This is a genomic window from Kitasatospora sp. NPDC049258 (genome assembly GCF_040678895.1).
Taxonomy (GTDB): domain Bacteria; phylum Actinomycetota; class Actinomycetes; order Streptomycetales; family Streptomycetaceae; genus Kitasatospora.
Map to the genome: position 1 here is coordinate 1 of NZ_JBFAQT010000024.1, position 57,671 is coordinate 57,671.

Consider the following 57,671-nt stretch of genomic DNA (forward strand, 5'->3'; position numbering starts at 1 on the left):
CGCGGCGGCGGTCACGTTCGCGGCCGCGGCGAGCTCCGCCGGCGGCGCGAACCGGCGGTCCTCCTTGAGCAGGTTCGCCAGACTCTCGTTGCTCAACGCGTACTCCTCATCGAGTTCTCTTCTTCGGGGTGATCCCGTGCGCAGGGATTGTCCCTTGTGTCCCAGCGCACAGCTCACCAGGAGAACATGCGTGTTGACAAGAGGCTCCCGAGAATTGGTGTAGACCTCTGGTGCGGGAGCGGCGTGGCGCCGGGTCGGCGCGGCAGGCAGCGGTGCCACCCCGGTCGGATCCGGGATCCGATCAGACCCACAGTCTGCCGGAGGCCTTGACGGCGCTCCCGTCCGGTACTCCACTGACGGTACCTCCAGAGGTGGTCAGGACCTTCGCGGAGCGGAGCGGGCCCGCCGGTGTGGGCGCGGCTCGCATGTCAGCGCACCCCTCCTTCCTTCGGGGGTCGAGCCATGCCCGAAACACCTGCACTCCCTCCCCTTCCCCTCCCCGGCGACTTCGCGGTGGTCCGCATGGACGGCGGAGTCGGTCGGCTGATCCGGATCGGCCAGTGGCTCAACGGCGACGGGTTCGCCGACTTCGAGCACGCCTTCGTCCTCGTCGACGACGACCACCTGGTCGAGGCGCAGCCCGGGGGAGCCGAACTGCTCCCGCTCTCGGCCTACCGGGACCATCCGCAGCTCTGGTCCACCGGCATCATCCCGCTGACCGGCGAGCAGCGCGGGGCGATCGTCGCCGCTGCCCGTGGCTACCTGGGCGTCCCGTACAGCTTCGCCGACTACGCGGCGCTCGCCGCCCACCGCTTCCACCTGCCCGTCGGCCCGCTCATCAAGGGCTATGTGGCCTCGACCAGACACATGATCTGCTCCCAACTGGTCGACCAGTGTTATCAGGACGCGGGAGTGAGACTCTTCGCGGACGGTCGGTGGTCCGGCTATGTCACCCCCGCCGACCTGGCCAACCGGCTGACCGGCCTCACCTCCTGAGCCGGGCGGCACCGGCCGCGGTCAGGTCTCCCTCCCGACCGCGGCCGGTGGCCGGTGGTTGATGATTGGTGCCGCCGGCCCGGGACGGATCGGCCTAGGCGGCCAGCTCCTGGCCCTCGCGGCCGTCACCGGCGCCGGGCCGCCCCGTCCGATCCGCCGACACCGGGGAGAACCGGCCGCTCTCCCGATCCAGCACGTACGCCTGCGCGGTGGCGAAGTCGAAGTACATCCCGACCAGCCGCAGGGTGCCGTCGGCCACCCGGCGCTCGACCGCCGGGTTGGCCAGCAGCTGGTCCAACTGCTGCACCACATTGGTGATGCAGAGCTGCTCGATCACATCGGCGACCGGGCGCCCCTCGAACTCGGCCGGGATCCGGCGGAGTCGGGCGAGCGAGCCGCGCCCGTTGCGCAGCCAGCGGGTCAGCGCCGTGGGCGGGCCGGGCTGCTCGTGCACGCCGTCCAGCAGGGCCTTCATCGCCCCGCACCCGGAGTGGCCGCACACCGTGATGCTGCCGACCTCCAGCACCTCCACCGCGTACTGCACGGCCGCCGCCACCGAGTCGTCGGCGGCGCCGGGCTCGTGCGGGGCGGGCACCAGGTTGCCGACGTTGCGCACGGTGAAGAGGTCGCCCGGACCGCTGTTGGTGATCATGCTGGTCACCATGCGGGAGTCGGCACAGGTCAGGAAGAGCTCGGAGGGCGTCTGGCCGTCCCGGGCCAGCCGGGCGAGCTCCTGGCGGACCAGCGGCGCGGTGTGCTGCTGGAAGCCGCGAACCCCGTCCAGCAGTCGACCCTGCGGATCACCCGCGCCCTGCTCGATGCAGTGGTGGCCGACCCAAGGGGTCCAGGCCCGGCAGCGGTGCTGGCCGGTGGAGCTTCCGGAGCGCACGGTGCCGTCGGGGTCGAGGATTTCGCCGTCCTGGCGCTCCGTCAGTATCGACACGCGCCCGCCGGTCGCCTGGTGGCCGGCCCGCCAGGTGTGCAACGCCTCGTAGGCGGCATGGTCAAGGAAGGAGCCGTCGTGGCGCAGGGTGACCTGCGCGCCGGCCGGGATGCCGGCCAGCGATCGGCTGAGCTTGGGCACGGCCGCGAAGGTCAGCGGGCCGTGGGTGTGCACCGCGTACGCCCCGTCGGCGTCCACGAGCACGTCGACGTGCGCCCTGGTCAGCCGGTACAGCGCGAGCAGCATGGCCACCGAGCCGCCGAGCGCGACGCCGAGCGGCACGCCCAGCAGGACCACGCCGAGCACCGTGGCCAGGTAGGCCGGGAACTCCCGGTGCCGGTGCACCCGGCGGATGTGCGCGAAGCTGACCATCTGGACGCCCACCACCAGCACCAGCGCGGCCAGCGCCGCCAGCGGGATCCGGCGCAGGCCGCCGGTCAGCGCCACCGCGGCCAGCAGGACCCAGCAGCCGTGCAGGACGGAGGACATCCGGGTGGCGGCCCCGGCCTGGACGTTCGCGGTGCTGCGCACCGCTCCGCCGGCCACCGGCAGACCGCCGAGCAGGCCGGACACCAGGTTGGCCGCGCCCTGGCCGCGCAGCTCGCGGTTGAGGTCGCCGGTGCTGTGCGACATCCGGTCGACCGCGACCGCGGACAGCAGGGACTCCACGCTGGCCACCGCGGTGACCGTCAGGACGGCGGCGAGCAGTACGGGCCACTGCTGGGCCAGTAGGGCGCCGGACGGCAGCGAGGCGAGCGCGTGGTGGTCCCATTCGGGCAGTTCGACCCGGGCGAGCCGCAGGCTGGCGACGATCGACAGGGCGGTGGCGGCGGCGACGGCGATCAGCGCGGCCGGGATCCTGGACAGCCGGGTGCCCGCCCGCCCGAACCGGCCGGGGAGCCGGCCCAGCCTCGGCCAGCCGAACAGCACGGCGATCGCCACCGCGCCCACCGCGAGGGCGGGCAGATGGGGGCCCGCCAACTGGCCGGGCAGTGCGGTGAGGTTGGCCAGCGCGGAGCTCTGCGGGGAACCGCCGAGGACGACGTGCAGCTGGGCGAGCGCGATGGTCAGGCCGACCCCGGCCAGCATCCCGTGCACGATCGCGGGGGAGACCGCCAGCGCGGCCCGGGCGACCCGGGCCACCCCGAGCAGGAGTTGGAGCAGACCGGCGGCGACGGTCACGGCGCAGGCGACCTGCCAGCCGTACTGCGCGATCAGGCCGGCGGTGATCACGGTGAGCGCGGCCGAGGGCCCGCTCACCTGGAGCGGCGTCCCGCCCAGCAGGCCGACCACCAGCCCGCCCACGGCGGCGGACACCAGGCCGGCGGTGAGTGGAGCACCGGTGGCCAGCGCGATGCCGAGCGAGAACGGGACGGCGATCAGGAAGACCGCGAGGGAGGCCGGCAGATCCCGTAGGAGCAGCCCGAGGCGGGAGCTGTCCGGGGTCGGGCGAACGGGGCCGGGGGGCGGTGCGTGATCGGTGGTGTCCGAAGGGGTCGGAGCACCGGAGATGCCAAGGGTCATGGTCTTCCCGTCTGTCCGGGGGAACGAACGCAGTCAGGTCCGGCGTGCTGCTCGAGGTCGGAGTGGCTGTCGTGGGTCGCGACGGTACGGCGGGATGGCTCGGGCGCAGCGGTGTGAGTCTCCGTGGGCGGCCCGCGACCATCAAGAATCGGTAAACTGAGAGTAATGAAACCTTTGCACAGCGTACAACTGAACGGAAGGTCGGGCTCCGGCTTTCACTCCTATGAGTGGTGAGCGAACTGGTTGGGAACTCCGCGGCCGGGAAGGGCGCGTACGACGGCCGGCGGCGTCCCCTCGATCGGGGACGCCGCCGGCCGGTAGGACCGCTCGGGTGGTCAGGCGTGCGCTGTGGCGCTCGCGCCGAGCCCGGGTGCGGACAGCACGAACTCCTCGTCCACCTGCGTGGCCAGGTCGATGCCGACCTTGGCATTGCCCCAGCTCTCGGCGTTGCGGAGGTGGAACTGCACGGCCTGGGCGGTGTATTGCCGCGGATCGCGCAGATCGTAGGCGGCCTGCGCCTCGACCCTGAGCCGGTCCAGCACCTCGCGGTTGGCCGGCTCCAGGCTCCGCAGGGCGGGCTCGTCGCCGCGCTCCAGCCGCCGGACCCAGTCGGACTGCCCGAAGGCGGCGAGCAGGTCGTCGCCGACCTCGCGCCGCAGGTAGGCCAGGTCCTCCTGGCTCTGCACCTTGTTGCCCACGACGTGCAGCCGGACGCCGAAGTCCCGCGCGTACTCCCGGTACTGGCGGTACACCGAGATGCCCTTGCGGGTGGGCTCGGCGATCAGGAAGGTGACGTCGAAGCGGGTGAACAGGCCGGAGGCGAACGAGTCGGACCCGGCGGTCATGTCCGTCACGACGTACTCGTCCCGGCCGTCGAGGAGGTGGTTGAGCAGGAGCTCCACCGCGCCGACCTTGGAGTGGTAGCAGGCGACCCCGAGGTCCTCCTCGGTGAACGCCCCGGTGGCCAACAGCCGGACGGATCCGTCGTCGAGGGCGATCGGCCGGGCGCAGGCCGCGTACACCGGATTCTCCTCGACGATCCGCAGCAGGCGTGAACCCCGGCCCGGCGGCGTGGTTTTGATCATCTCGTCGGCCGATCCGATCAGCGGGTTGCTGCCGCGCAGGTACTCCTTGATCTGCGGCAGGTGCGCGCCGAGCGAAGGCAGGGTGGCGGCCTGATCATCACTCAGTCCGAGTGCTGGACCGAGGTGTTGGTTGATGTCGGCGTCGACGGCGATGACCGGGCGCCCGGCGGCGGCGAGGTGGCGGATGAACAGTGCGGACAGCGTGGTCTTCCCGCTGCCACCCTTGCCGACGAAGGCGATCTTCATCTGGGACTCCGGCTCTCATTCCAGCGGGCTGGGGCCGCGACCGCAGGCTGGAAGGCTGTTGGAAATCGTTATCGTCACCGATAGCGTCATGCTAGCCGGGGGTGGGGGTGCAATACACACAGGAGCGTCGGATTGCCTCGAACGGGTGATGGCGGGGTTGCTGTGTCGCGGTGGTCGGGTGAGTCATTACTCTCGGGTAGGTGAGCACTGGAACTGATCCCCTCGCCCCGCTGGCCGATCTCCCCGGGGTGCCCGAAGCCGTGGCTGAGGTGCGCAAGGCCGTGGACCGCCTCTACGGGCACCGGGTGATGCGCCGCCGCGCCCCCGAGGTGACCTCGGAGGCCGCCATCCGCGGCGCCCGTGCCTCGGCCGCGCTGGACGGCGCGGACTGGCCGCTGGAGGAGGTCCGCCGGCGCAGTGACTTCAGCGCGGACCCGCAGGCCAGGACGGTCGGCGGCGCGCTGCGGATCTCAGCGGAGGCCGGCCAGCTGCTCAGCGTCTGGCGGCACTCCCCGCTGCAGGTGCTGGCCCGGCTGCACCTGCTGGCGGTCGGCGACGCCGCCCCTTCGGCCGGTCGGCCGCGTCAGGCCGGGGAACTCGCCGGTGCGGCCTTCCCGGCGGAGCTGGCGGCTGCCGAAGGCGTGGGTGCCGATGGCGCGGACAGTGCTGAAGGTGCGAGCAGTGCTGGAGGTGCCGGGCCGGTCGAGCTCCCGCCGGCCCCGTCGGCCGCGGAGGTCGCGGCCAGGCTGGACCAGCTGTCCCAGCTGCTGGTCGGGCGGACGGAGGGAGCGGCCGGCGGCACCCCGGCGCTGGTGGTGTCCGCGGTGGTGCACGGCGAACTGCTGGCGCTCCGGCCGTTCGGCGCGTACAACGGCGTCATCGCCCGCGCCGCGCAGCGCATCGTGCTGATCGCGGAGGGCCTGGACCCCAAGGCGATCTGCCCCGCCGAGGTCGGCTTCGCCGAACTCGGCACGGCCGCCTACCGGCAGGCCCTGTTGGGCTATCTGGGCGGCACGCCGGAGGGCATGGCCCGTTGGATCGTGCACTGCGGTGCGGCGCTGCGGCTCGGGGTGCGCGAGAGCACCGCGGTGTGCGAGGCGATGCAACGCGGGATGGTCTGAGGCTGCGGACCGGGCCGGAGGTCGCGGTCCGCGGAGCACAGGGTTGCGGCGGCACCTGTTCGAACCGGGTGCCGCCGCTGGTACGGATACCGGGTTACCAAGCATGCACCGGAAAGTGCCCATCAGGCGGGGATCCTGCCCGTTCACCTGGTGCGGCGGCCCGACAGCGGGTCGGCTGCATGTGGGTGCTCAGTCATCCGTACTCGGTCCGTGGGCCTGAATTGCGTTGTCGGAGCGACCTCGTAGGGTCCTGACCGGGTCTCGCGGGCCGTTAAGTCCTTTGTATCGCGCTTTGGGTGAAAGCGGAACCCGAAACGGGAAGCTTTTGCGTTTTGTCCGTTTCGGCGGTATGCCGAAACGTCCGGCCTGGTCGGGTGAGCGGTGCCCACCCGACCGCCGACCTCCGTCAGGCCCGGCTCACGCCTGGGACCTGCGCCTTCGGGCCGCGTACCAGAGCACGCCGGCGGTCAGCAGTGCGGTGCCGACCACGACCGTTGCGACCACCGACCGGCTGGGGGCGTGGAATTCGGGCAGCCGCCGGCGCAGTTCCACCGGCCGGCTGAAGACCAGCACGGGCCACTCGCGGGCCAGCGCCTCCTTGCGCAGGGCGCGATCGGGGTTGACCGCGGACGGGTGGCCGACCGCCTCCAGCATCGGCAGATCGGTCGACGAGTCGCTGTAGGCATAGCAGTTGGGGAGGTCGTACCCCTCGGACTCGGCCAGCTCGCGGATCGAGGCGGCCTTGTTCTCGGCGTAGGCGTAGTACTCGATCTCGCCGGTGTAGCGGCCGTCCTCGATCTTCAGTCGGGTGGCGATGACGTGGTCGGCCCCGAGCAGCGCGCCGATCGGCTCGACCACTTCGGAGCCCGAGCTGCTGACGATCACCACGTCCCGGCCCGCGGCGTGGTGCTGCTCGATCAGCGAGGCCGCCTCGTCGTAGATGATCGGATCGATCAGGCTGTGCAGGGTCTCCGCGACGATCTCGCGGACCTGCTGCACGTTCCAGCCCTTGGTGAGGGTGGAGAGGTACGCGCGCAGCTTCTCCATCTGGTCGTGATCGGCGCCGCCGAGCAGGAAAACGAACTGGGCGTACGCGCTCTTCAGGACGGCGCGACGATTGATCAGGCCGCCTTGGTAGAAGGGGCGGCTGAAGGCCAGTGCGCTCGACTTGGCAATGATCGTTTTATCGAGATCGAAGAAGGCCGCGGTGCGCGGCGCGCCGTACGGGCGCCACCCGCCTGCGGGCTCGGCGCTTTCCGATGAGGAACGGTTCGCGGGTCCCGGAGGAGTGTTCCCGCCCTGGTCGGCGACGTCGGCGTTCTCGGTGGTGTCCACGGGAACCGAGGATAGAGGGCCCGCCTGAGCACCCCGCCATTCGGCGTACTCGCCGGCGCGCGGGTTTGTGTTTCTGGCCGCTCGGGTACACCATTGAAGTCACGGATCGTTCGCGACCGTGCTAACCCGGTCCGGCTCCTCCCCCCCGAGCCGGATCGTGGATAGACGACCCCCGCTCTCCCCCCCGGCGGGGGTCGTCGCACGTCCGGGGCCGTTTCGTAGGCCAGTTGGGGGCGTGCGCGGGGCCCGCTCGAAGGCCCCTGCCGATCTTGGCCGACCGTCTTCCGGTCGGGCCGAACGCGGCCGCATCATCACGCTGAGTGATCGAATTCGATGGCTCATTGTGTCACGCTCCGGGTTGTCGAGATTGATCTCCGACCCGCTTCGCGCGTCAATTCCGCACCCCAATACCCCCCGGTCGAGTGAACAAAGTTATCCACAGCCCTGACTTGTCCACAGGGAATCGGAAGGGGGCTGACGGAATCCGTCCCACCCCGCACCGTGGTGCTCGGACCGAGGCGCCCAGCTCCTCCGCGGAGCTCGGCCGAGGTCCACCGGCAGGTCCCCGGCGCCGCGCCCGCGGCCCCGGCACCGAACCGCACCTCACCGGGGGAGACGGCCATGTCGACACCCATCACCGAGCACGATCCCGCCGAGCGGCCGACCCCGACCGGGCCGCTCATCCTCACCGGGGACGAGTCCCTCGCGGACCACCTGGTCCGGCTCTGCGCCGCGGCCGGTGCCGAGCCGCAGGTGCTCTCCGGGGCCCCGCCGCCGCGCCGGCTGTGGGAGAGCGCGCCGCTGGTGCTGGTCGGCGACGATCTCGCCGAGCGCTGCGCGGGCCTCGGCCGGCGGCCCGGCGTGCTGCTGCTCGGGCTGGACCTCGACGACGGATCGGTCTGGGTCAGGGGAGTCCAACTCGGCGCCGAGCACGTGCTGTTCCTGCCGGATGCGCAGGTCTGGCTGCTGGAGCGGATCGCCGACGCGGCCGAGGGGGTCGGCCTGCCCGCGCTGACCGTCGCCGTGCTCGGCGGCCGCGGTGGCGCGGGTGCGTCCACCCTCGCCTGCGCGCTCGCCGTCACGGCGGCGCGGACGGGCCGTCAGACCATGCTGATCGATGCCGACCCGCTCGGCGGCGGCCTGGACGTCCTGCTCGGCGCGGAACACGTCGCCGGGCTGCGCTGGCCGGATCTGGCCGGCTCGCGTGGCCGGGTCAGCGGGGCCGAGCTGGCCGGCGCACTCCCCGCACCCCACCGGCTGACCACGCTCTCCTGGGATCGGAGCGACCTGCTGACCATCCCGCCCGAAGCCATGCGGAGCGTCCTCGCGGCCGCTCGCCGGCGCGGCGGCCTGGTCGTCCTCGATCTTCCGCGCCACCTGGACGCGGCCGCGAGCCAGGCGCTCGAACAGGCCGACACCGGGCTGTTGGTGGTCCCGGCCGAGCTGCGGGCGATGGCCGCCGCGGACCGGGTGGCCGCCGCCGCACGGATGCGGCTGTCCGATCTGCGGGCGGTGGTGCGGGTGCCCGGCCCGGTCGGCCTGGCCGGCCCGGAGATCGCCCGAGGGCTACGGCTCCGGCTGGCCGGCGAGCTCCCCCGGGAGCCGGGCCTGTCGGTCGACGTCGAGCGGGGAGCGCCGCCGGGCAGTCGCGAGCGGGGGCCGCTGGCCCGCTTCTGCAGCAGTTTCCTGGACGAGGCCATGCCGCCACTGGCGGCGGCCGGAGGAGGTGCACAGTGACCGATCGTCTGCGTAGGCCCGGCCTGCGGAACAACGGTCGCGGACGGGGGCCGAGCGCATCCTGGCGGAGTGTCGCGGTGGCCCGGGTCCGTCCCGCGGACCGCGGGGAGCGGGCCAGGCCGCCGGGTCGCCCGGGCGATTCCCCGGTGCTGCCGGGCCTGAGCGGGGCGGCAGGGGCGGCTGGGACGGCGCTGCTCGGCGGCGGAGAGGAGCCGGTGGCACCCGAGCGGGAGCGGCCTGGCCCTGACTTGCTGCCGCAGCCTGCGGCTCGGGCCGAGAGTCCGGCGAGCCTGAGCCCGAGCCCGACCCCGCCCGCTGACCGGGGGGAGCAGGGGCAGGGCCCGGCCGGCATCCAAGACTCCGGCGCGTACCGGTCGGCGGCCGGCCCCGTGGTGGTCCGCCCCGCCGTGCCACGCTCCTCGGTCAGCCTCGCGGGCAAGGACCCGGACCGGGCGGCAGCCCTGGTCGACGCGGTGCGCCTTCGGCTCGCGGAGACCGGGGCCGCCCCGACCGCAGGCTCGGTGGCCGCCGCGCTCCGCTCGGCCAGACCGCCGCTCGGCGGCGGGGACGTGCTGGACACCGTCCGGCTGCTGCGGGCCGAACTGGTCGGCGCGGGGCCGCTGGACCAACTGCTCCGCCAACCCGAGGTGACCGACGTCCTGGTCAACGGGCCCGACGAGGTCTGGGTGGACCGCGGTACCGGCCTGGAGCGGGTGGCGAACATCCGCTTCCCGGACGCCGACTCGGTCCGCAGGCTCGCCCACCGGTTGGCCGCGGCGGCCGGCCGGCGGCTGGACGATGCCCGGCCGTGGGTGGACGCCCGGCTGCCGGACGGCACCAGGCTGCATGCCGTGATCCCGCCGATCACCGCGGGCTGCACCCACATCTCGCTCCGGACCAGCCGATCCCGTCCGTTCAACCTGGCCGAGTTGGTGGGCTGCGGCTCACTGCCGCCAGGCGGTGCCGACCTGCTCGCCCGGATCGTTCGGGCCAGGTTCTCCCTGCTGATCAGCGGAGGCACCGGCACCGGGAAGACCACCCTGCTCGCGGCCCTGCTCGGCCTGGTCGGCCCCGAGGAGCGGATCGTCCTGGCCGAGGACTCCTCCGAGCTCAGGCCGGAGCATCCCCATGTGGTCCGGTTGCAGAGCCGTCCGCCCAACCAGGAGGGCCTGGGTGAGCTCACGCTGCGCGACCTGGTCCGGCAGGCGCTGCGCATGCGCCCGGACCGGCTGGTCGTCGGTGAGGTCCGCGGGCCCGAGGTGGTCGACCTGCTCGCCGCGCTGAACACCGGCCACGAGGGTGGCTGCGGCACGGTGCACGCCAACTCCGCGAGCGACGTGCCCGTCCGACTGGAGGCTCTCGGCGCACTGGCCGGCCTCGACCGCCATTCGCTGCACAGCCAGGTGCGCTCGGCCCTGGACCTCATCGTCCACCTGGTACGGGATCCGGCCACCGGGCGTCGGCGCGCGGCTTCCCTGCACGTCCTCACCGGTGACCAGCAGGGGTTGGCCCGAGCAACCCTCGCGATGGAGTTCGGGGTGGACGGCGACTGCCGGCCGGGGCCCGGCTGGGCCGGGCTGCGGCAGCGCTGTGCGGCACGTGGTGTCGAGTTGCCGAGGGGGATCGGATGAGTGTCCGTCAGATCGAGTTGGTGAGTGTCGTTCTGCTCTTCGTGGTGACGGCCACCGCGTGGTGGTTGCTGCGGTCGGCGGCCGGGCGGCCCCGATGATCCGTTCCGGACCGATGCCGCTGGTCGCCGGCCTCGGCGGGGCGGTGGCAGGCTTCTGGCTCGGGCTGGCACTGCTGCGGCGCAGGGCACGGGCCGCGCACCGCAGCCGAGCTCTGTTCGGCGCCACCCGGACCGTGGGCGGCGGCCTGCGCGGTGTCGGTCCGAGACTGCTTCACCGGTTCCGGGCCGTCCGCCCGCGCTGGCTGGTCCCCGAGCTGCTCCTGCTGCCGTTCGGCCTGTTGCTCTGCGAGCTCACCGGCTCTCCCGTCCCGGTCCTCGGCGCACTGGCCGCCGTCCGGCCGCTGCACGGCTGGCGGCGCCGACGCCGCACGGCGGCGCAGGCAAGGCGACGGTCCGCCGCGGTGATCGATCTCTGCGCGGGGGTGGCCGCCGAACTCCGTAGCGGCGCGACGGCCGAGCAGGCGCTCTGCGTCGTGGTCGAACGGGCCGAGCCTCAGCTCGGCCGGGCTCTCGGCGCCGAGCCGACGGCACGGCTCCGCGCGGCCAGGTACGGCGCCGACGTCCCCGCCGCGCTGCGGCTCGCGGCGGAACTGCCCGGCGGCTGTGGTGCCGCTGCCGTCGCCGCCTGCTGGCAGATCAGCACCGAGAGCGGATCCGGTCTGGCGGTCGGGCTCGACCAGGTGGCAGATGCGCTGCGGGCCGAGCGGGCCCTGAGCGAGGAGATCGCGGGCGAGCTCGCCGGGCCGCGCGCGACGGTCGCCATGCTCGCGGCCCTGCCGCTGGTCGGGACGCTCCTCGGCTGCGCGCTCGGGGTGCAGCCGGTGCGGATCCTGCTGCACACCCCGGCCGGGCTGGCGTGCCTGCTCGCCGGGGTGCTGTTGGAAGTGGCGGGCCTGCACTGGACGTCCCGCATCGTCCGGGCGGCCGAGGAGGTCCGGGGTGGCCGTGCGGGCGGGCCGACGGCCGGCGGTCGGCCGATCGCTGCCGCCGCCCCCGTCGCGCGAGGGGAGACCGGCTGCGGCCTCTCGCGGTCGCGGGCAGCCTGGGCGGGGGCCGGCGGGTGAGCGCCGTACCGCTGGTGCCGGCGGTGTCGGCGGCGCAGTGCCACCTCGCCGTACCGCCGCTCCTCCTGCTGGCGGCCGGGCTGGCGGGTGCGGGTACCGAGTTCGGACGGGTGATCAGGTCTCGGGCACTGCGGTCGCGTGTTGGTCGCTGCCTCGGGTCGGTGGCTGTACCCGCGGGTGGGCCTGCGCGTGGGCTCAGGAGGCTGCCGAGGCGCGGTGGTCGGCGGCCGACCTGGCGGGGCGGGAGGTGGATCCGTGCGGCGCTCACCCCGGGCCGGGCGGTAGCGGTCCTCGCGGGGCTCGGTGCGGTGGCACTGCTGGGTGGTCCGGTAGGGCTGGCGGCCGGGGCCTTGGTCGGGCCGGCGTTGTGGCGCTGGCTGCCGAAGCGCGGGTCGCCTGCGGCCCGGCGGGCTGCGGACGAGCAGGAGCGGCTGGCCCGGCAGCTGCCGCTGACCGCGGAGCTCTTGGCGGCCTGCCTGGTCTCCTGCGCCTCACCCGCCCAGGCCGCGGCCGCGGTGGCGGCCGGTGTGGACCCGCCGATGAGCACGCGGCTGGCCAAGGTGGCGGCGCAGCTCTCCCTCGGGGCCTCCCCGGAGGACAGCTGGGGGCGGCTCGCGGACGATTGCCCGCCGCTCGCGCCGTTGGCCGGATGCCTCGTCCGCACCAGCCTCAGCGGCGCTCCGCCGGGGGAGTCGCTGAGCGCGCTTGCGCAGAGCCGGCGGGCCGAGGCCGGCCGTGCGGCGCGCGCCAGGGTCCGCCGGGCCGGTGTGCTCGCGACGGCGCCGTTGGGGGCGTGCTTCCTGCCCGCCTTCGTTTTGGTCGGTGTCGTACCGGTGGTGATGGGCCTCACCGAACTGTTCGCCGGGCGGCTCTGACGACCGGTCCCGACCGGTCCAGGACCGGATCTCGATCCCTTCTCACCCTGTCCCCTGCCAGTGAAGGAGCTCAGCCATGACCTCGATCAGCCACACCCGCCACCGTCCGCTCCGGCCCCTGCCTCGCCTCCTCCTGCGCGGTACGGCACGGCTTCGCAGCCGAGCGCTGCGGCTGGGAGAAGTCGGCCGGGACGCCGGGATGACCACGGCCGAGTACGCCATCGGCACCGTCGCGGCCTGCGCCTTCGCGGCGATCCTCTACCGGGTGGTGACCAGCGGAGCCGTCTCCGACCTGCTGTCCGAGATCCTCGGCCGGGCCCTCCATGCGGTCTGACCTCGCGGGGCGCCCCGGCAGGTGTCGGAGCCGTCGCGGTCGATGTCGGAGCAGGGCGGGCGGAGCCGGCCGCGGCGCTGACACCGGCGTGGACGGCGGCGGGGACGGCGGGTTCGTGACGGCGGAGACGGCGGTGGCGCTCCCGGCACTGGTGCTCGTCGGGGCGATGCTCGTCTCGGGAGTGCTGGCCGCCGCTGGCCAGATCCGCTGTGTCGACGCTGCTCGGATCGCCGCGCGGGCGGCGGCCCGGGGGGATCCCGACGCCGTCGCACGCGCCGAGGAAGCCGCGCCGCCCGGCGCCTCGGTGCAGGTGGCCCGCGACGACCGGACGGTACGGGTGACCGTGGAGGCGCCGTGGCTGGGACCCGGCAGGGTCGGTGCGGCCCTCCCGATCCGGCTCGGGGCGACCGCGGTGGCGGCTCGCGAAGACGTCATCGGCGTGGACGCGGGAGGCGAGCCATGGCCGAGCTGAGGTGCCGCAGCAGCTTCGGGCGTGCTCGGGCCAGGGATCAGCACGATGGGCCGGCGCCGGGGCCGGCGGGAGGGCCGGGGAGTGACCGCGGCTCGGCGACGGTCTGGCTGATCGCGTTGGCAGCGCTCGGCTGCGTGGTCTTCGCGGTCAGCCTGGAGGTCGGAGCCGTGCTGGCGGCCCGCCACCGCGCGGAGTCCGCGGCAGACCTCGCGGCCCTGGCGGCGGCCGACCGGCTGCTGGTCGACCCCGACGGCGGGTGCGCGCGTGCGGCGGTGATCGCCGGCCTGCAGCAGGCCGAGCTGGTGACCTGCGCCCGGGCACCGGACGAGGACAGCGTGGAGGTGATGGTCGAGGTCCCGGTACGGGGATGGTCCGTCCCGGTCGGGCCTGCCCGGGCACGATCCCGCGCCGGGCCGGTGTGGGGGTGGGGTCCGGACGCTGCGCAGGCCCCCGCTCAGAGCGCCGGCCGGTCTGACGTGGGCTGCCCCGGAGCCGATTGCCCCGAAGCCGACTGTCCCGGAGCCGACTGTCCCGGCGCAGGCTGGTCCGAGCCGGGCTGGTCCGGCCCGGGCTGGCCCGGTACCGGCCCGGGCCGGTCAGAGTCAGGGCGATCGGCTCCTGGGCGGTCCGGTGCGCCGGCCAGCAGGATGCCCAGCAGCCGGACGGCCGCCGCCTTGTCCAGCGGGTCGTTGCCGTTGCCGCACTTGGGTGACTGCACGCAGGACGGGCAACCCCGCTCGCACTCGCAGGCGGCGATGGCGTCCCGGGTGGCCGCCAGCCACTCCACCGCGCGGGAGAAGCCCCGCTCGGCGAAGCCGGCACCCCCCGAGTGGCCGTCGTACACGAAGACGGTCGGCAGCCCGGTGTCCGGGTGCAGCGGCACGGAGACACCGCCGATGTCCCACCGGTCGCAGGTGGCGAAGAGCGGGAGCAGGCCGATCGAGGCGTGCTCGGCGGCGTGCGCGGCGCCGGGCAGCTGGTCGACCGGGATGTCGGCGTCGAGCAGCTGGTCCTCGGTGACGGACCACCACACGGCCCGGGTCCGCAAGGTCCGGGGCGGCAGATCCAGCTTGCTCTCGCCGAGGATCTCGCCGGTGGAGATCCGCTTCCGCAGGTATCCGACGACCTGGTTGACCACCTCCACCGACCCGAAGCTGAGCCGGGCCTCGCCCCACTGCTCGGTCGTGTCGGTGGACAGCACCGAGATGGAGGTGATGTCCCTGGCCGAGGTCGTGTAGGGCGGGTCGGCCCGCTCCACCAGGGCCACCGAGGTCTCCAGGTCGAGGTCCTGCACCAGGTAGGTACGGCCCTGGTGCAGGTGGACCGCGCCGGTGTGCACGGTGGTGTGGGCGGCCGCGGCGTCCACGGTCCCCAGCAGCCGGCCGGTCGGCGCTTCGACGATCTGCACCGGGCTGCCGCCACTGCCCCTGAGGTCCACGCCGTCCACGGCCCGCTCGCGCTTGGTCCAGTACCAGGAGCCGTCGGCGCGCCGCCGCAGCAGCCCGCGCTGCTCCAGCACGGGCAGCAGGCGCGCTGTGGACGGTCCGAACAGCGCGAGGTCCGGCTCGGTCAGCGGGAGTTCGGCGGCGGCGGCGCACAGGTGTGGGGCCAGCACGTGCGGGTTGTCCGGGTCCAGCACGGTGGCCTCGACCGGGGTCGCGAAGAGTGCCTCCGGGTGGTGCACCAGGTAGGTGTCCAGCGGGTCGTCGCGGGCGATCAGCACGGCCAGCGCGCCCTGCGCCTCCCGCCCCGCCCGGCCGGCCTGCTGCCACAGTGAGGCCCGGGTGCCGGGGTAGCCCGCCATCAGGACGGCGTCCAGCCCCGACACGTCGACGCCGAGCTCCAGCGCGGAGGTGGAGGCCAGTCCGAGCAGCCGTCCCGAGTGCAGGTCGCGTTCCAGCGCCCGGCGCTCCTCGGCCAGGTAGCCGCCCCGGTACGCGGCCACCCGGCCGGCGAGCGGCTGGCCGAGCTGGTCCTGGGCCTGCAGGGCGACCAGCTCCGCGCCCCGCCGGGAGCGGACGAAGACCACCGTCCGGGTGCCGGCCTCGACCAGCTCGGTGAGCAGGTGCCCGGCCTCCGCCGTGGCCGTACGGCGCACCGGGGCGCCGTGCTCGCCGACGTTCTCGGTGAGCGGCGGCTCCCAGAGCCCGAACACCAGTGGCCCGCGCGGCGAGGCGTCGTCGGTCACCGCGACCGCGGGCAGCCCGGTGAGCCGCTGCGCGGTGGCGGCGGGCTCGGCGGTGGTGGCCGAGGCCAGCAGGAAGGTCGGGTCGGCGCCGTAGCGGGCGCACAGCCGCCGCAGCCGCCGCAGCACCTGGGCCACGTGCGAGCCGAAGACCCCCCGGTAGCTGTGGCACTCGTCGATGACGACGTACGTGAGCGCTTTGAGGAAGGAGGCCCAGCGGGGGTGGGCGGGCAGGATGCCCCGGTGCAGCATGTCCGGGTTGGTCAGCACGTACGAGGCGTACTGCCGGACCCATTCGCGCTCCTCCCCGGGGGTGTCGCCGTCGTACAGGGCGACCCGGACCCGGCCGGGCACCAGCTCGGCGGCGCGCCGGCGCTGGTCGGCGGCCAGCGCCTTGGTCGGGGCCAGGTAGAGCGCCGTCGAGCCGCGGCCGTTGCGGGCCTCGGTGCCGTCGAGCAGCTCGCTGAGGACCGGGGCCAGATAGCCGAGCGACTTGCCCGAGGCGGTGCCCGTCGCGATCACCACGGATCGGCCGGATCCGGCGAGCGCCATCGCCTCCGCCTGGTGGGCCCACGGGCGGCTCACGCCGAGGCCCTCGGCCGCCGCCACGATCTCCGGGCGGATTCCTTCAGGCCAGGGTGCGTAGCGGGCCGCGCGGGCGGGCAGATGCTCCGTATGGGTGAGGCGGTCCGATCGGCCCCGGTCGGCGGACAGGGTCGCGAGCAGAGCCTCGGGCTGGTGATGACGGGGCGGCATGGAGACCCAGTGTGTCACCGGCGTGACGGAGAATCGCCCCAAGCCATCGTGCGGGCATGGTCACAAGTGGTTGAATGAGGCCGTGACGGCCGCATGGCCGAGGGTCGCAATGCCGAGGCCGAGCCACGGCTTGCTACGCCCCTGGCCTGCGACCACGCGGTGGCGGCCACCTGGCCGAAGATCGCAATGACGTAGCAAGGCAAGGTGCTGGAGGTTCCGTGGACCTGTCCCTGTCGACCCGTACAGTCGGCGATCGCACGGTCGTCGAGGTTGGCGGCGAGATCGATGTGTACACCGCCCCGAAGCTGCGCGAGCAGCTGGTCGAGCTCGTCAACGACGGCAGCTACCACCTGGTCGTCGACATGGAAGGCGTCGACTTCCTCGACTCGACCGGTCTCGGCGTTCTGGTCGGTGGCCTGAAGCGGGTGCGGGCGCACGAGGGCTCGCTTCGCCTGGTGTGCAACCAGGAGCGCATCCTCAAGATCTTCCGGATCACCGGTCTGACCAAGGTGTTCCCGATCCACACTTCGGTGGACGAGGCCGTCGCGGCGACCGACTGATCGCTTTCCGGTTACCGGTGGGGCCGTGTTTCCGCGGCCCCGCCGGTCCGGGATGCCGACACTGCCCGTGCGGCGGTCGGGAGCCGGTGTGCTCCGGGCCGGCCGTCGGGAGCAAACCCCGGAGGGGGATAGATGGCAACCGTCGAACTTCGATTCAGCGCGCTTCCCGGCCATGTGCGTACGGCCCGGCTGGTGGCAGCGGCTGTGGCGAGACGTGTCGGGGTCGACGAGTCGGTACTGGACGAGGTCCGGCTTGCGGTCGGCGAGGCCTGTTCACGGGCCGTCGGCCTGCACCAGCGCGGTGGCGTCGAGGGGACGGTCCGGGTCGCGCTCACCGAGCAGGAGAAGCGTTTCCTCATCGAGGTCGAGGATGAGGCCGGGCCGATCGGCCGCCCTGCCGAAGGCACGGGTGCCGATGGTGAGCCCGAGGTGGGCGAGGAAGATCTCGGCCTTGCGGTGATCACCGGGCTGGTCGAGGAGGTCGAGGTCGGCAACGGCGCCGAGGGCGGGCTGATCCGGATGAGCTGGCCGATCGCCAACGTGCCGGTCGAGGCCTGAGCGCGCAGCCGACTCCCCACCCCGGTACGCCTGGGTTCCGGTCGGCCCAGCGTGGCCGCGCGATCTCGTTGACACACTTGTTGAGGCAGGGGTTGCCTGCTCTCCGGCGCGATCGGTGACACTTCACCATGTTCGGAGAGGGACCTCCCCGTGCGGTGACGCAATCTCCGGCCTGCCGGGCAGGCCACCGCCCCGCTGCGGCGCCCGTCGCGGCCCCGAGCCACCCCGGTGCCCAGCAGCCGGCTGGCCGCGCCTGATCGCCCGGCCGTCCGCCCCGGCCGGTGCGGCGGAGGCGGGCGGCCGTGTAGGTTCGCTGGTCGATGACCCGGACCGCCGAAAGGGCCCACTGGTGAACAAGCGACTGCTGGCCGTGACCACACTCGGTGCGGTTCTCGCGCTCGGCGCCGCCGCGTGCACGGAGGACAACACCGCAGAGCTGGGCAACTGGGCGAAGGGCGTCTGCGACGCGGCCCAGGCCCCGATCGCGCAGTCCAGGACCGCCCTCGCGGACACCGCCAAGGTGCAACCCGACGAGGCCCCGGCCGACCTGCAGAAGCGGCTCTCCGCGGACCTGGCCGCGCTCGGGAAGACCAACCAGGAGCTGGCCGACGCCATCGACAAGGCGGGCGCGCCCAAGGTCGACGACGGCGGGACGGTCCAGAAGGACGCCGTCGGTGAGTTGAAGCAGGCGGCCCAGGGCTACCAGGACGCGCAGAAGAAGCTCGACGGGCTGTCCAACACCGACCAGGCGAAGTTCGCGGACGGCTTGCGCAGCGTCGGTGACCAGGTGCAGCGGCTGTCGCAGCTGTCCACCCAGGCGATGGGCCGGCTGCAGAGCGGCACGCTCGGCGACGCGATGAAGAAGCAGCCGGGCTGCAAGGCCGCAGCCCCCGGCGCCGGCGGCACCGCCCCGGCCGGGGCCGCGCCCGCGTCCCCGGACGCGTCCGGCGCTCCCGCCGGCGGGGCGGCCACCGCCCCGCCCGCCTCCTCGGCGTCCCCCACCGGCTGAGCCTCGGCCTGCGCGCGCAACCGGTGGCGGGCGGCGGGGGACAATGGCGGGGTGACCAGTAGCCCCACTCTTGACCCCGCCCGCCTCGCCAAGCTCCGCGAGGCGCTGCTCGCCGCCTCGTTCACCGCAGACGGGTGCCTGGACCTGCTCGGGCCGACCGGCTATGCGGCCCTGGCCCGCAGCGAGGCGGTGCCCGCGCTCCGGGCCACCCGCGGCGGCACGCCGCTGGAGACGCTGGTACGGCTCTTCCTGCTGCAGCAGCCCGTGCCGTACGCGGCCGCCGAGGCCGCGCTGCCGGTGACGGACTGCCTCGCCGACGGCTGGCTGGCGCAGGACGGCGGCGAGCTGCGGGCGACCGTCGACATCCGCCCGTACGCCAACGAGGTGGCCGGCCTGGACAGTGCGGACGCCTGGGTGGTCTCCGACCTCGGCTGCGCCGTCGGCGGCGCCGGCGGGATCGGCTCCGGGGAGACGGCGGCCGGGGTGGCCCGCAAGGACCTGGTGCTCGGCGTCGGCGGCGCCTCGACCACGCTCGCCAACCTGACCGTGCGCCGGCCGGTCCGCTCGGTGCTGGACCTCGGGTCCGGCTCGGGCGTGCAGGCGCTGCACGCGGCCCGACACGCCCAGCGCGTCACCGCCACCGACCTCAACCCGCGGGCGCTCCACTTCACCCGGCTGACCCTGGCGCTCTCCGGCTTCGACCACACGGAGGTGATCGAGGGCAGCCTGTTCGAGCCGGTGGCCGGGCGCAGGTTCGACCTGATCGTCTCCAACCCGCCGTTCGTGATCTCGCCCGGCAGCCGCTTCGTCTACCGCGACGGCGGGATGGCCGGCGACGACCTGTGCCGGGCCGTGGTGCGCAACGCCGCGGCGCACCTGGAACCCGGCGGCTACTGCCACCTGCTGGCGAACTGGCAGCACGTCAAGGGCCAGGACTGGCATGACCGCCTGGCCGGCTGGGTGGCCGGCACCGGGCTGGACGCCTGGGTGGTGCAGCGTCAGGTCCAGGACGTCGCCGAGTACGCCGAGCTCTGGCTGCGTGACGGCGGCGACCACCGCGGCCCCGGCTCCGACTACCAGGCCCGCTACGGCGAGTGGCTGGACGCCTTCGAGGAGGCCGAGGTCGAGGGCATCGGCTTCGGCTGGATCACGCTGCGGGCCGGCGGCGCGGCCGACCCCGCGGTACGGGTCGAGGAGTGGCCGCACCCGGTCGAGCAGCCGCTCGGCCCGCACATCGACGGCTGGTTCGCCCGGCAGGACTTCCTGCGCACCCACGACGACGCGGCCCTGCTGGCGGCGAGGTACGTGCTGGTGGACGAGGTGGTCCAGGAACAGGTCGGCGCGCCCGGCGCGGAGGACCCGGAACACGTGATCCTCCGTCACAACCGGGGCATGCGGCGGGCCACCAAGGTGGACACCGTCGGCGCCGGGTTCGTCGGCGTCTGCGACGGCACGCTGGCCGCCGGGGAGATCGTCGACGCGATCGCCCAGTTGCTCGGTGAGGACCGGGTGGTGCTGCGCGACCGGGTGCCGGAGTCGCTGCGGATGCTCACCGAGCAGGGATTCATCGAGCCCGTCACGGCCTGACGGGCGGCGGCCTGACCGCCGTCGATCTGACCGCCGTCGGCCTGACCGCCGGCGCCGGGGGCTCAGGGGTGGAACAGCTCGGCGATCGCGGTGACCCGGCCGGAACCGTCCACCGTGATGTCGTAGTTGTCCCCGTAGCACTGCTCGTCCTCGACGTGCGCACGGCAGGCGTCGAGGTGCTTGACCAGCGCCGGCAGCGTGACGCTGCGCAGGCCGGAGCCGGAGCCGAGGTCGACCACGGTAGCGGTGGCGCCGGGGGCGATCCGGTACGCGCCGGCGGGCCCGGTCGCGCTGTAGTAGCCGTCGTTGTCGACCTCGGGGCCGCAGATGAAGACGGTCTTCTGGGCGGTCAGCTCGGCAGCCGAGGCCGCCGTGACGTGCACCACCTGGTGGCCCGGGTGCTGGGCGGCCGCGGTGCAGTCCGGGGCGGGGGCGGTGGAGGCCTTCCCGGTGGCTTTCCCGGTCGCCTTCCCGGTGGCCTTGCCACTGGGCGTGGCGCCGGGCTTTCCGGTGCCGCCGGTCGTCGCGGAGGGGTGCGCGGTGGCGCCGGCGCTGCCGGTCGGCGAGGCGGAGGTGGTCGCCGAGGCGGTCACGGCGCCACCGGTGCCGGTGTCGGCGCCCTCGGGGTCGCAGGCGGTGAGCCCCAGCACGGTGGTGGCCAGCAGTGCGGTGACGGCGATGAGGCGGTGTCCGGACATGGCGTGTCCCCCTGTGGATGGCTCGGCCGCACCCCGCGGTCGCGGTCCGATGTCCAGGAGGACGGGGCCCGGATCGGCCGGGTTGCGGCAGTTGCGGGCCTGTGACGTGACGGTCACGCGGGTCGCCGCGCCCGTGCCGGGTGGGGCCGGTGGGGCGGGTGACGTACCGTCATGGCGGCGCCGGTCGCCCGGATGCGCCCGCCCGGGTGGGATCGTTCACCTTTCGGATGCCCAGGTGTTCCCCGCCGTCCTTCGAACGTCGGTGCGGGGTTGTCCGCGGCCTGCGATTCTCTGTCCACAGCTTGTGGACAGAGGGCCGAGGGGGCCGTGGTGGAGGAGCCGACGGCGCTGGCGGCGGGGGTCGTGCTCGCCGCGTTCGGCAGCGCACTCCTGCTCTGGTGCGCCGCCGAACTGCGTCTTCGCCACCGCCTCCGCCGGCACGGCGTGCGGGTCACCGCCCGGGTGGTGGCGGACCGCGACCCGGGCGGCGCCCCTCGGCTGGAGCCCTACGGCGACGCCTTCGGCGAGCTCGACAGCGCGCCGCTGCTCGCCTACCCGGTGACCGCCCGCACCGACGGCGGCACGCTGCGTGCCGTCTCCGATGTGCACGCCGGCGGCCCGGCCGCTGCCGACCGGCCGGGCACGGTCCTGGCCCGGCCCCGCGGGCACACCCCGCTGCGCCGCCCGGCCCGGCTGGTGCCCGGGACGAACGTGCAGGTCGCCTACGATGCACGACGGCCCGGCCGGGTCGTGCTGGCCGGTGCGGACGCGGCGTCGGCCCTGCTCAGCGACCTCTTCTGGGCCCTGCTCGGCACTAGCGCGCTGGCCGGCGGGCTCAGCCTGCTCGGCGCCGCGCTCACCCGCTGACCCGCGCCGTCCGGCCTGCGCGACGCCCCCGCCCCGGCTGAGCATCCGTCAGCCATCGAGCTGCCGAATCCGGCCGCCGAAGCGCCCCGCGAGCCCTCCGTGGGAGGGGAAAGCCTCATCTGCGCAGCGCAAAGGCACGGCATCGGGTTACCGTTCGAGTGGCGTCGGTCGGCCTAGCCGGTGAAAAAACTGGATCCGTCCGTTTGACAAGGGTGGCCAGGGTACGGTCACACTCCGCTGGTGGGGCCGTCGCACAGCGGCTGCCCCGGTCGGCGGCTGGGCGGGTGAAATCCCTCCTCCTGCCGGCCGCGCCGCCAGCACAGATAACGACCGGGAGAGAAGAGCGAAGGTGTCCCCGAGCAGCGAGACCGCGCACGGCAAGCGACTCGTCATCGTCGAGTCGCCGGCCAAGGCGAAGACGATCAAGGGCTACCTTGGCCCCGGCTACATCGTCGAGGCCAGCGTCGGGCACATCCGCGACCTGCCCGGCACGGCCGCCGAGGTCCCGGACAAGTACACCGGCGAGGTGCGCCGCCTCGGGGTCGACGTCGACCACGACTTCGCACCCATCTATGTGGTGAACGCGGACAAGAAGTCCCAGGTCACCAAGTTGAAGTCGCTGCTCGCCGAATCCGACGAGCTCTTCCTGGCCACCGATGAGGACCGCGAGGGCGAGGCGATCGCCTGGCACCTGCGTGAGGTGCTCAAGCCCAAGGTGCCGGTGCACCGGATGGTCTTCCACGAGATCACCAAGGACGCCATCCAGGAGGCCGTGCGCAACCCGCGGGAGCTGAACCAGCGCCTGGTGGACGCCCAGGAGACCCGCCGCATCCTCGACCGCCTCTACGGCTACGAGGTCTCGCCGGTGCTGTGGAAGAAGGTCATGCCGAAGCTCTCGGCGGGCCGGGTGCAGTCCGTCGCGACCCGCCTGGTGGTCGAGCGCGAGCGGGAGCGGATGGCCTTCCGGTCCGCCTCGTACTGGGACCTGGTGGGCACCTTCGGCACCGGTCGGACGGCCGCCGACGCCGCCAACCCGGAGACCTTCGGCGCCCGGCTGGTCTCGGTCGACGGCAAGCGGGTCGCCACCGGCCGGGACTTCGGCCAGGACGGCCGGCTGAAGACCGCCAACACCCTGCACCTCGACGAGCAGGCCGCCCGCACGCTGGCCGCCGGCCTGGAGCAGACCGCGTTCTCGGTCCGCAGCGTCGAGTCCAAGCCGTACCGCCGCTCGCCGTACGCGCCGTTCCGCACCACCACGCTGCAGCAGGAGGCCAGCCGCAAGCTGGGCTTCGGCGCCAAGCGGACCATGCAGGTGGCCCAGAAGCTGTACGAGAACGGCTTCATCACCTATATGCGTACCGACTCCACCACGCTGTCGGAGACGGCGGTCTCGGCCGCCCGCGCCCAGGTCACCCAGCTCTACGGGGCGAACTACCTGCCGGACGCGCCGCGCACCTACGCCAGCAAGGTGAAGAACGCCCAGGAGGCGCACGAGGCGATCCGTCCCTCCGGCGACCGCTTCCGCACCCCGGCCGAGACCGGCCTCGGCGGCGACGACTTCCGGCTCTACGAGCTGATCTGGATGCGCACCGTCGCCTCCCAGATGAAGGACGCCGTCGGCCAGTCGGTCACCGTCAAGGTGGGCGGCCGCTCCGCGGACGGCCGGGACGCCGAGTTCTCCGCCTCCGGCAAGATCATCACCTTCCACGGCTTCCTGAAGGCCTACGTCGAGGGTGCCGACGACCCGAACGCCGAGCTGGACGACCGCGAGCGCCGGCTGCCCCAGGTGACCGAGGGCGACCCGCTGGCCGCCGAGCAGCTCACCCCCGAGGGCCACGCCACCAAGCCGCCGGCCCGCTACACCGAGGCCTCGCTGGTCAAGGAGCTGGAGGACCGCGAGATCGGCCGCCCCTCCACCTACGCCTCGATCATCGACACGATCATCAACCGCAAGTACGTCTTCAAGAAGGGCACGGCGCTCGTCCCGTCCTTCCTGTCCTTCGCGGTGGTCAACCTGCTGGAGAAGCACTTCGGCCGGCTGGTCGACTACGACTTCACCGCCCGGATGGAGGACGACCTCGACCGGATCGCCGCGGGCGAGGCGCAGTCCGTGCCGTGGCTGAAGCGCTTCTACTTCGGCGAGGGCGAGGGGCTCACCGCGGGCGGTGCGGCCGACGCGGGCAACGGCGACGGCGACCACCTCGGCGGCCTCAAGGAGCTGGTCACCGACCTCGGCGCGATCGACGCCCGGGAGATCAGCTCGTTCCCGCTGAACGACGAGATCACCCTGCGGGTCGGCCGCTACGGCCCGTACGTGGAGAAGGCCTCGCCGGTCGAGGGCGAGCCCGGTCAGCGCGCCGACATCCCGGACGAGCTGCCGCCGGACGAGCTCACCGTCGAGCTGGCCGAGGAGCTGCTGGCCAAGCCGAGCGGCGACTTCGAGCTGGGCGCCGACCCGGTCAGCGGGAACATGCTGGTCGCCAAGGACGGCCGGTACGGCCCGTACGTGACCGAGATCCTCCCCGAGGGCACCCCGAAGACCGGCAAGAACGCGGTCAAGCCGCGGACGGCCTCGCTGTTCAAGACGATGTCGCTGGACACCGTGACCCTGGAGGACGCGCTCAGGCTGCTCTCGCTGCCGCGGGTGGTCGGCGCCGACGCCGAGGGCCAGGAGATCACCGCGCAGAACGGCCGCTACGGCCCGTACCTCAAGCGCGGCACCGACTCCCGCTCGCTGACCAGCGAGGACCAGTTGTTCACGGTCACCCTGGACGAGGCGCTGGCGATCTACGCCCAGCCCAAGCAGCGCGGCCGGGCCGCCGCCGCGCCGCCGCTCAAGGAGCTCGGCAACGACCCGGTCAGCGAGCGTCCGGTGGTCGTCAAGGACGGCCGCTTCGGCCCGTACGTGACCGATGGCGAGACCAACGCGACGCTCCGCAAGGACGACGACGTGGAGACCATCACGCCGGAGCGCGGCTACGAGCTGCTGGCCGAGAAGCGGGCCCGCGGGCCGGTGAAGAAGACCGCCAAGAAGGCGCCCGCGAAGAAGGCGACGGCCACCAAGACGGCCACCAAGACGGCGGCCAAGAAGACCGTGGCGAAGAAGGCCACCGCCGCCAAGAAGACCACCACGGCCAAGACGGCGGCCGCCAAGAAGACCGCCACGGCGAAGAAGGCCGCGGCCGGCAAGGTCTCCTCGGAGTCCGAGGAGAGCTGATCGTGTTCGAATCGCGGGCCCGTGCCGTCGGCACGGGCCCGCGGTGCGTCACAACCCTGTCATGAGCCGCCCCAGGGGGCCCGCGGCCCCTACTGGCGCCTGCCCCGACCGCTACGCTGACGGTATGACGAGCGAGGAGCAGCCCACCAACCGCACTGGCGTGCCCGACCTGCCCGACGTGGCCCCGGCCGGCACCCCCGGCGAGCGGGCCCGAGCGCTGCTGCGGCTGCGCCCGTACCGCCGGCTGTGGACGGCGCAGCTGGTCGGCGGCACCGCCGACCGGCTCGGCCTGCTGGTGCTGCTGCCGCTGACGGTGATCGCCGCGGTGCTGGGCGGCCAGTTCGGGCACGGCTACCGGCAGCTGGCCCTGGCGCTGGCCGCCGTGTTCGGTGCCCGACTGCTGGCCACCCTGCTGTTCGGGGTGCTGCTGCTCGGGCCGGTGCACAAGCTGGCCGGCGGCAGGCTGGACGGGCGCTGGACGCTGTTCGGCGCCGACGCCCTGCGGGCCGTGCTGATCGGCATCGCACCCTGGTGGATCACCTGGGCGCCCGGGTCGGCCGTCTGGCCGCTGCTCGCCACCGCCTTCGCGGCCGGTGCCGCCGAGCGGATCTGGACCATCGGCAAGGCCGCCGCCGTGCCCGGTCTGCTGCCGCCCGCCGACCCGTACGCACCCGCGGCCGAGCGCCGGCCCTCCGCCGCCGGCCTGGACGCGGTCCGGACCTTGGACGGCCGCACCGGCTGGGCCACCGTCCCGCTGGCCGCCGCCGCGCTGGTCCTGCTCACCCTGCTGAACAACGTCTTCGCCGCCGTGGGCTCGCACTGGCTGCGGGCCAACCAGGCCACCTCGGCCGCGGTCGGCGCGGCCCTGCTGTTCGCCGCCTCCGCCGTGCTGATCTACCTTCAGCAGCTGCCCTCGGCCGGCCCGATCGCCCCGCGCTCCCCGCTGCAGGGCCTGCGCGCCCCCACCGACGCGGCCCCCGGCGGCTCGGCGCTGCGCAAGGGCCGCACCGGCTCCGCCCCCTACTTCACCTTCGCGGTCGCCGCCGCCTACGCCACCATGGCCGGGGTCGCGGCGCTCGGGCTGCTCACCGCCGTCGACCACCGGGCCGGCCCGATCGGCTACGGGCTGCTGGTGCTCGCCGCGGCCGGCGCCCCGGCGCTCGGGGTCCGGCTGAGCCGGGCCACCCTGCCCGCGCTCTCCCGGCGCCGGCTGCTCGCGCTGGCCCTGCTGGTCGAGGGCGTCACGCTGATCCTGGCCGGCCTGGTGCTGGACTTCGTGCTGGTGCTGCTGCTCACCGTGCTGGCCGGCCTGGCCGCCGGGGTGGTGGTGGCCACCGGGCGCACCCTGCTGGCGCAGGAGATCGAGGAAGTCCGGCTGCCCAAGGTCACCGAGCACCTGTACGCGGTGCTGCGGACCGTGGTGGCCGCCGCGCTGGTCGGCCTGCCGCTGATCGCCGCCGCCTACGGCGAGGTCGAGTACGGCGAGGTCCGGCCGGGCGGCTTCACCTTCATCCACGGCGGCGCCGCGCTGGCGGTCTCCACCGCCGGACTGCTCACCCTGGTGCTGGCCGCCGTGGTGCTGCTGAAGACCGACGACCGGCGCGGCAGCGTGCCGCTCGGCCGGGAGCTGGTCCAGGCCCTGCGCGGTGCCAGCACGGTCGCACCGCACCGCACCACCGGCACCGGCTTCTTCATCGCCCTGGAGGGCGGCGACGGCGCCGGCAAGTCCACCCAGTCGCAGGCTCTGGCGGAGTGGATCCGCAGCAAGGGCCACGAGGTGGTGCTGACCCGCGAGCCCGGCGGCAGCCCGATCGGGCAGCGGCTTCGCTCCCTGGTCCTGGACGTCGGCAACACCGGCCTCTCGCACCGTGCCGAGGCGCTGATCTACGCGGCCGACCGGGCCGAGCACGTGGAGAACGTGATCCGTCCCGCGCTGGCCCGCGGCGCGGTGGTGATCACCGACCGGTACATGGACTCCTCGATCGCCTACCAGGGCGCCGGCCGGGACCTGGCCGCGACCGAGGTCGCCCGGATCTCGCGCTGGGCGACCGGCGGGCTGGTCCCCGACCTGACCGTGGTGCTGGACGTCGACCCGGGTGCGGCCCGCGAGCGCTTCACCGAGGCGCTGGACCGGCTGGAGTCCGAGCCGACCGAGTTCCACCAGCGGGTCCGGGCCGGCTTCCTGGCCCTGGCCGCGGCCGACCCGGCCCGCTACCTGGTGGTCGACGGCAGCCAGCCGGCCGCCACGGTGACCACCGCGATCCGCCACCGGCTCGACCGCGAGCTGCCGCTCTCCGACCAGGAGCGCGCCGCCAAGGCCGAGCAGGACCGCCTGGCCCGCGAGGAGGCCGCGCGCCGGGTCGCCGAGGAGGCCCGCAAGCAGGCCGAGGAGGCGGAGAGCGAACGCAAGCGGCAGGAGCTGCTGGAGCAGCTGCGCGCCGAGCAGGCCGAGAAGGACCGCCTCGCCAAGCTGGAGGCCGAGCGGGTCGCCGCCGAGGCCGCCCGCCGGGCGGCGGAGGAGGCCCGGCTCAAGGAGGCCGAGGAGGCCCGGGTGCGGGCCGAGGCGGAGGCCGCCCGTCGGGCCGCCGAGGAGGCCCGGCTGGCCGTCGCGGCCGAGGAGCGCAAGCGGCAGGAGGCGGAGGCCGCCGCCCAGGCCGAGCTCCAGCGCCAGCGGGAGTTGCAGCGGGAGGAGCAGCGCCGCCGGGCGGAGGAGGCGTTGCAGCGGGCCGAGGAGGCGCGGCTGCGGGCCGCGGCTGCCGCGGCCGAGGCGGCTGCGGCCGCCACCCCGGCGCCTGTGGCGGCCCCGGTCGCCGAGGACGAGGACGAGGCCGTGACGGCGGAGCTGCCGCAGGCGGCACCCGAGGAGACGACCCAGGAGATCTCGGAGGAGCAGCGCGCCGCCGCCGTCCGGGCCGCGGCCGAGCGCACCTCGGTCCTGCCCAAGGTGCCGGCCGTGGACCGGACCGCGGTGCTGCCGAAGGTCGCGTCGGCCGACGAGACGGCGGTGCTGCCGCCCGTCCCGCCGGCGGCGCAGGACCGGGCAGCTCAGGACCGGGAGGCCAAGGACCGGGCAGCTCAGGATCGGGAGCCGAAGGACCGGACGGCGCAGGATCGGACGGCCCAGGACCGGGTGCCGCCCGGCCTGTGGCGGGACGAGCCGCAGGCCGAGGCCGGCCCGTCGGAGGTCGACACCACCCGGGAGCTGCCGGCCGTCGAGCCGCGCCAGCGCCCCGACTGGGCGGAGGAGACCCCGATGGACGATCTGCCGAGCCTGACGGACACCCTGCTCGGCTCCCGCGACGAGTGGTCGCACTGGGAGCCGGCCGACCATCAGCCCGAGCCCGAGGAGCCGCGCGGCCTGTTCCGCAAGCGCCGCCGGGACTGATCGGCTCCCTGGCCACCGGGCCCGGCCCCGCACCCGCGGGGCCGGGCCCGTCCGCTTCGCCCGGTGGCGGGGCGGTGTCCTGGCCGGGGGTTAGGCTCGGTGGGCAGACGGGGTCGGCGGCAGGGAGCGCGGCGTGAGTGTGTGGGACGACCTGGTCGGCCAGGACCGGGTGGTGGAGCAGCTGGAGGCGGCCGCCCGGGCCGCGCGCGCGACCGTGGTGGCGGGCCGGGGCTCGGCCGGCCCCGAGCCCGGCGCGAACGCCTCGCTGATGACGCACGCCTGGCTGTTCACCGGTCCGCCGGGAGCCGGCCAGATCACCGCGGCCCGGGCGTTCGCCGCGGCGCTCCAGTGCACCAGCCCCGACCTGGAACTCGGCGGCACCCCCGGCTGCGGCTTCTGCGACGGCTGCCACACCGTGCTCGCCGGCAGCCACGCGGACGTGAAGTACGTCCGCACCGACGGCCTGTCGATCGGGGTCGGCGACATGCGGGCCCTGGTGCTGCGGGCCGCCAGCTACCCGACCGGCGGCCGGTGGTCGGTGATCCTCGTGGACGCCGCCCACCGCCTTACCGAGGCCGCCGCCAACGCCCTGCTCAAGGGGGTCGAGGAGCCTTCGCCGCGCACGGTCTGGCTGCTCTGCGCCCCGTCCGTGCAGGACGTGCTGCCGACCATCCGCTCGCGCTGCCGCCTGCTGGTGCTGCGCACCCCGACGGCCGAGGCGGTGGCCGACATGCTGGTCCGCCGCGACGGTGTCGAGCCGGCGACGGCGCGGGTGGCGGCGCTGGCCGGCCAGGGCGACATCGACCGGGCCCGCCGGCTGGCGGTCGACGACCAGGCCAGGGCCCGGCGCGCGGACGTGCTGCGGATCCCGCTGGAGGTCGGCGACCTGGGCGGCTGCCTGCTGGCCGCGCAGCGGCTGGTGGACACCGCGAAGGCCGACGCGGACGCGCTCGCCGAGACCCAGGACGCCAAGGAGACCGGCGACCTCCGGGCCGCGTACGGAGCGGCCGAGGGCAGCCGGGCGCCGCGCGGGATGGCCGGTGCGGTCAAGGAGCTGGAGAAGCGGCAGAAGAGCCGGGCCACGCGGACCCGCCGGGAGACCCTGGGCACCGCCCTCAACGACCTGCTCGGCTTCTACCGGGACGTGCTCGCCGTCCAGCTCGGCGCCACCGGCCCGCTGGCCAACGAGGACCAGCGCCCGGCCGTCGGCAGGATCGCGGGCGCCGGGGTGCCCGAGCAGACCCTGCGGCGGATCGAGGCGGTCCTGCAGTGCCGGAAGGCGCTGGACCGCAACGTCGACCCGCTGCTCGCCGTCGAGGCCATGACGGTGGCACTGCGCGCGGGGTGAGGCGGGCTCCGGCGGAGGAGGGCGGCTCCGTCGCCGGATCGGCCGAGGAACCGGGTGACGGATCGTCGGCTCGCTCGTTCGAGTGAACGTCGCCCGCCGCCCGTCCGGCCCGGGCCCGCTCGGAGGGCTCGTCTTGCACCCTGAGGGCTGAGCCCGCCGCGGTACCGGCGGCCGGTCCTCCTCCGAGGTGGTGCGCCCATGCTCCGTCCGCTCCTCGTGGTGCCCCTGGTGGTCGCGGCACTGGCCGGCGGCTGGCTGGCCCGGGCCGCGCTGCTGCGCTGGCGCGACCTGCGGGCCGCCCAGACGTACGAGCTCGCGGCCGAGCAGCGGCCGATGCTGCTGCGGGCCGGCGGCGCGGTGGTCTGCGGGATGTGCGTGACCGCGCTGGCCGTCGTGGTGGCGCTGGGCGCCCGGCCGGCGGCGAGCGTGGCCGACGAGACCCCGGTCGCCGCCACGCCCAGGCCGGCCGCGCCGCCGGCCTCGTCCGCCGCCACGCCCGAGCTGCCGCCGGTGGTCACCCACTTCGAGTCGGTCGGGCACCCGGCCGGCGGCGACCTGGCGGAGGCGGTGGTGGCGGCCCCCGACGGGCGGCCGCGCAAGGTCCGGGTCTGGGTGCCGGCCGAGTACAAGGCGGATCCGAAGGCCGTGTTCCCGGTGATCGTGCTGCACTCGGGCACCGCCGGCCGGACCGCCGACGCCGAGCTCCCGGACGTGTTCGAAGGCGTCTCCTCGGCGGTGAAGCTCGGCAAGGCCAAGCCGTTCGTGGTGGTCGCCCCCGAGGCGCCGAACGGCACCGGGCACCCGTGCGACCTGCTGGCCGCGGCCCCGCAGGCGGTGGCGGACGACGCCGCCTTGCGCGCCGCCGTGACCGGCGCCTTCCGCACCGCGCCGGCCGGGCCCGGCGGTTGGGGGGTGCTCGGGGTCGAGGGCGGTGCGCCCTGCGCCGCGGCCGCCGGACTGACCAGGCCGGATCTGTACGGCGCCGCCGCCGCTGTCTCCGGTCGCTACGACGCGCCCGCCCTCGCCACGGCGGGCGCCGAGTCGGCGGGGAACGCCTCCACCCGGCTGCTGCTCGCCGCCGCCAAGGGTGACGCCCCTGGCCTGGCCGCCGCGCGCAAGCTCCAGTCCACCCTGCGCGGCGGCAAGGGCCGGGCGGCCGGGGCCGATGTGCGGATCTCCGACATCGTGGAGGACTTCGCGCCGGACCGGGAGCGGATGCGGCTGGTCCGGGTCGCGGTGCAGTACCTCGCGGAGATGCTGGCCAAGCAGGCCTGACCCGGATGCGCGCGCCGTCCGGGTGCCGTCGGACCCCCGTCCGGGTGCCGTCCCGGACCGGCCGGTCCGCCTCCGGCTAGGCTCGGGAGGGCCGACGGGTGATCACACCCGGCCGGCCGGGGGCACGGACCGGCGCGAGCGGGGTCGGCGCCCCGCACCGGCGCCCGAGGGAGACAGACGATGCGAGCTACCAGGCCCCTGCGAAGGCTCGCCCCCGTGGCCGCCGCCGTGAGCCTGCTGCTGGCGGTCGGCTGCACCTCCGGCGCCACGACCTCGCCGGTGGACGGCTCCGGCTCCTCCGCCGACGGCTTCGGTGCCGCCGCTCCCGCCGGGGCGGCCCCCGGGGCGACGCCGCTGGAGCCGCTGCCCGCCGAGATCCCGCCGGCGCTGGACCGGTACTACACCCAGCAGCTCGGCTGGCAGAGCTGCGACGGCGATTTCGAGTGCACCACCTTCAAGGTGCCGCTCGACTACGCCGCCCCGGACACCGGCGACCTCACCCTCACCGCCGCCCGCAAGCGCAGCACCGGTGGCGGTGAGCGGCTCGGCTCGCTGCTGATCAACCCGGGCGGCCCCGGCGGCTCCGCCGTCGAGTACATGGAGGGCGCCTCCCGCAGCCTGGACCCCAAGATCCGGGCCGGCTACGACCTGGTCGGCCTCGATCCGCGCGGGGTCGGCCGCTCCAGCCCGGTCAGCTGTCTGGCCGGCGGCCGGATGGACGCCTTCACCGCCACCGACATCACCCCCGACGACCAGGCAGAGGTGGACGCCCTGGTGGCCGCCGACAAGGAGTTCGCGGAGGGCTGCCGCCAGCACTCCGGCGCGGTCCTCGGCCACGTCGGCACGGTCGAGGCGGCGCGGGACATGGACGTGCTGCGGGCCCTGCTCGGCGACCGCAAGCTGAACTACCTCGGCAAGTCCTACGGCACCTTCCTCGGTGCCACCTACGCAGGGCTCTACCCGACCCGGGTCGGCCGGATGGTGCTGGACGGCGCGATGGACCCGTCGCTGGACTCCGCGGCCGGCAACAAGGGTCAGGCCGCCGGGTTCGAGACCGCCTGGTCGGCCTTCGCCAAGGACTGCGTCAAGCGCGAGGACTGCCCGCTCGGCTCCAGCGAGGAGGAGGCCGGCCGGCAGCTCACCGCCCTGTTCCGGCAGATCGACGGGCACCCGCTGCCGACCGAGTCCGGCCGCACGCTCACCGAGTCGCTGGCCACCACCGGGACGATCCAGGCGATGTACGCGGAGTTCCTCTGGCCGCAGCTGCGCGGCGCGGTCAGCGACGCGAAGGCGGGGGACGGCACCGCGCTGCTCAAGCTCTCCGACAGCTACTACGAGCGGCAGCCCGACGGCTCGTACCCCAACCTGATGTTCGCCAACATGGCGGTCAACTGCCTCGACCTGCCGCCGGCCTTCGCCGACCCGGCGGCGGTGCAGGCCGCGGTGCCCGAATTCGAGCGCACCGCACCGCAGTTCGGCCGGGACATGGCCTGGATGGCGCTGGGCTGCGCGTACTGGCCGGTCAAGGCCACCGGGGCCGCGCACACGGTGCGGGCCGCCGGGGCCGGCCCGATCGTGGTGGTCGGCACCACCCGGGACCCGGCCACCCCGTACGACTGGGCCCGGTCGCTGGCCGGGCAGTTGGAGTCCGGGCGGCTGCTGACGTACGAGGGCGACGGCCACACCGCGTACGGGCGGCACAGCGAGTGCATCGACTCGGCGGTCAACGGCTACCTGCTGGGTGGGGACGCACCGGCGAACGGGACGCGCTGCGGCAAGTGAGGCCGCGGAGGCGACAGGAGCGTTTCGGCTCCACGGTCCTTCTGGTTAGCATGGTGCGCCTCGTCCCCGCGTCTGCTGTAGGAGCGCACCCGTGCTCGGAGTCAACGACCTCGCGACGTACATCCTCGGCGCCCTGGTGATCATCCTGCTGCCCGGCCCGAACTCGCTGTATGTCCTCTCCGTGGCCGCCCGCAAGGGCGTCCGTACCGGCTACCGGGCCGCCGCCGGTGTCTTCATCGGCGACTTCACGCTGATCAGCCTGACCTCGCTGGGCGCCGCCTCGCTGCTGAAGGCGAACCCCGCGGTGTTCGCGGTGGTGCGGTTCGGCGGCGCGGCCTACCTGCTGTGGATCGGCTTCGGCATGCTCCGGGCCGCCCGGCAGCTGTGGCTCGAGCGGCGGGCGGCGGGCGCCGGCGCGGCGGAGCCCGAGCCGGAGCCGGCTCCGGCGGGCGCGGACACCGAGCGGCCGATGCGGCGGGCGCTGCTGATAAGCCTGCTCAACCCGAAGGCGATCCTCTTCCTGCTCTCCTTCTTCACCCAGTTCGTCGACCCCGGCTATGCGCAGCCGGTGTTCTCCTTCGCACTGCTCGGCGGGATCCTGCAGGCCTTCAGCCTGCTCTACCTGTCCATGCTGATCTTCGCGGGGACCGCCCTGGCCACCGCCTTCCGCCGCCGCAAGCGGCTGTCCGCCGGGCTGACCGGAAGCGTCGCCGTGCTGTTCGCCGGCTTCGCGGCCAAGCTGGCGGTCTCCTCCGCCTGAGCCCGGCCCCGCCGCCCGGCCCGGCTGGGGGCCGGTACGGATCACGGTCGGAAACTGTGTAGACTGACCCGCGTTGTTGGTGCGAAGCTCGGCCCCCCGGGGCAGGTAGCGAACCCGGCAGCGGTGCCGCCTTAGCTCAGCTGGCCAGAGCAACGCACTCGTAATGCGTAGGTCGCGGGTTCGAATCCCGCAGGCGGCTCAGGCTTGAAAGGCCCGGTCGGATTCATCCGGCCGGGCCTTTTGCTGTGCGTATCCAGCCGCGGGGCGGGTGGTGGTGGCGGAGGTGCGGCCGTCGGGGTGACTGTGGGACGGGTCATGACAGGCTGGGGTTAGGTGGGAGCCTAGCGTGACCGTATGACTACAGAACGTTCTCTCGGTTCGGTCGGGGGGCCGGCCGTGTCCGCCGGGGCCCGGCGAGGTGGGTTTGCGGCGGCGGTGTCCGTGCTGGCCCTCGCGTTGCTCACGCTGGTCGCGGCCATCACGCCGGCCGCCGCCGCGCGCCGTGACGGTGGCAGCGTGACGGTGGACTTCGTCAACAACAGCGACCGCGATCTGGTCGGGCTGACGATCACCGTGCCGCACGGGTGCGTGGTCCCGTTCGCGCCGGCGCGGATCGATGCGGGGACCACCGGGCACTGGACCGCGACCTCGTGCGGCGACCCCGCCGGGACCGAGGGGACGCTCGTCTACCAGGTGGCCGGCGAGGCTGCCACCGGGACGGCCCGGGTCGGGTGGAACGTCCCGTTCGACGGTCCGAACACCTACACCCAGACCGCGCCGACCGGGTACGTGGCGGGGCACAGCGGTGGGGACGGCGCCGGGGCGACCGTCCAGTTCACCTTCGACTGCAACTCCACCACCTGCGACGGGATCCCCGACGACTGGAAGCGCAACGGCGTCACCATCACCCCGGGTGACGGCAGCCCGGCGAAGTTCATCGACCTGCCCGCGATGGGGGCCAAGGTCGACAAGCCGGACATCTTCGTCCAGCTCGACTGGATGGCCGACGCGACCCACAGCCACAAGCTCGACGCCGCGGCCATCAAGCGGGTGGTCGACTCCTTCGCGAACTCGCCGTTCAACCGGCACTCGCCGACCACCGGCATCAACCTGCACGTCGACGCGGGGCCGGACAGCATCCTCGACTTCGCCACCAACAAGACCTGGGGCACCCTCAGCCGGGCCAAGCAGCAGACCGAGGCCGCCAACCTCGGCACGGCGGACGCCAACAAGATGTACCAGTGGAACGCCTTCAACACCCTGAAGTCGGCCACCGGCGGCTTCGTCAGCACCGGGCGGTCGTCGATCTTCCACTACGCGGTCTCGGCCCACAACCTGCAGCCCGGGGCCACCTTCAGCGGCATCTCCGCCGGCAGCCCGGGCAGCGACTTCATCGTCAGCCTGGGCAGCTTCGCCAACTCGGTGGGCACGGTCAACGAGCAGGCCGGCACGTTCATGCACGAGCTGGGCCACAACCTCGGCCTGCTGCACGGTGGGAGCGGCGACCTGCCGAACCACAAGCCGCAGTACTTCAGCGTGATGAACTACTCGTACCAGATGGGCCTGACCGCCGGGACCACCAGCGGGCTGGTCGACTTCTCGCGCCAGCAGGTCCCGCTGAACGAGAACACCCTGAACGAGCGGCAGTACCCGCCCACCAGCAAGGGCTACGACGTCAGCCACTACTGCCCGAACGTGAACGGCCAGGGCCGGTTCGTCACGGTGCCGTCGAGCACCGGTGAGGTCGACTGGGACTGCGACGGAATGATCAGCCGGGCCACGGTGGCCTTCGACACCAACAACGACCAGCAGCGCACCACGCTCGGCGGCTTCGACGACTGGAGCGCCGTCCAGCTGCGCGGCGGATCGATCAGCCACCCCGGCAGCCCGGCCGGCGTTCCGGCGCCGACCTTCGAGGACGAGCTGACCATGGAGGAGGCCGCGATGGAGGTGCCGGTGGACACCACGCCGCCGGTCACCACCGCGCAGACCCACCCGCACGGTGGCAAGCACGGGGTCTTCCACGAGGACGTCACCGTCACCCTCACCGCGACGGACGACGTGTCCGGCGTGGCCAGGACGGAGTACAACCTCGACGGGGCGGGCTGGACGCAGTACACCGGCCCGGTCACGGTGAGCGGGGACGGGGAGCACACCCTGCTGTACCGCTCGATCGACCACGCGCAGAACCAGGAGGCGGACCGGTCGCTGACCTTCCGGATCGACTGCGCCGAAGGGGACTGGCACCGCACGCCCACGGGCTGACGGACCGCTGTGCGAAACCCCCGGGCCGATCGTCGGCCCGGGGGTTTCGCGTCCCGCCGGGGCGGGGTTCAGGCGCTCGCGTCCCGCTGGGCGGGGACCTGGCCGCGGTCGCGCTGCAGCAGCCAGAGCTCGCGGAACAGGCCGGGCTCGGCGGTCAACCGGGCGTAGCTGCCGGTCTGCACGATCCGGCCCCTGCGCATCACCACGATCCGGTCGGCCACCGCCGCGTTGATCAGGTTGTGGGTGACCAGGATGACCGCGCGGCGCTCGGCCAGCGCGCGCAGGCTGTGGAAGATCCGGTGCTCCACCCGGGCGTCCAGGTCGGAGGTCGGCTCGTCCAGGACCAGCAGGCCCGCCTCCCGGTGCAGCGCCCGGGCGACCGCGATCCGCTGCCACTGCCCGCTGCTCAGCTCGACCCCGCCCCACCACTCCCGGGCCAGCAGGGTGTCCAGGCCCGAACGCAGCCCGCGGATCACCTCGTCCGCACCGCTGCGCGCGGCGGCGGCCATGACCGCCTCGTCACCGCCGCGCAGCGACTGCCCGAGCTGGATGTTGTCCCGGGCGGTGAGCGGCCAGCGGGCGAACTCCTGCGGCACCACCGCGGTGCGCCGCCAGGCGGCCCGGGCGTCCAGCTCGCGGGTGGGCACGCCGTCCCAGAGCACCTCGCCGCCGTGCGGCAGGTTGAGGGCCGCCAGGCACTTCATCAGGGTGGTCTTGCCCGAGCCGTTCTCCCCGATCAGGGCGACGATCTCGCCGCGGGCCAGGGTGAGCGAGACGCCGTCCAGCGCCGGGCGGTCGGCTCCCGGGTAGGTGTAGCGCAGGTCGCGGACCTCGACCAGGTCCGGGCCCTCGGGCTCGATGGTGCCGCGGTCGATCCGGTGGCCGCCGGCCAGCTCCACGAACTCGGCCCAGTCGTCCAGGTACAGGCCGAGCCGGTACAGCCGGGCGCCGAAGCCGACGATGCCCTGCAGACCGGTGGCCGCCGCGCGCAGTCCGATCACGGCGGTGCCCGCGGAGGCGACGCTCATCCGGCCGCTGGTGAGCAGCCAGGCGAGCACGGCCCAGACGGTCAGCGAGGCGAGTCCGCCGGCCAGGGCGCCGGTCAGGCCGATCCGGGCACCGGCCTGGCGGTAGCGGCCGAGCAGGAACTCCGCGACGGTGTCGGACCTGACCTGGTCGGCGGTGGTCTTGTCGACCAGGAACCAGCGCAGCAGGCCGAGCAGCCGGCGGTCCTCCAGGGTGGCCAGCATGCCCAGGTAGTGCACCCGGGCGGAGCGGACGGCGGCCAGTCCGGACGGGACGGACGCGGCCACCAGGAAGGGCAGCAGCAGCGGGTGCAGGACGGTGAGCACCGAGGCGGCGGTCAGCAGGGAGACGGCGGAGGAGATCAGGTTCTGGGCGTCCCCGATCAGGTCCTTGGAGACGTCCGCGCCGCGGTCGGCGGCATCCCACTTGTCGTTGTAGCCCGGGGTGTCGTACGCGGCCAGTTCGGCCGAGGTGGCGGCCTCCAGCAGGGTCAGCTCGCCCTCGCGGCCGATCCTGGGGGCCAGCCGCTCGGAGAGGCCGGCGATGGCCACCCCGAACAGCGCCCGCAGCCCGGTGGCCAGGCCGAGCACGGCGAGGGAGGGCGCCGCCTCGCCGAAGTGGTCGGCGATCCGGCCGGCGGCGACCAGCCGGATGGTCTCGGTGGTGGCGACCAGGGCGATCGCGCCGAGGACGCCGGAGAGGGCTTGGAGGACCAGCAGCAGGACGGTGCAGATCCGGTCCACCCGCCAGGCCAGCGCGAAGGAGCGGCGGACCAGTTGGGGCAGCCGGCGGCTCATCGCCAGCACCGACATCGGTTGCAGGTTCTGGATCCGGCGCTCGCTGGGGAACCGGAGTCTGAGGCTCTCCTCGTTCTCCTTCTCGGCCTCGGCATCGGCATCGGCATCGGCCTCGGCCTCGGCCTCGGTCGGTCCGGGACGGTCGCAGGTGGATCCGGCGTGTGCATCGTGTGCGCTGCGCTCGGAGTGGACGCCGGTCTCGCTGTGCTCGGGCTGTTCGGGCATGGAGCTCCTCGGGTACCCGCAGGGGAGGGGGGAGGGGTGCGGCCCCGATCCTGGCAGTGCTCGCCGAGCGTGCTCGGCGTGTCTTCGGCGAGGTCACCCGTTGTGGCCAAAACCGTTTCGCGCACGGCGAGTTGACTGGCCATCGGGTCGAGACGGGGAGGCCCGGGCGGGTCGGGAGCCGGAGGATGATCGGTCAGATTAATGCGGGGGAACTTCCCGGGGAAGAAGCGTGGTTGGGGCCCGATCGAGCTTCCTGCTCCCGGTATGCACACGTAGCTTTGACCTGATTGGTCATGTCTTCACAAAGGTCCGCGCGTGCGCCGCCGCCGTCCGGGAGCGCTCCCGCGCGCGGCCGGGCCGCGGGCCCCTACCCCCGGGGGCGGCAGTGGATGGTCCGGCACTCGAACGGCGTGGCGGCGGGAGTGCGGCGCGCTGGGAGGGCTTGCAGGCGGAACGTGCGCCCGGCGGGCGCTTCCACTGGCAGCTCAAGGCGCCCAACGGACGGGTGGTGGCGGTCTCCCCGCCGGTCTTCGACTCCGTGGCGGACGCCGAGCGCGGGTTCGCCGACCTGGTCGCCACGGGCCCGGCGCTGGTGGCCCGGATCACCCACGTCCGGGAGGGCCTGGGCTGGGTGTGGGTGGTCCCGGGGCCGCGGGGCAACCCGCTGGTGCGCTCCCATCGGGCGTACGAACGCTATGCCACCTGCCAGAGCGCTTTTCGAAGATTCGTGGCCTTACTCGCCAGGCAGGCCGAGGAGTGGCGGGCCTCGCCCGGGTCGCCGCGGTGACCGCGGCGCGCCGGCCGCGACTGCTGGCGACCCAGGGTGCCGACGGGACGGTCGGCTGGACGCTGAGCGCGGCGAACGGACGCCGGCTGGCCTGCTCCGCCCGGCCCTACCGGGCCGAGGAGGAACTCCTTTCCTCCCTGCGGGAGTTGCTGGTGGAGCGGGCCGCGCTCCGGTACCAGCTCGCCCAGGGCGGCCCGCACCTGTGGGTGTGGACGGCCTGCCTGCCGGTGCGCAGTACCCGGCCGGGGGCGGAAGGGCCCGAGCCGATCGCCCGCAGTGCTCGCGGGTACCTGCGGCGGGACCAGTGCCGGCAGGGCATCGAGAGTTTCCGCGCCGCTCTCCAGCAGTTGGAGTACGGGCTGCGCCTGCCCGGCCCGCCCGACCGTTGGCCCTGGTGAGAGCCGTCGGCCGGGCCGGTGCGGTGCGCGGCGGTGGCCGTGAGATGACCGGCCGCCCCCCGAGTCGCCACCGGGAGAAGAACGGTGCCGCGCCCACGCTGCCGCCTGATGGGACGTCAGGCGTGGTCGGTGATCGGCGCTGAGCTGCGGTGACGCGCTCCGTCCGGCCCGTCCACGCCTGCTGGTGGGCGAACCGGGCACGTGCGGGCGGCACTTCCCGGCCGTGGGCGCTCCCGCAAGTATCGGTGCCGCCGGGGGCCGCACACGGGCCGCCGGCGCCGCGGACCCTCCCCGGGTCCGAGGTCACGCGATGTACGTCTCTCCCACCGGAGGAAGAGGAACATGCGTCACACCGCCGCCAAGCTGCTCGCCGCCACCGCGATCACCGCCTCGCTCGCGACCGTCGCGGTCACCCCCGCCGCCGCCGACCCGGCGAGCCTGCCGGCCGCCGGCTCGATCGTGGGCGTGGGTTCGGACACCACGCAGGCCCTGTACAACCAGTTCTCCACTGACTACAACGCCTTCCTGACGAGCAGCGGCAGCACCGCGCCGCGCCTCTACAGCTGGGACGCCACCGGTAGCTCCCCGATCACCACCAAGAGCGGCGCCACCTCCATCGCCCGCCCGAACGGCTCCGGCGCGGGCATCTCCGCGCTCAACGTGAACACCAACACCACGGTCGACTTCGCGCGCTCCTCCCGGGCCAAGCAGGCCACCGACCCGGCCGGCTTCGACTTCGTGAACCTGGCCAAGGACGCGGTGTCCTGGTCCGCCAAGGCGGGCGGCAACGCCCCGGCGAACCTGACCACCGCCGACCTGGTGGCCATCTACTCCTGCACCAAGACCAACTGGAACCAGATCTCGGCCTCGCTGCCGAACGCCACCATCAAGCCGTACCTGCCGCAGGCCTCCTCCGGCACCCGCTCCTTCTTCCTGACCGCGATCAACGGTGGCGGCACCGCCCTCACTCCGGGCGCCTGCGTGGTGACCGGCCCCGAGGAGAACGAGGGCACCGACGCCGCGCTGAACGACGCCAACGTGGTCTTCCCCTACTCGGTCGGCCACTACGTGGGCCAGCTGAACGGCCACAACACCGTCACCGACAACGTCGGCGTCCTGACCGTCCGCCAGGTGAACGGTGTCAACCCGCTGACCGCGACCAACACCCTGAACCCGGCCTTCGCCGCGGGTTCGTACGGCCGGGTGCTGTACACGGTCGTCCGCGACACCGAGTTCGGCGTGGGCAGCCAGCTGCGTGCCGTCTTCGGCCAGAGCGGCTGGGTGTGCAGCGCGACCGGTGGCAAGGCCTCCATCACCAGCTACGGCTTCCTGAACCTGCCGGGCACCGCCTGCGGCACGTTCTGACCCACGGGTTCCGCCCACCGCACCGCACGGTAACGCCCTGCACGGCACCTCACCGGTCCCGTCCGCCGCACGGCCAGCAGGCCGTGCGGCGGACGGGACCGGCACCGCACCGGCTCAGTACGCCAGCAACCCCGGGACCCGCGCAGCGGGCCCCAGTAGTCGAGGAGACCCGCCGATGTCCCGTCCCGCCGCCCGCCCCGCCGTCCGGATCGCTGCCGGCGTCGCCACCCTGGCGCTCGCCGCCGGTGCGGTGGCCGCCACCCCCGTCGCGGCCGTGGCCGCCACCCCGGCCTCCGGCAGCGTCGTGGTGAACGAGAGCAACACCTTCTTCCAGCAGGCCGCGCTGGCGGGCATCATCGCCCTGCCGCTGCCCTCGGGCACGGGCTCGTACGACGGGACCACCGGGCTCTCCGCGACCTTTCCGGTCACCGGTGGTGTCGCCGACATCCCGCAGTTCTACGGCAACATCGAGCTCGGCGGCAGCCTCCTGGTGATCGACGTGAAGACCGGCCGCTCCCTGGTCTTCAAGCAGCTGGCGTTCAGCGTGGACAGCTGGCAGCTGACCGGTGTCCCGGCCGGCGCCACCACCCCGATCGCGCTGGCCGACCCGGCCGGGGACGCCCGGGTCACCCGTACCGGCACCCTGCAGACCCTGACCTCGGCGGACCTGACCATCGACGCCCAGGCCGCCCAGCTGCTCGACCAGAAGCTGAACACCACCTTCTTCGCCGAGGGCCGGTCGATCGGCTCGCTCGCGGTGAACTTCACCCCGGCCTCCTGAACCGCCGGTCCGCCGAACCGCCGGTCCGCCGCGCCGGCGGCCCGTCCCCGAGGGGGCCACGCACCCACCGCGTGGCCCCCTCGCCCGTCTTCCGCCGCCGCCCGGATCACGCCAAGTCCGCCCGCATGCCGAGAGATTGGCGATGCCGGGTGAACTGCGGCCACCTGCGGGTCAGTTGTGGCCTCGTCCATCTGAGCGACAGTCAGACGCCATGTCGGTATGGCCGAATGGAGCCGTCCGGCGCGCCGGCTGCTCCGTGCTCCGGAGTCCGTCGTCGCCTCGTCCTGCCCTGCCCCGCCCGGCCGTCCCGCCGCACCCGGAGGTGCCCACCATGAGACTCCGCCCACCCCGTCCGACCGGCCGCCCGAGGTGGCCGAGGATGCTGCTGGCGGCATCCTTCGCCTGGGCGGTGGTGGTGGCGATCGGCATCGTCCCGCTCGGCCTGGACGGAGCGCCCCGGGCGCGGGCCGCAGGCGGGGTGACGGTCGCCGGCCCCCCCGTCTGGGAGCCGGCGACCGGGACGTACGGGGCGCCGGGGTCGGTCACGGTCACCCCGGCGACGGGGCTGACCAACCGGGTGGTCCAGGTCTCCTGGACGGGCTTCACCCCCACCGTGGACCTCTTCGGCAGCCCGGTGAGCACCGTGCGCCACCCGTCGAACGGCGCCTACGACACCAACGCGGTCTACCCGGTGCGGGTCTACCAGTGCCGCGGCACCGACCCGAGGCCCACCGACTGCTACGGCTCGCTGCTGTACGGCGGCGACCCGGCCAAGGGCTTCGAGCAGAAGGCGCCGGCGGCGGGTCTGAACACCCCCGAGTTCCCGACCAACATGGTCATCGGCGCCACCCGGCCGGACGGCTCCGGCTCGCTGTCGATCGAGGTCTGGACCTCGCAGCAGAGCCAGACCCTGGGCTGCGACCAGAGCCACGCCTGCTCGCTGGTGGTGGAGCCGAACTACGGCGGCGACCCGATCGGCGCCTACCAGGCGGAGCCCGGGCAGATCAACTGCGAGGACCACTCGCCCGACGTCGACTACTTCTACAACTCGGCCACCGACGCCATGCTCGACCGGGCCGACGTCGGGCCGGACAGCTGGCGCAGCGGTGAGGCCTGCGCCTGGACCCACCGCGCGGTCGTCCCGCTGACCTTCGCCCCCTCGGCCGAGGACTGCGCCGAGGGCGCGGCCGCCTTCTCCGCCACCGGCCTGGAGATGGCCAACCGCGCGATGCAGCAGTGGCGGGCCGGCCTGTGCCAGGGCGACAACCCGCTGAACCTGCAGTACACCTTCGGCGGCGGCGAGCCGCAGGCCCGCGCGGCCTTCCTGCGCCGCTCCGGCAGCGACCTGGCGCTGACCGCCCGGCCGGACCTCGGCCCCGCGACCCGGCCGTACGTCTACGCGCCGCTGGCCACCTCGGCGATCTCGGTGGCGTACCTGGTCGACGACGGCGCCACCCACCGGCAGATCCGCCGGCTGCGGCTGAATCCGCGGCTGCTGGCGAAGATGCTGACCCAGTCGTACCGGATGGCCGGGCAGGACGACATCGAGTCGGTGCAGGGCAATCCGCTCTGCGTCTTCGACGACCCGGAGTTCCGGCAGCTGAACCCGAGCGACCCGGTGAACGGGCCGGTCTGGCCGGGCTGCCTGATCAACGGCGACTTCCGGGCCAGCGCGCCGGTCGTGGTCGGCGGCACCACCGACCTGGTCCACCAGCTGACCTCGTGGATCGCGGCGGACCCGGACGCGAGCCAGTTCCTGCAAGGGGCCACCGACCCGTGGGGGATGCACCTCGACTCCCTCTACCTGAAGCCGAAGTTCCCCGGCTACCCGGTCGACGCCTTCCAGCCGCAGGACTACTCCGGCCCGAAGAGCTGGAAGCAGTTCGAGTGGAACCCGCTGCTCGGCGGGCTCGGTCAGGTCACCCGCAACGCCCTCCAGGCGCTGGCCTCCTGCCTGAACCCCGACCTCACCGCGACCGGCGGCCACGACAGGTGCATCCCGCAACCGGTCGGCGAGCGCGGCTTCTTCGCGGTGCTGGACGCCGGCTCCGCACAGGCGATGAGCCTGCCCGAGGCCGAACTGCTCAACCCGGCCGGCGGATTCGTCGCGCCCACGCTGAGCGGGATGCAGGCGGCGGTGGCGGACATGCCGGTCGACCAGAGCACCGGTACCCAGGAACTGCCCTACGGCGACCGCGGTTCGGCCTTCGCCAAGGACCAGGCCGCCTACCCGCTCACCACCGTCCAGTACGCCATGGTGCCGACCGAGGGCCTGGCGGCCGGCAAGGCGGCCGCGGTGTCCCGGTTCGTCCGGCAGGTCACCGACGCCGGTGGCGGCCAGGTCTACGGCTGGGGCCCGGGGCGGCTCGCGCCCGGCTACGCGGCGCTCTCCACCGCCCAGGGCGAGCAGGCGCAACGCGCCGCGCAGCACGTGGCGGCGCAGGACGGCGCGCTCCCCGGCAACCAGACCGCTCCGGCGGCCGGCGGTGGGACCGGGACGGGCGGCTCCGGCGGCGGGAGTACTGCCGCGGGCACTGGCAACGGCGGCTCCTCGGGCGAAAGTTCGGCCGGAGCCGGCGGCGGGGCCGGTGGCACCGTCGACGCGGTGACCGGCGCGCCGGTCGCGACCGGCGGCGCCAAGCCCTCGGCGAGCGCCTCCGCACTGGCGGCGGCCCCGGTCGGCCGACCGTCCCCGGACCGGGCCGGGGCGGCCCGGATCCTGCTGCCGGTGGTGCTGGTGGCGGGCGGGGTGCTGCTGATCGGCGGCCCGGCCGCGCTGCTGCTGGGCGGGACGGCGGCGGGCGCCCGGATCTCCGGGGCGACCCACAGGGCCTGGTCCCGGCTGACCGGGTCGGGGGGCTGAAGCGTCCGGTGCCGGCCGGGCCGCCGTCCAGGCCCGGCCGGCACCGGCCGGCCCGGCACCGCCCACCCCAGCCCAGCGACCGTCAGAGCGACCAGAGAGCCGGAGAGAGACGAACCCGATGGCATCCCCACTCCAGCCCGCCGCACCCCTGCTGCCGCCCGCCGACGACCCGGGGCAGGACCGCCCGCGGGTGATCAGCGCCCCCGCCGCGCCGGCCGACCGGCTCTTCCGGGGCGTGCTGCGGGCCGCCGGGCTCTCGGTCTTCCTGATCATGGGCCTGATCGCGTTCTTCCTGCTGCTGCGCGGATCCCAGGCGCTGCGGGCGGTCGGCTGGTCGTTCTTCACCGAGCAGCGCTGGCAGACCGCCGCGCACCGGTTCGGCATCGCCGCGGTGCTGCCCAACGGCCTGCTGATCGCCCTGATCGCGCTCTGCATCGCCGTCCCGGTGGCGCTCACGGCGGCGGTCTTCATCTCGGAGTACGCGCCGGCCCGGGTGCGCTCGGTGCTGATCTCGCTGGTGGACCTGATGGCGGCGATCCCGAGCATCGTCTACGGCCTGTGGGGCCTGTTCTTCCTGCAGCCGAGGATCGTCGGCCTGGTCCGCTGGCTGGCGCTGCACCTGGGCGGGGTACTCCCGTTCCTGAAGGTGCGCACCGGCGACATCGGCACCTCGTACACCTCCTCCACCTTCATCGCGGGGGTGGTGGTCTCGCTGATGATCATCCCGATCATCGCCTCGCTCAGCCGGGAGGTGTTCTCCCAGGCACCGGCCGGCGAGCGCGAGGGCGCGTACGCGCTGGGCTCCACCCGCTGGGGGATGGTCCGCACCGTGGTGCTGCCGTTCGGCCGGGGCGGGGTGATCGGCGCGGTGATGCTGGGCTTCGGGCGGGCGATGGGCGAGACCATCGCGGTCGCGCTGATCATCTCGCCCTCGTTCAAGGTGACGGGGCACGTGCTGGAGAACGGCGCCAACTCGATCTCGGCGCTGATCGCGCTGCGCTTCGGCGAGTCGGACGCGCTCTCGCTCTCCGCCCTGATGGCGGCCGGCCTGGTGCTGTTCGCCCTGACCCTGCTGGTGAACCTGGCGGCCGGCGTGATCATCAACCGCTCGCGCTCCGGCGCCGCCACCGCGGACTGAGCCCGTGCCCACCGCCCAGCGTGCCGATCCCCTGGAAGGGAACCCTCCGATGAGCGCCGCCACCGCGCCACCGTCCCCGGCGACGACCCCGCCGGCCGAGCCCTCCGACGCTCCCGAACGCCGCCTGAAGCTGGGCGGGACCACCCGGGCCGACCTCTGGTCGCTGGCCGCCCCGGCCGGCGGCTCGCTGGCCCTGGACTGGCTGCTGTACGAGCGGCTGCTGCCGTTCAGCGGCGCGCAGGGCTTCCTGCTCTGCTGGTACGTGCTGTTCCTGGGGCTGTACTTCACCGTCGGCCGGCTCCAGTGGGACCCGCTGAACGTCCGCGAGCGGATGGTCACCCTGCTGGCCTGGAGCTCGGGCCTGCTGGTGGTCGGGCTGATCCTGGACCAGATCGGCTACGTGCTGGTCCGCGGCCTGGACGCGGCGCGGCACAGCAACTTCTTCACCGAGTCGATGGAGCACACCGCCGCGCTCTCGCCGATCACCTCCGGCGGGGCGCTGAACGCGATCGTCGGCTCGCTCGAACAGCTGGGCCTGGCCACCCTGTTCGCGGTGCCGCTGGGCATCGCGGCGGCGGTCTTCATGTCCGAGGTGGGCGGCCGGCTGGCCCGCCCGGTGCGGACCCTGGTCGAGGCGATGACCGCGCTGCCGTCGATCGTGGCGGGCCTGTTCGTGCTCGGCGTGGTGATCCTCACCTTCGGCGCGGAGAAGAGCGGCCTGGCCGCCGCGCTCGCCCTGACGGTGATGATGATGCCGATCGTCACCCGGGCCGCCGAGGTGGTGATCCGCCTGGTGCCGGGCACCCTGCGGGAGGCCTCCTACGCGCTCGGCGGCAGCCAGTGGCGCACGGTGTGGAACGTGGTGCTGCCCACCGCCCGGCCCGGCCTGATGACGGCGGTGGTGCTGGGCATGGCCCGCGGCGTCGGCGAGACCTCGCCGGTGCTGCTCACCTCGGGCTTCACCGCCGGGATGAACGCCGACCCGCTGGAGGGCCGCCAGGTCAGCCTGCCGCTCTACATCTGGAACTACGTCAAGCAGCCCTACCCCGACATGGTCGCCCGCGCCTTCGCCGCCGCGCTCACCCTGATGGTGATCGTGCTGGTCCTGTTCGTGGCCGCCCGGGTGCTCGGCGGCCGCCCGGCCGGGCGGATGACGCTGCGCCAGCGGCGCCGCCAGGCGCGCTCGGACCGCGCCGCCCCCGCCGCCCGCGCCGAGCAGCCGGCTCCCCGGACCCCCGTCGGGGTCCCGGCCGGGGCCACCCGATGAGCCCCCGCCGCCACCACCGCTCCCAAGGAGTACCCATGACAGGCCCCCGGGCCGCGCGTCCGCTGGCCGTCCTGCTCGGCGTCCTGCTGGTGCTGCTGGCCAGCCCGCCCGCGCACGCCGCCACCTCGTTGAACGCCGACGGCTCCAGCTGGGCCGGCCCGGCCATCGACCAGTGGCGCCAGGACGTGGCGCCGCAGGGCATCCAGATCAACTTCAGCCCGGTCGGCTCGGCCGCCGGCCGCACCCAGTGGAGCAACGGCCAGGACGACTTCACCGCCTCCGACGTGCCGTTCCGCTCGCGGGCCGACACCGGGGTGAGCAACGGCGGGGCGACCTCCGGCGCGGGCCAGCCGGAGAACCCGGTGTACGGCTACTCGTACGTGCCGATCACCGCGGGCGGCACCGCCTTCATGTACAACCTGGTGGTCGGCGGCAAGCGGGTCACCGACCTGCGGCTGTCACCGGCCACCCTGGTCGGGATCTTCACCAACCGGATCACCTCCTGGGACGACCCGAAGATCACCCAGGAGTACGGGCGGGCGCTGCCCAAGCTGCCGATCACCCCGGTGGTGCGCTCCGACGGCTCCGGTGCGACCGCCCAGTTCACCCGGTGGATGGAGCACACCCACAAGGCCGAGTGGGACTCCTACTGCGCCCAGGTCAACGGCGTGGGCTGCGGCGACTACACCGAGTTCTACCCGCCGGCCGGCCGGATGGTCGCCCAGAACGGCTCCGACGTGGTGGCCGGCTACATCCAGTCGCCCACCGGCCTCGGTGCGATCGGCTACGACGAGTACGCCTTCGCCAAGCGGAGCAACTGGCCCGTCGTCAAGGTGCTCAACCCGGCCGGGTACTTCAGCCTGCCGACCGCCTCCAACGTGGCGGTGGCGCTGACCGCCGCGAGGATCCGCGGGGTCGACGACACCACCGCGCCCTCGGACCCGGACTTCCTGCAGCAGAACCTCGACGGCGTCTACACGATGACCGATCCGCGGTCCTACCCGGTCTCCAGCTACAGCTACCTGATCGTCCCCCGGGGCGGGGCCGCCCTCCCGCCGCCGCCGCGCTTCACCAACGACAAGGGCAGCGCGCTCAGCCGGTTCATCTCGTACGTGCTCTGCCAGGGGCAGGGCGAGGCGGACAGCCTCGGCTACTCGCCGATCCCGCGCAACCTGGTCCGCGGCGGCATGCTCCAGGTCGCCCACATCCCCGGCCAGGCGAGCCAGGTCGACCCCAACTCGCTGAGCAACTGCGCCAATCCGACCTTCAACTCGGCCGGTGAGCTGACCGTGCTGAAGAACGCCCCGCAGCCGAGCCCCTGCGACAAGCAGGGCGCACCGCTCGACTGCACCGTGCAGAACGGCCAGGCCGTCGCCAAGTCCGGCGGTGGCGGCGGCGGTTCCTCCTCGGGCGGCTCCTCCGGCGGCTCGCCGGCGGGCGGCGGCAGCGGCGGTACGGCCGGCGGCCAGGGCGCGGGTGACGCCGGTGGTGCGGCGGCCGGCGGCGCCGGGGCCGACCAGGTGGTCGACCCGCAGACCGGCGAGGTGGTCGCGGCCGGGGGCGCGGGCGGGGGCGGCGCCCTGCCGGCCACCGTGGTCGCGATCGGCGGACGGCCGGAGGACTGGGTGCTCTCCACCCTCACCGCGCTGGAGCTGCTGGGCGTGGTGGCCGTGCCGCCGCTGCTCGGCCACTGGCTGCAGCGCCGGCGGCGCGCGGCGGCGGGCGGTGCGCGATGACCGCGCCCACCCTGGACCGGCCGCCCGCGGCCGAGCCGCCGGAGCCGGTGGCGCTCCCGTCCGGCCCGGTGCCGCCGGTGCGGCCGGCACTCTCCGGCGGGCGCCGCCGGGTGGTGCAGGCCGGCTGGGCGGCCACCCTGGCGGCGGCCCTGCTGCTGGGCTTCGCCGGGTACCTGCTGGCGCTCTCGGGCCTGCAGCAGCAGCACTTCCAGTCCACCGCGTACAAGACCTTCCGGGACCGGCTCGCCACCGCGGTCGCCCCCACCGGGCCGACCGCGGACGGCGAACCGGTGGCCGTGCTGGACATCCCCGCGATCGGCCTGCGCCAGGCCGTGGTGGTCGAGGGCACCAGCGGCCGCGACCTGATGCGGGGCCCCGGCCACCGCCGGGACTCGGTGCTGCCCGGGCAGCGCGGCGCCAGCGTGCTGTTCGGCCGGGGCGCCTCCTTCGGTGCCCCGTTCGCCCGGCTCTCCGAGCTGCGGGTCGGCGACCGGATCGAGGTCACCACCGGCCAGGGCAGCTTCGGCTACGTGGTCAACGCGTACGGCGACGGCGACCACCCGATCACCGACGCCGCCCCGGCCCGGCTGATCCTGGTCACCGGCGACTCCGGTTGGATCCCCACCGGCACGGTGCTGATCGGCGCCCGGCTGGACGGCGAGCCGCAGCCCGCGGTGGGCGGCCGCCCCGCCCAACTGCCCGCCGACCACGCGCTCGCCGTGGACAACGGCGCCCTGGCGGGGCTCCAGCTCTGGGCCCTGGCACTGCTGGGCGCCGCGGCGGTGACCACCGTGGCCGTCCGCCGCTGGCACGATCGGGCCGCCTGGCTGAGCCTCAGCCCGGTGCTGGCCGCGCTGCTCTGGGCGGTCTACGAGAACGCCGCCGCCCTGCTGCCCAACCTCTACTGAGCCACCCTCCGTTCGGAAGGACCTGCACCCATGACCGAGGCCGACACCGCCCCGCTGCCGCGCGTCACCGACGGGCCCGGCACCGGCCCGTCCGCCACCGGCGGGCCCGCCGGCGGCGAGGACTCCGGGCTGGCCGGCCTGGAGACCCGAGCGATCTCCGCGTGGTTCGGCGACCACAAGGTGCTGGACCGGGTCTCGCTGGTCATGCGGGCCGGCGAGGTCACCGCGCTGATCGGCCCTTCGGGCTGCGGCAAGTCCACCTACCTGCGGATCCTCAACCGGATGCACGAGATGGTGCGGGGCGCGGCGCTCGCCGGCGAGGTGCTGCTGGACGGCGCGGACGTCTACGCGGCGGGCCGCCGGCCGGCCGATGTGCGGCGCCGGATCGGCATGGTCTTCCAGCGCCCCAACCCGTTCCCGGCGATGTCCATCGCCGACAACGTGGCCAGCGGCCTGAAGCTGGCCGGGATCAAGGTCGGCCGCCAGGAGCGCGACCACCTGATCGAGTCCAGCCTGCGGCGGGCCGGCCTGTGGAACGAGGTGAGCGGCCGGCTGCACACGCCCGGCGGCGCGCTCTCCGGCGGGCAGCAGCAACGGCTGTGCATCGCCCGGTCGTTGGCGGTCTCCCCGGAGATCCTGCTGATGGACGAGCCCTGCTCGGCCCTCGACCCGACCTCCACCCGGCGGGTCGAGGAGACCATCGCCGAACTGCGCGGCCGGCTCACCATCGTCATCGTCACCCACAACATGCAGCAGGCCCAGCGGGTCTCGCAGTCCTGCGCCTTCTTCCTGGCCAGCCACGACACCCCCGGCCGGATCGTCGAGGCCGGGCCCACCCGGCAGATCTTCGCCAGCCCGGCCGACCACCGCACCGCCGACTACGTCAGCGGCCGCTTCGGCTGAGCGGGCCGCGTCGGCGGGAGCCGCGCGGGAAGCGCGAGCGCCCGGCCCGCGTCAGCGGGAGCCGCGGGGCGCCGCTCCGTGCAGGAGGGTGTCGACGATGCGGGCCGCGAGGGCGTCCGGGTCGAGGGGGTCGGTCTCCGGGCGGTTGTGCACGGCCTCGCCGAGCAGGGCGTAGAACACCCGGGCGACCCAGCCCAGGTCGGCGTCGGCGTCGATCACGCCCTCCCGCCGGGCCCGGTCCAGCAGCTCCAGACAGCGGCGGTCGATCTCGGCCCAGGCGTCGGCCGCCTCGCTGCCCTCCATCGCGGGCAGGTTCAGCGCGAAGCTCCAGGCGCCCTTCACCCGGATCACGTTGGCGGTGGCCCGGTGCATCATCACCAGCGCGGGCGAGCTGTCCGGGCGGCTCTCCTCGATCGCGTGCGCCAGTTGCCGGACGGCCGAGACGGCCAGGGCGTCGATCAGTGCCTGCCGGCTGGCGAAGCGGCGGTGCACGGTGGTCCTGGCGACCCCCGAGGCCTCGGCGATCTGCTCCATCGAGGCGCCGGGATTCTGCGCCAGCACCCGCTCGGCCGCCGCCAGGATGGCGCGTACGCTGCGCTCCGCGTCCGCCCGCAGTGGCCGCCCGGCTGCCTTGACCATGTGCTTCCTCCTGCTCGCGATCCCGCTCAGACGATACAGCGGCGCCGCATTTCCGCTTCTAACTGCAACACTGATGTTGCGGTTATCAAGATAATGGCTACTCTTGTGTAGCAGTTAGCCGGTCGCCAGTCCGGCCCCGACCATCCCGGGAGTCCTGCCATGCCCACCGCCCTCGTCACCGGCGCCTCCTCCGGCCTCGGCGCGGAGTTCGCCGCCCAGCTGGCCGCCCGCGGCCACGACCTGGTCCTCACCGCCCGGTCCGCCGACCGCCTGGAGGCCCTCGCGGCCGAGCTCCGCGCCGCCCACGGCCGCCGGGTCGACGTGGTGGTGCAGGACCTCGCCGCCCCGGGTGCCGCCGGCCTGATCGCGGCCGAACTGGAGGCCCTGGGCCGGCCGGTGGACCTGCTGGTCAACAACGCCGGCTTCGGCACCTGCGGCCGCTTCGAGGAGAACACCGCCGAGCGCGACCGCGACCAGCTGACGGTCAACGTGGTCGCCCTGGTGGACCTCACGCACGCCGTCCTGCCCGGCATGCTGGCCCGCCGCTCCGGCGCGGTGCTCAACGTGGCCTCGGTGGCGGCGTTCCAGCCCGCGCCGTACTTCGCCGTCTACGCCTCCACCAAGGCCTTCGTGCTCAACTTCAGCCTCGCCCTGCGGCAGGAGTACCGGAAGCGCGGTGTACGGGTGCTGGCCCTGTGCCCGGGCCCGGTGGAGACCGGCTTCTTCGAGGCGATCGGCACCCGCAAGGCCGCCGTCGGCCGGATGACCACCCCGCAGCAGGTGGTCCGGGCCGCGCTGCGCGCCCTCGACCGGGACCGCCCGTACGTCACCCCGGGCCTGAGCAACCTGGTCACCGCGCACCTGGCGCCGCGCCGCTCCCGCAACCTGGTTGCCACCGTCGCCGAGCGGATCAGCCGCAAGGTGCTCGACCCGGCCGTCTGACCGGGCCCGACCCCCGGCCGGGCCGCAGCCGCGCAACACGCCGAGGGCCGGTCGGCGCCGCGCCAAGCGCCCGGCCGCGGCGGATACTGGCGACATGCCCCAGAATCCTGAGAGCCCCGAATTTCCGGAGGACTTCGACGAGGAATCGCCGGTGGTCGTCGAGGCGGCGGACGAGGAGCGCGAGGTGGACGTCCACCTCGGCGACGACCTCGAGCTGCTGAGCGAGCGCCGGGCGCTGGGCGCCGGGGACTCGGACGACGGCGACGCGGTCGAGCAGACCCGCGAGGTGGACCTCGACGAGGACGAGTACCGGGTCTGACCGGCACCGCCCGGGGCGGGCGAGGCCCTGGCCCTAGAGCGCCTTGCGCCGCTGCAGCCAGGCGAAGGCGGCCCAACCGGGCAGGACCGGCAGGACGAAGGTGAGCAGCCGGTAGAGCACGACCACCGCGAGCGCGGTGCCGTCGTCCATCCCGCCGAGGCTGGCCAGCAGCTGTTGGAGCGCCGTCTCCACGCCGCCCACCCCGCCCGGGGTCGGCACGGCCGAGCCGACCGCGTTCCCGGTCATCAGGGTGAAGCCGACCGCGGAGTACCCGGGCACCTGGCCGATCGCCCGGGCGCAGCAGTACAGGCAGGTGACGAAGGCCAGCGAGACCAAGAGCTGGCCGGCCACCCCGGCGGCCAGCTTGCCGGGCTGCTGGAGCAGGTCGAGCAGCCGCGGCAGCACCTCGGCCCGCAGCGGGCGCAGCAGCGCCTGGAGCCGGCGGCGCAGCCACGGCACGGCCATCGCCGCCAGCACCAGCAGCCCCAGGACCGACACCACCACGGCCATCACCACCGGATTGGGCATCTCGTTGCCCGGGCCGCGGCCGACCAGCCAGCCGAACCAGGCCAGTTGCAGCAGGTGCAGGACCATCCCGAGCAGCTGCGCGGCGCCCACGCTGGACAGCGCCTGGGCGGTCGGGATTCCGCTGCGCTGCAGGTAGCGGGTGTTGAGCGCGGCCCCGCCAACCGCGGTCGGCGACACCACCTTGACGAAGGACCCGGCCACCTGCGCCACCAGGGTGCGGCCGTAGGGGAGGCGTTCGGGCACGAAGCCGATCAACCCTAGGGCGGCCGCCAGGTGGCTGAGCATCGCGACCGCCGCGGCCGCGGCCAGCCAGAGCGGGTCGGCCCCGGCCAGCACGGTGATCGGGTTGCTGCCCCGGAACAGCTCCTTCAGCAGCAGGAAGCCCGCCAGCATCCCGGCCAGCACGGTGATCAGGGTGCGCGGCCGCAGCCGCTCCAGCCGGACCGGCTCGGCGGGCGCCTGCGGCAGGCTGCGCAGCACCTCGGCGCGGACCTCGGCGACCAGCCCCGGGTGCTCGCGCAGGGCGGCCCGGGTGTCGCGGGCGAGCGCGATCGGCTGGAGAAGCGGCAGGGCGGCGCCGACCGGCCCCTGGCCGAGCGCCGCCATCCCGGAGAGCACGGCCCGCTCCGGTCCGACCCGCAGGGCGAGGACGGTGAGCAGTCCGGCCAGATCCAGCTTGAGCAGCAGCTCGCCGGCCGCGATCTCGCCGTCGGCCAGGTCGACCAGGTGGACCGCGCCGGCGGCGTCCACCAGCACGCTGTCCGGGCCGATGGTCCGGTGGGCCAGCTGCCGGCGCTGGAGCAGCCGCAGCTGCTGCCAGGCGTCGGCCAGCACCGCGTCGGTCAGCTCCTCGTCGGCCAGCTCGTGCAGCGGCCGGGCGTCCAGCAGCGGGTAGGCCACCACGGCGGCGTCCGGCCCGAGCTCGGCGACGGCCAGCGGCGCCGGGGTGCGCACGCCGGCGGCGGTCGCCGCGTACGCGAGCAGGGCCTGGCGCTCCAGCGCGGTGCGCAGCGGGCGCAGGCCGAGTGCGGGGGGTGCGGTGCGCAGGCGCAGCAGTTGCCAGATGCGGTGCAGCAGCCCGCTGGCCTGGGCCTGCCGGTCGAGCAGCCGGACGTCCAGCTCGGGGCGGCCGTCGGGCTGGGTGACCAGGTACCGGTTGGGGCCGGCCCGGCGGATCCGCTCGGGCCGGACCCCGGCCTTGCCGAGGGTGGTGCGCAGCTGCCGGTCGGTGGGCAGGCTGGTGGGCTCGCCGAGCGCGTACCGGGTGCCGTGCGCGGCCGTCCAGCCGACCAGCAGGCCGAGCAGCAGCGAGAGCGGGGTGGCGTAGCCGGTCAGCAGGCCGGACAGGCCCGCCAGGGTGAGCGCGACGGTGAGCGCGGTGCGCCACCGGTTGTGGCCGACGGTGCCCACGGTGGTCATGAAGGCGAGGACGGGGGCCAGGTGCCCGTACACCGGGTCGGTCCGGCCGGGGCCGTCGGGGGCGGAGTGGGTGAGGGTGGCCAGTCCGGCGACGGCGAGGTCGAGGCCGATCGCGAGCCCGAAGGCGATCACGGCGGCGAGGACGCCGTCGGTCACCCGGCGGCGGTCGCCGCGCAGCAGCCGGGCGACGGCGAAGGCGAGCGGGACGAGCAGCAGGGCGGCGGTGCACAGGGTGCCGGCCACCCGGACCGGGGCGCCCGGCAGCAGGTCGGCGCCGAGCGAGATGTCGTGGTCCAGGCCGGTGGCGGTGAGCTGGGCGTAGTCGGCGATCAGCAGGGTGAGTCCGACGGCGGCGAGGCCGGCCAGCAGGCGGATCAGCGCCGCGGGGTGCCGCACGCGCAGCGGGTCGCCGCTCTTCGGGCCGCCCTGCTCGGGAGGCCCGGCGGGTGCGGTCCGGGAATGATCGTCTTGTATCACCGTGGCCACGCGGCATGCTCCCACACGGGCACCAACCGCAGCCGTCGTACGGCGGAATGCCAGGGATCGATCAGGGGTGTATACCAGCAGATAACCGGGCATACCGGAACGGACGCCGGACCGTGCGCCACGCCCCGGCCCGCGACCTGCGGGAGCGGGCGGAGGCCGAAGGGAGGTCGATGATGACCAAACGATCGACGGCCAAGATGACCAAGCTCCGCCGAGGGACCCAGGACATCCTGGAGCGCCGCTCGATGGCGGCCAGCCCGAGCCCACTCGCGCCACAGCTCCACACCGACAATCCGACCGCGGCCCGCACCGGCGCGTACTTCGGCGACGACACCTTCAGCCACGGCGGCCGCCGCACCTTCGCGGCCACCGCCCCACCGCCCGGCCTGGCCCACCACGCCGAACTCCCCGGCCACCGGCACCGCGGCGCCGAGAAGCACTCCGCGCACTGAGCACCGCACCGGATGGGGCGGCACCCTCGCCGAGGGTGCCGCCCCATCCGGTGCCCGCACGGCCGCCCGGGCTGCCAGAGTGGGTCCGACACCGTCCCGTACCGAAGGAGCGCCATGTCGGACAGCCCGCCGCTCAAGTCCCGCGAGGAGTGGCTCGCCTCGCTGCCCCGGGTGTACGCCGCCGCCGGCTGCCTGATCACCGACCCCGAGGGCCGGGTGCTGATCGTCAAGGCCGGCTACCGGGAGCACTGGCAGTTCGTCGGCGGCACGGTCGACCTCGGCGAGAACCCGCAGCAGTGCGCCTCCCGCGAGCTGCTGGAGGAGACCGGCATCGTGCGCGAGGCCGGCGACCTGCTGGTGGTCGCCTGGACCAACCCCGCCGCCGACCTCGACCACCCCGCCGGCCACTTCCTGTTCGACCTGGGCACCATCGCGGCCGACACCCCGGTCACCCTGCCGGCCGGCGAGCTGGACGACCACCGCTGGGCCGAGCCCGAGGAGGCGCTGGCCCTGCTCGGGCCCGCCCGCTCGCCGCGCCTGGCGGCCGGCCTGGCCGCCCGCGCCGACGGCCGCACCCGCGTGCTGACCAGCCCGACGTCGGGCTTCTGAGCGGGCAGGCCCCGGCTCAGGCCGGGTTGCGCCAGACGTAGGCCGCCGAGACCGGGTGGCTGCGGTAGCGCTCCCAGGTGGGCTTCAGCGCGATCCACTCCTCGTCCACCACCGCCTCGCGCATCTCGGCGAGCTGCCAGCCGGCCGCCAGGCCCGCCGAGAGGTGCTCGCTGACCAGGTGGACGTGGGTGGTGATGGCCGTCGGGGCGCCGTCGGGCGCATCGAAGTGGGTGGGCATCCCGGCGGCCATGATGAAGTACGGGTGCAGCCCGACCAGCACGCACAGCCCGCCCGGGCGGGCCAGCCGGCGGGCCTCGCGGTAGAGCGGGCCGAGCTCGGCCAGGTGCTCGTCCACCAGCGAGGAGATCACCAGGTCGTAGCCGTCCGAGGGCAGCCCGGTGGCGGCCAGGTCGGCCTCGACCAGGTGCTCGTGGGCGCCCCTGGCGCGGGCCAGCTCGAGCATCTCGGGGGTCAGGTCGACCCCGACGACCGCGGCCACGCCCTGCGCGCGCAGCCAGGCACCGGTCCGGCCGGTGCCGCAGCCCAGATCGGCGGCGCGCCCGAAGCCGTCCCACCGGGGGACGGCGAGCCGCGCCAGCACCCCGAGGTCCATCGCGTCCTGCACGGTCCGCTCGTAGGTCTCGGCCCACCCGGCGTAGCCGGTCCGGACGTCCACCATCGGGTAGTGACGGGTGTCGAAGTCGGCGAATTCCACCATGCCGACAAGTCTTGCCGCGGCGGCCGGTCGAGGGCGAATGGTTTACCGGCGCGCCGGTGCCCGGGCGGTCCCGTACGCTGCACCGACCGTCGGCGTGGACGGGGCGCGGTGCACGGGGCGCGGTGCGCAGGACCATGGCGGGAGGCGGGCGGATGGAACTGCTGAGGTACCCGGAGGCCGAGCTGCCGGCCGGACTGCGCGAGCAGGTCTGGGAGTTGCAGGAGCAGGCCTGGCCGACCGGGGAGCCCGACCCGGGGCTCAGCCACGATCCGGCGCTGGACCCGCGCTCGATGCTGCTGGTGGACTCCGGCCGGGTGCTCGCCGCGCTCGACCTGCTCGGCAAGGAGATCACCCATGCCGGGCGGGTGTTCCGGGCCCGCGGCCTGTCGGCCGTGGTCACCGACCGGGCCCGGCGGGGGCGCGGCCACGGCGGGCGGCTGGTCGCCGCCGCCCGGGCGGAGCTCGCCGAACTGGGCGCCGACCTCGGGCTGTTCAGCTGCGACCGGCCGTTGGAGGGGTTCTACCGGCGGGCCGGCTGGCAGCCGCTGCCCGGTGCGGTGCTGGTCGGCGGCACGGCCGAACGGCCGTTCCCCAGCGACCGGTTCGACAAGGTGGTGCTGGCGGAGTTCGTCACCGCCCGGGCCCGGGCGCACCGCGGGTCGTTCCCGGGTGCCCGGATCGCGCTGCACCCGGGCGAGATCGACCGGTTGTGGTGACCGGTCGGCCGGCCGATCAGCCCAGCAACCGGGCCCGGACGGTGGCCAGTTCGGCGGCCGGCAGGTAGCCGTCCGGCTCGAACTCGGCCAGCACCTCCAGCAGCGCCGCCGTCGCGGTGGTGCCCGCCTCGCTCAGGATCCGCTCGATCACCACCGCCTCGTCGGGCCGGCCGAGCATGCCCCACAGCGGCCGGAGGTTCTCGGTGCTGAGCAGGTAGTCGGCGGCGATCGCCCGGTGCTCCACCCCGGCCACCGCCAGCAGGACCAGGGCGGCCAGCCCCGTCCGGTCGCGGCCCGCCCCGCAGTGCACCACCACCCCGCCGGGCCGGGCCCGGGCGACGGCGGTGAGCAGCGCGGTGACGGCGTGCCGGCAGTCGTCCAGGTACGGCCGGAAGGCCAGCGGCGTGCCGTCCAGCCCGCCGAACCTGGCCCACCAGTCGGGGCCGGCCAGCTCGTCCAGCGGGACCCGGACCAGGTCGACCCCGGCCGGGTGCGGCAGCCGGGGCCGGAAGTCCGCCTCGTCGCGCAGGTCGACCACCGTCCGCACGCCGTACTCCCGCAGGGCGGTCCAGCCCTCGGCGGTGAGCGAGTCGAGGTTGTCGGCGCGGACCACGGCGCCCCGGCGGGTGCGGCCGCCGCCGGCCGTGGGCAGGCCGCCGAGGTCGCGTACGTTGAGGCAGCCGTCCCAGGTCAGCTGTCGGTCGTCCGTCGTCCCGGTGTGCATGCCGCCGCGTCCCCCGTGTCCTCGATGCCCGGGGCCCGTGCCCCCGGCTTCTGATCAGGACGGGCGCCGGGCCTCCTCCGGTTCCGCCGGCGGCGGCCCCGGGGTGTCGAACAGCCAGAGTTCCCGGCCGAGCGTGTCGAGGCAGCGGACCCGGTCGAAGCGGTCGTCCCCGGCCGACAGGAAGCCCCGGGCGGCGCCCGCCAGCACCTCCCGGGCGACCGGGTCGGCCCGGCTCCACGCGCCGGTCAGCA

The 57,671-nt window shown here is 74.4% G+C and carries 46 protein-coding genes, 1 tRNA gene and 1 pseudogene (1 of these 48 running past the window's edge); 37 read left to right on the plus strand and 11 right to left on the minus strand.

Annotation, left to right across the window (positions count from 1 at the left end):
* Positions 1–522: 522 nt before the first annotated feature.
* Positions 523–996 (plus strand): hypothetical protein, encoded by a 474-nt coding sequence (locus AB0K43_RS20635; RefSeq protein WP_363641741.1) that lies wholly within the window; start codon positions 523–525, stop codon positions 994–996.
* Positions 997–1,090: 94 nt separating this feature from the next.
* Here AB0K43_RS20635 and AB0K43_RS20640 read toward each other — a convergent pair whose 3' ends face one another.
* Positions 1,091–3,463 carry a SulP family inorganic anion transporter gene (locus AB0K43_RS20640; protein WP_363641743.1) on the minus strand — a complete coding sequence of 791 codons (2,373 nt, stop codon included), beginning with the start codon at positions 3,461–3,463 and terminating at the stop codon, positions 1,091–1,093.
* 335 nt (positions 3,464–3,798) lie between these two features.
* Positions 3,799–4,794 (minus strand): ATP-binding protein, encoded by a 996-nt coding sequence (locus AB0K43_RS20645; protein WP_363641745.1) that lies wholly within the window; start codon positions 4,792–4,794, stop codon positions 3,799–3,801.
* A gap of 200 nt (positions 4,795–4,994) precedes the next feature.
* Between AB0K43_RS20645 and AB0K43_RS20650 the strand changes: the two genes are divergently transcribed.
* Complete coding sequence (locus AB0K43_RS20650) at positions 4,995–5,915, plus strand: oxidoreductase (protein WP_363641747.1); 921 nt, start codon at positions 4,995–4,997, stop codon at positions 5,913–5,915.
* Positions 5,916–6,332: 417 nt separating this feature from the next.
* Here AB0K43_RS20650 and AB0K43_RS20655 read toward each other — a convergent pair whose 3' ends face one another.
* Positions 6,333–7,250 (minus strand): HAD-IB family hydrolase, encoded by a 918-nt coding sequence (locus tag AB0K43_RS20655; RefSeq protein WP_363641749.1) that lies wholly within the window; start codon positions 7,248–7,250, stop codon positions 6,333–6,335.
* Between the two features lie 621 nt (positions 7,251–7,871).
* Between AB0K43_RS20655 and ssd the strand changes: the two genes are divergently transcribed.
* The 7 genes and pseudogenes from ssd to AB0K43_RS20690 all read left to right on the plus strand — a co-directional run.
* Positions 7,872–8,987, plus strand: coding sequence for a septum site-determining protein Ssd (gene ssd / locus AB0K43_RS20660; RefSeq protein WP_363641751.1), 1,116 nt, complete (start codon positions 7,872–7,874; stop codon positions 8,985–8,987).
* 407 nt (positions 8,988–9,394) lie between these two features.
* Positions 9,395–10,618 carry a TadA family conjugal transfer-associated ATPase gene (locus AB0K43_RS20665; protein ID WP_363641753.1) on the plus strand — a complete coding sequence of 408 codons (1,224 nt, stop codon included), beginning with the start codon at positions 9,395–9,397 and terminating at the stop codon, positions 10,616–10,618.
* 94 nt (positions 10,619–10,712) lie between these two features.
* Positions 10,713–11,741 (plus strand): type II secretion system F family protein, encoded by a 1,029-nt coding sequence (locus AB0K43_RS20670; protein WP_363641755.1) that lies wholly within the window; start codon positions 10,713–10,715, stop codon positions 11,739–11,741.
* 308 nt (positions 11,742–12,049) lie between these two features.
* Positions 12,050–12,616, plus strand: a complete 567-nt coding sequence (locus AB0K43_RS20675) for a type II secretion system F family protein (protein ID WP_363641757.1) — start codon at positions 12,050–12,052, stop codon at positions 12,614–12,616.
* A 133-nt stretch (positions 12,617–12,749) separates the two neighbouring features.
* Entirely contained in the window at positions 12,750–12,950 is a 201-nt protein-coding gene (locus tag AB0K43_RS20680; RefSeq protein WP_363641908.1) for a DUF4244 domain-containing protein, read from the plus strand.
* 115 nt (positions 12,951–13,065) lie between these two features.
* Complete coding sequence (locus AB0K43_RS20685; protein ID WP_363641759.1) at positions 13,066–13,422, plus strand: TadE family type IV pilus minor pilin; 357 nt, start codon at positions 13,066–13,068, stop codon at positions 13,420–13,422.
* Positions 13,410–13,826, plus strand: a pseudogene (locus tag AB0K43_RS20690) (Rv3654c family TadE-like protein); the annotation flags it as partial. The gene AB0K43_RS20685 and the pseudogene AB0K43_RS20690, both read left to right, overlap by 13 nt.
* 50 nt (positions 13,827–13,876) lie before the next feature.
* Here the strand turns inward: AB0K43_RS20690 and AB0K43_RS20695 are convergent.
* Positions 13,877–16,363, minus strand: coding sequence for a DEAD/DEAH box helicase (locus AB0K43_RS20695; RefSeq protein WP_363641761.1), 2,487 nt, complete (start codon positions 16,361–16,363; stop codon positions 13,877–13,879).
* A gap of 218 nt (positions 16,364–16,581) precedes the next feature.
* On the opposite strand from AB0K43_RS20695, the gene bldG reads away from it, so the two are divergent.
* The 4 genes from bldG (at position 16,582) to AB0K43_RS20715 (ending at position 20,077) form a co-directional block, all read left to right on the plus strand.
* Positions 16,582–16,923 (plus strand): anti-sigma factor antagonist BldG, encoded by a 342-nt coding sequence (gene bldG, locus AB0K43_RS20700; RefSeq protein WP_018562186.1) that lies wholly within the window; start codon positions 16,582–16,584, stop codon positions 16,921–16,923.
* 132 nt (positions 16,924–17,055) lie between these two features.
* The gene (locus AB0K43_RS20705; RefSeq protein ID WP_363641764.1) at positions 17,056–17,481 is read left to right on the plus strand and encodes an ATP-binding protein; all 426 of its coding nucleotides are present in this window, start codon (positions 17,056–17,058) and stop codon (positions 17,479–17,481) included.
* Positions 17,482–17,830: 349 nt separating this feature from the next.
* Entirely contained in the window at positions 17,831–18,490 is a 660-nt protein-coding gene (locus AB0K43_RS20710; protein ID WP_363641766.1) for a small secreted protein, read from the plus strand.
* A 51-nt stretch (positions 18,491–18,541) separates the two neighbouring features.
* A complete protein-coding gene (locus AB0K43_RS20715) occupies positions 18,542–20,077 on the plus strand; it encodes a class I SAM-dependent methyltransferase (protein ID WP_363641768.1) in 1,536 nt (511 codons plus the stop codon).
* Between the two features lie 62 nt (positions 20,078–20,139).
* Here the strand turns inward: AB0K43_RS20715 and AB0K43_RS20720 are convergent, their stop codons facing one another.
* Positions 20,140–20,775 (minus strand): hypothetical protein, encoded by a 636-nt coding sequence (locus AB0K43_RS20720; protein ID WP_363641770.1) that lies wholly within the window; start codon positions 20,773–20,775, stop codon positions 20,140–20,142.
* A gap of 330 nt (positions 20,776–21,105) precedes the next feature.
* Between AB0K43_RS20720 and AB0K43_RS20725 the strand changes: the two genes are divergently transcribed.
* The 9 genes from AB0K43_RS20725 to AB0K43_RS20765 all read left to right on the plus strand — a co-directional run bounded on the left by AB0K43_RS20725 (position 21,106) and on the right by AB0K43_RS20765 (position 35,674).
* On the plus strand, positions 21,106–21,642 hold the full coding sequence (locus AB0K43_RS20725) for a DUF3592 domain-containing protein (protein ID WP_363641772.1): 537 nt from the start codon (positions 21,106–21,108) through the stop codon (positions 21,640–21,642).
* A 349-nt stretch (positions 21,643–21,991) separates the two neighbouring features.
* Complete coding sequence (topA, locus tag AB0K43_RS20730; protein ID WP_363641774.1) at positions 21,992–24,859, plus strand: type I DNA topoisomerase; 2,868 nt, start codon at positions 21,992–21,994, stop codon at positions 24,857–24,859.
* 124 nt (positions 24,860–24,983) lie between these two features.
* Entirely contained in the window at positions 24,984–28,244 is a 3,261-nt protein-coding gene (tmk, locus tag AB0K43_RS20735) for a dTMP kinase (RefSeq protein WP_363641776.1), read from the plus strand.
* 133 nt (positions 28,245–28,377) lie between these two features.
* Positions 28,378–29,592, plus strand: a complete 1,215-nt coding sequence (locus AB0K43_RS20740; RefSeq protein WP_363641778.1) for a DNA polymerase III subunit delta' — start codon at positions 28,378–28,380, stop codon at positions 29,590–29,592.
* A gap of 198 nt (positions 29,593–29,790) precedes the next feature.
* Positions 29,791–30,867: a hypothetical protein gene (locus AB0K43_RS20745; RefSeq protein ID WP_363641780.1), complete on the plus strand. Its 1,077-nt coding sequence runs from the start codon at positions 29,791–29,793 to the stop codon at positions 30,865–30,867.
* 180 nt (positions 30,868–31,047) lie between these two features.
* Positions 31,048–32,649 carry an alpha/beta hydrolase gene (locus tag AB0K43_RS20750; protein WP_363641782.1) on the plus strand — a complete coding sequence of 534 codons (1,602 nt, stop codon included), beginning with the start codon at positions 31,048–31,050 and terminating at the stop codon, positions 32,647–32,649.
* Between the two features lie 91 nt (positions 32,650–32,740).
* Positions 32,741–33,409, plus strand: coding sequence for a leucine efflux protein LeuE (gene leuE, locus AB0K43_RS20755; RefSeq protein ID WP_363641784.1), 669 nt, complete (start codon positions 32,741–32,743; stop codon positions 33,407–33,409).
* Between the two features lie 125 nt (positions 33,410–33,534).
* A tRNA-Thr gene (locus AB0K43_RS20760) sits at positions 33,535–33,608 on the plus strand.
* 236 nt (positions 33,609–33,844) lie between these two features.
* Positions 33,845–35,674: a hypothetical protein gene (locus AB0K43_RS20765; protein ID WP_363641786.1), complete on the plus strand. Its 1,830-nt coding sequence runs from the start codon at positions 33,845–33,847 to the stop codon at positions 35,672–35,674.
* 68 nt (positions 35,675–35,742) lie between these two features.
* Here the strand turns inward: AB0K43_RS20765 and AB0K43_RS20770 are convergent, their stop codons facing one another.
* Positions 35,743–37,722, minus strand: a complete 1,980-nt coding sequence (locus AB0K43_RS20770; protein WP_363641788.1) for an ABC transporter ATP-binding protein — start codon at positions 37,720–37,722, stop codon at positions 35,743–35,745.
* 442 nt (positions 37,723–38,164) lie between these two features.
* Between AB0K43_RS20770 and AB0K43_RS20775 the strand changes: the two genes are divergently transcribed.
* The 10 genes from AB0K43_RS20775 (at position 38,165) to AB0K43_RS20820 (ending at position 49,868) form a co-directional block, all read left to right on the plus strand.
* A complete protein-coding gene (locus AB0K43_RS20775; RefSeq protein ID WP_363641790.1) occupies positions 38,165–38,509 on the plus strand; it encodes a hypothetical protein in 345 nt (114 codons plus the stop codon).
* Complete coding sequence (locus tag AB0K43_RS20780; RefSeq protein WP_363641792.1) at positions 38,479–38,907, plus strand: hypothetical protein; 429 nt, start codon at positions 38,479–38,481, stop codon at positions 38,905–38,907. Before AB0K43_RS20775 ends, AB0K43_RS20780 begins: the two co-directional genes overlap by 31 nt.
* Positions 38,908–39,249: 342 nt before the next feature.
* On the plus strand, positions 39,250–40,272 hold the full coding sequence (locus AB0K43_RS20785; protein WP_363641794.1) for a substrate-binding domain-containing protein: 1,023 nt from the start codon (positions 39,250–39,252) through the stop codon (positions 40,270–40,272).
* A 175-nt stretch (positions 40,273–40,447) separates the two neighbouring features.
* Positions 40,448–41,053, plus strand: a complete 606-nt coding sequence (locus AB0K43_RS20790; RefSeq protein ID WP_363641796.1) for a hypothetical protein — start codon at positions 40,448–40,450, stop codon at positions 41,051–41,053.
* Between the two features lie 379 nt (positions 41,054–41,432).
* Positions 41,433–43,916 (plus strand): hypothetical protein, encoded by a 2,484-nt coding sequence (locus AB0K43_RS20795; RefSeq protein ID WP_363641798.1) that lies wholly within the window; start codon positions 41,433–41,435, stop codon positions 43,914–43,916.
* A gap of 118 nt (positions 43,917–44,034) precedes the next feature.
* Entirely contained in the window at positions 44,035–45,054 is a 1,020-nt protein-coding gene (gene pstC, locus AB0K43_RS20800; RefSeq protein ID WP_363641800.1) for a phosphate ABC transporter permease subunit PstC, read from the plus strand.
* A 49-nt stretch (positions 45,055–45,103) separates the two neighbouring features.
* A complete protein-coding gene (pstA, locus tag AB0K43_RS20805) occupies positions 45,104–46,321 on the plus strand; it encodes a phosphate ABC transporter permease PstA (RefSeq protein ID WP_363641802.1) in 1,218 nt (405 codons plus the stop codon).
* Between the two features lie 35 nt (positions 46,322–46,356).
* A complete protein-coding gene (locus tag AB0K43_RS20810) occupies positions 46,357–48,057 on the plus strand; it encodes a substrate-binding domain-containing protein (protein ID WP_363641804.1) in 1,701 nt (566 codons plus the stop codon).
* Entirely contained in the window at positions 48,054–48,965 is a 912-nt protein-coding gene (locus AB0K43_RS20815; RefSeq protein ID WP_363641806.1) for a sortase, read from the plus strand. The genes AB0K43_RS20810 and AB0K43_RS20815 overlap by 4 nt, the downstream gene beginning before the upstream one ends.
* 30 nt (positions 48,966–48,995) lie before the next feature.
* Entirely contained in the window at positions 48,996–49,868 is an 873-nt protein-coding gene (locus AB0K43_RS20820) for a phosphate ABC transporter ATP-binding protein (protein WP_363641808.1), read from the plus strand.
* A gap of 51 nt (positions 49,869–49,919) precedes the next feature.
* On the opposite strand, the gene AB0K43_RS20825 is transcribed toward AB0K43_RS20820, so the two are convergent.
* Complete coding sequence (locus AB0K43_RS20825; protein ID WP_363641810.1) at positions 49,920–50,507, minus strand: helix-turn-helix domain-containing protein; 588 nt, start codon at positions 50,505–50,507, stop codon at positions 49,920–49,922.
* Between the two features lie 159 nt (positions 50,508–50,666).
* Between AB0K43_RS20825 and AB0K43_RS20830 the strand changes: the two genes are divergently transcribed.
* Complete coding sequence (locus AB0K43_RS20830) at positions 50,667–51,449, plus strand: SDR family oxidoreductase (protein ID WP_363641812.1); 783 nt, start codon at positions 50,667–50,669, stop codon at positions 51,447–51,449.
* Between the two features lie 94 nt (positions 51,450–51,543).
* Positions 51,544–51,768, plus strand: a complete 225-nt coding sequence (locus AB0K43_RS20835) for a hypothetical protein (protein WP_363641814.1) — start codon at positions 51,544–51,546, stop codon at positions 51,766–51,768.
* A 33-nt stretch (positions 51,769–51,801) separates the two neighbouring features.
* On the opposite strand, the gene AB0K43_RS20840 is transcribed toward AB0K43_RS20835, so the two are convergent.
* Complete coding sequence (locus tag AB0K43_RS20840) at positions 51,802–54,201, minus strand: lysylphosphatidylglycerol synthase transmembrane domain-containing protein (protein WP_363641816.1); 2,400 nt, start codon at positions 54,199–54,201, stop codon at positions 51,802–51,804.
* A 170-nt stretch (positions 54,202–54,371) separates the two neighbouring features.
* Between AB0K43_RS20840 and AB0K43_RS20845 the strand changes: the two genes are divergently transcribed.
* Positions 54,372–54,653, plus strand: coding sequence for a hypothetical protein (locus tag AB0K43_RS20845; RefSeq protein ID WP_363641818.1), 282 nt, complete (start codon positions 54,372–54,374; stop codon positions 54,651–54,653).
* A 114-nt stretch (positions 54,654–54,767) separates the two neighbouring features.
* Positions 54,768–55,262: an NUDIX hydrolase gene (locus AB0K43_RS20850; RefSeq protein ID WP_363641820.1), complete on the plus strand. Its 495-nt coding sequence runs from the start codon at positions 54,768–54,770 to the stop codon at positions 55,260–55,262.
* Between the two features lie 16 nt (positions 55,263–55,278).
* Here AB0K43_RS20850 and AB0K43_RS20855 read toward each other — a convergent pair whose 3' ends face one another.
* Positions 55,279–55,980: a class I SAM-dependent methyltransferase gene (locus AB0K43_RS20855; RefSeq protein ID WP_363641822.1), complete on the minus strand. Its 702-nt coding sequence runs from the start codon at positions 55,978–55,980 to the stop codon at positions 55,279–55,281.
* A 152-nt stretch (positions 55,981–56,132) separates the two neighbouring features.
* Here AB0K43_RS20855 and AB0K43_RS20860 point away from each other — a divergent pair, with 152 nt between their 5' ends.
* Positions 56,133–56,696 (plus strand): GNAT family N-acetyltransferase, encoded by a 564-nt coding sequence (locus tag AB0K43_RS20860; RefSeq protein WP_363641824.1) that lies wholly within the window; start codon positions 56,133–56,135, stop codon positions 56,694–56,696.
* 16 nt (positions 56,697–56,712) lie between these two features.
* Here the strand turns inward: AB0K43_RS20860 and AB0K43_RS20865 are convergent, their stop codons facing one another.
* Together AB0K43_RS20865 and AB0K43_RS20870 are read right to left on the minus strand one after the other, a co-directional pair.
* On the minus strand, positions 56,713–57,420 hold the full coding sequence (locus AB0K43_RS20865) for a tyrosine-protein phosphatase (RefSeq protein ID WP_363641826.1): 708 nt from the start codon (positions 57,418–57,420) through the stop codon (positions 56,713–56,715).
* A 54-nt stretch (positions 57,421–57,474) separates the two neighbouring features.
* A protein-coding gene (locus AB0K43_RS20870) for a hypothetical protein (protein ID WP_363641828.1) crosses the window boundary here: on the minus strand, positions 57,475–57,671 show its final stretch. The gene runs 520 nt beyond the window's last position; only the last 197 of its 717 coding nucleotides appear in the window; its start codon lies beyond the right edge, outside the window; the stop codon is at positions 57,475–57,477.

Coding starts and splice junctions, on each gene's coding strand:
- AB0K43_RS20635 (WP_363641741.1), top strand. CDS start 523: ATGGACGGCGGAGTCGGTCGGCTGATCCGGATCGGCCAGTGGCTCAAC.
- AB0K43_RS20640 (WP_363641743.1), bottom strand. CDS start 3,463: ATGACCCTTGGCATCTCCGGTGCTCCGACCCCTTCGGACACCACCGAT.
- AB0K43_RS20645 (WP_363641745.1), bottom strand. CDS start 4,794: ATGAAGATCGCCTTCGTCGGCAAGGGTGGCAGCGGGAAGACCACGCTG.
- ssd (WP_363641751.1), top strand. CDS start 7,872: ATGTCGACACCCATCACCGAGCACGATCCCGCCGAGCGGCCGACCCCG.
- AB0K43_RS20670 (WP_363641755.1), top strand. CDS start 10,713: ATGATCCGTTCCGGACCGATGCCGCTGGTCGCCGGCCTCGGCGGGGCG.
- AB0K43_RS20695 (WP_363641761.1), bottom strand. CDS start 16,363: ATGCCGCCCCGTCATCACCAGCCCGAGGCTCTGCTCGCGACCCTGTCC.
- AB0K43_RS20705 (WP_363641764.1), top strand. CDS start 17,056: ATGGCAACCGTCGAACTTCGATTCAGCGCGCTTCCCGGCCATGTGCGT.
- AB0K43_RS20720 (WP_363641770.1), bottom strand. CDS start 20,775: ATGTCCGGACACCGCCTCATCGCCGTCACCGCACTGCTGGCCACCACC.
- tmk (WP_363641776.1), top strand. CDS start 24,984: ATGACGAGCGAGGAGCAGCCCACCAACCGCACTGGCGTGCCCGACCTG.
- AB0K43_RS20745 (WP_363641780.1), top strand. CDS start 29,791: ATGCTCCGTCCGCTCCTCGTGGTGCCCCTGGTGGTCGCGGCACTGGCC.
- AB0K43_RS20750 (WP_363641782.1), top strand. CDS start 31,048: ATGCGAGCTACCAGGCCCCTGCGAAGGCTCGCCCCCGTGGCCGCCGCC.
- AB0K43_RS20770 (WP_363641788.1), bottom strand. CDS start 37,722: ATGCCCGAACAGCCCGAGCACAGCGAGACCGGCGTCCACTCCGAGCGC.
- AB0K43_RS20785 (WP_363641794.1), top strand. CDS start 39,250: ATGCGTCACACCGCCGCCAAGCTGCTCGCCGCCACCGCGATCACCGCC.
- AB0K43_RS20790 (WP_363641796.1), top strand. CDS start 40,448: ATGTCCCGTCCCGCCGCCCGCCCCGCCGTCCGGATCGCTGCCGGCGTC.
- AB0K43_RS20795 (WP_363641798.1), top strand. CDS start 41,433: ATGCTGCTGGCGGCATCCTTCGCCTGGGCGGTGGTGGTGGCGATCGGC.
- pstC (WP_363641800.1), top strand. CDS start 44,035: ATGGCATCCCCACTCCAGCCCGCCGCACCCCTGCTGCCGCCCGCCGAC.
- pstA (WP_363641802.1), top strand. CDS start 45,104: ATGAGCGCCGCCACCGCGCCACCGTCCCCGGCGACGACCCCGCCGGCC.
- AB0K43_RS20810 (WP_363641804.1), top strand. CDS start 46,357: ATGACAGGCCCCCGGGCCGCGCGTCCGCTGGCCGTCCTGCTCGGCGTC.
- AB0K43_RS20815 (WP_363641806.1), top strand. CDS start 48,054: ATGACCGCGCCCACCCTGGACCGGCCGCCCGCGGCCGAGCCGCCGGAG.
- AB0K43_RS20820 (WP_363641808.1), top strand. CDS start 48,996: ATGACCGAGGCCGACACCGCCCCGCTGCCGCGCGTCACCGACGGGCCC.
- AB0K43_RS20825 (WP_363641810.1), bottom strand. CDS start 50,507: ATGGTCAAGGCAGCCGGGCGGCCACTGCGGGCGGACGCGGAGCGCAGC.
- AB0K43_RS20830 (WP_363641812.1), top strand. CDS start 50,667: ATGCCCACCGCCCTCGTCACCGGCGCCTCCTCCGGCCTCGGCGCGGAG.
- AB0K43_RS20835 (WP_363641814.1), top strand. CDS start 51,544: ATGCCCCAGAATCCTGAGAGCCCCGAATTTCCGGAGGACTTCGACGAG.
- AB0K43_RS20845 (WP_363641818.1), top strand. CDS start 54,372: ATGATGACCAAACGATCGACGGCCAAGATGACCAAGCTCCGCCGAGGG.
- AB0K43_RS20850 (WP_363641820.1), top strand. CDS start 54,768: ATGTCGGACAGCCCGCCGCTCAAGTCCCGCGAGGAGTGGCTCGCCTCG.
- AB0K43_RS20855 (WP_363641822.1), bottom strand. CDS start 55,980: ATGGTGGAATTCGCCGACTTCGACACCCGTCACTACCCGATGGTGGAC.
- AB0K43_RS20860 (WP_363641824.1), top strand. CDS start 56,133: ATGGAACTGCTGAGGTACCCGGAGGCCGAGCTGCCGGCCGGACTGCGC.
- AB0K43_RS20865 (WP_363641826.1), bottom strand. CDS start 57,420: ATGCACACCGGGACGACGGACGACCGACAGCTGACCTGGGACGGCTGC.